At 30.5% G+C, this 57,671-nt stretch carries 60 protein-coding genes and 1 riboswitch (1 of these 61 running past the window's edge); of the genes, 51 read left to right on the plus strand and 9 right to left on the minus strand.

Going from position 1 to position 57,671, the window contains the following annotated elements; genetic code table 11:
* The 9 genes from ACYQ39_RS00005 to ACYQ39_RS00045 all read left to right on the plus strand — a co-directional run.
* A partial coding sequence (locus tag ACYQ39_RS00005) for a HisA/HisF-related TIM barrel protein (protein ID WP_459841585.1) occupies positions 1-158 on the plus strand: 158 nt, incomplete at its 5' end.
* Between the two features lie 119 nt (positions 159-277).
* Positions 278-1,036, plus strand: a complete 759-nt coding sequence (gene hisF / locus ACYQ39_RS00010; RefSeq protein ID WP_459839823.1) for an imidazole glycerol phosphate synthase subunit HisF — start codon at positions 278-280, stop codon at positions 1,034-1,036.
* Entirely contained in the window at positions 1,027-1,680 is a 654-nt protein-coding gene (hisIE, locus tag ACYQ39_RS00015) for a bifunctional phosphoribosyl-AMP cyclohydrolase/phosphoribosyl-ATP diphosphatase HisIE (RefSeq protein ID WP_459839824.1), read from the plus strand. The genes hisF and hisIE overlap by 10 nt, the downstream gene beginning before the upstream one ends.
* Before the next feature lie 154 nt (positions 1,681-1,834).
* Positions 1,835-2,419 (plus strand): tyrosine-type recombinase/integrase, encoded by a 585-nt coding sequence (locus tag ACYQ39_RS00020; RefSeq protein WP_459839825.1) that lies wholly within the window; start codon positions 1,835-1,837, stop codon positions 2,417-2,419.
* Between the two features lie 293 nt (positions 2,420-2,712).
* Positions 2,713-2,847 carry a Spo0E family sporulation regulatory protein-aspartic acid phosphatase gene (locus ACYQ39_RS00025; protein WP_459841587.1) on the plus strand — a complete coding sequence of 45 codons (135 nt, stop codon included), beginning with the start codon at positions 2,713-2,715 and terminating at the stop codon, positions 2,845-2,847.
* A gap of 113 nt (positions 2,848-2,960) precedes the next feature.
* The gene (locus ACYQ39_RS00030; protein ID WP_459839826.1) at positions 2,961-3,422 is read left to right on the plus strand and encodes a chemotaxis protein CheW; all 462 of its coding nucleotides are present in this window, start codon (positions 2,961-2,963) and stop codon (positions 3,420-3,422) included.
* Positions 3,423-3,449: 27 nt separating this feature from the next.
* The gene (locus tag ACYQ39_RS00035; RefSeq protein ID WP_459839827.1) at positions 3,450-5,468 is read left to right on the plus strand and encodes a chemotaxis protein CheW; all 2,019 of its coding nucleotides are present in this window, start codon (positions 3,450-3,452) and stop codon (positions 5,466-5,468) included.
* A 16-nt stretch (positions 5,469-5,484) separates the two neighbouring features.
* A complete protein-coding gene (locus ACYQ39_RS00040) occupies positions 5,485-5,844 on the plus strand; it encodes a response regulator (protein ID WP_459839828.1) in 360 nt (119 codons plus the stop codon).
* 53 nt (positions 5,845-5,897) lie between these two features.
* Positions 5,898-6,977 (plus strand): protein-glutamate methylesterase/protein-glutamine glutaminase, encoded by a 1,080-nt coding sequence (locus tag ACYQ39_RS00045; RefSeq protein WP_459839829.1) that lies wholly within the window; start codon positions 5,898-5,900, stop codon positions 6,975-6,977.
* A gap of 41 nt (positions 6,978-7,018) precedes the next feature.
* Here the strand turns inward: ACYQ39_RS00045 and gyrA are convergent, their stop codons facing one another.
* Positions 7,019-9,397: a DNA gyrase subunit A gene (gyrA, locus tag ACYQ39_RS00050; RefSeq protein WP_459839830.1), complete on the minus strand. Its 2,379-nt coding sequence runs from the start codon at positions 9,395-9,397 to the stop codon at positions 7,019-7,021.
* Between the two features lie 257 nt (positions 9,398-9,654).
* On the opposite strand from gyrA, the gene gyrB reads away from it, so the two are divergent.
* The 8 genes from gyrB (at position 9,655) to ACYQ39_RS00090 (ending at position 19,763) form a co-directional block, all read left to right on the plus strand.
* Positions 9,655-11,565, plus strand: coding sequence for a DNA topoisomerase (ATP-hydrolyzing) subunit B (gyrB, locus tag ACYQ39_RS00055; protein ID WP_459839831.1), 1,911 nt, complete (start codon positions 9,655-9,657; stop codon positions 11,563-11,565).
* 96 nt (positions 11,566-11,661) lie between these two features.
* Positions 11,662-11,856 (plus strand): YwbE family protein, encoded by a 195-nt coding sequence (locus ACYQ39_RS00060; RefSeq protein WP_459839832.1) that lies wholly within the window; start codon positions 11,662-11,664, stop codon positions 11,854-11,856.
* Positions 11,857-12,919: 1,063 nt separating this feature from the next.
* Positions 12,920-13,471, plus strand: a complete 552-nt coding sequence (locus ACYQ39_RS00065) for a hypothetical protein (protein ID WP_459839833.1) — start codon at positions 12,920-12,922, stop codon at positions 13,469-13,471.
* Positions 13,452-14,030, plus strand: a complete 579-nt coding sequence (locus ACYQ39_RS00070; RefSeq protein ID WP_459839834.1) for a hypothetical protein — start codon at positions 13,452-13,454, stop codon at positions 14,028-14,030. Before ACYQ39_RS00065 ends, ACYQ39_RS00070 begins: the two co-directional genes overlap by 20 nt.
* 902 nt (positions 14,031-14,932) lie before the next feature.
* On the plus strand, positions 14,933-17,452 hold the full coding sequence (gene uvrA, locus ACYQ39_RS00075; protein ID WP_459839835.1) for an excinuclease ABC subunit UvrA: 2,520 nt from the start codon (positions 14,933-14,935) through the stop codon (positions 17,450-17,452).
* Between the two features lie 331 nt (positions 17,453-17,783).
* Complete coding sequence (locus ACYQ39_RS00080) at positions 17,784-18,992, plus strand: AAA family ATPase (protein ID WP_459839836.1); 1,209 nt, start codon at positions 17,784-17,786, stop codon at positions 18,990-18,992.
* On the plus strand, positions 18,989-19,531 hold the full coding sequence (locus tag ACYQ39_RS00085) for a hypothetical protein (RefSeq protein ID WP_459839837.1): 543 nt from the start codon (positions 18,989-18,991) through the stop codon (positions 19,529-19,531). Before ACYQ39_RS00080 ends, ACYQ39_RS00085 begins: the two co-directional genes overlap by 4 nt.
* Positions 19,532-19,610: 79 nt before the next feature.
* On the plus strand, positions 19,611-19,763 hold the full coding sequence (locus tag ACYQ39_RS00090; RefSeq protein ID WP_459839838.1) for a hypothetical protein: 153 nt from the start codon (positions 19,611-19,613) through the stop codon (positions 19,761-19,763).
* On the opposite strand, the gene ACYQ39_RS00095 is transcribed toward ACYQ39_RS00090, so the two are convergent.
* Entirely contained in the window at positions 19,760-20,152 is a 393-nt protein-coding gene (locus tag ACYQ39_RS00095; RefSeq protein WP_459839839.1) for a type II toxin-antitoxin system death-on-curing family toxin, read from the minus strand. The two genes, ACYQ39_RS00090 and ACYQ39_RS00095, sit on opposite strands and share 4 nt — an antisense overlap.
* A complete protein-coding gene (locus ACYQ39_RS00100) occupies positions 20,149-20,373 on the minus strand; it encodes an AbrB/MazE/SpoVT family DNA-binding domain-containing protein (protein ID WP_018249545.1) in 225 nt (74 codons plus the stop codon). The genes ACYQ39_RS00095 and ACYQ39_RS00100 overlap by 4 nt, the downstream gene beginning before the upstream one ends.
* A gap of 298 nt (positions 20,374-20,671) precedes the next feature.
* On the opposite strand from ACYQ39_RS00100, the gene ACYQ39_RS00105 reads away from it, so the two are divergent.
* The 7 genes from ACYQ39_RS00105 to ACYQ39_RS00135 all read left to right on the plus strand — a co-directional run bounded on the left by ACYQ39_RS00105 (position 20,672) and on the right by ACYQ39_RS00135 (position 27,705).
* Entirely contained in the window at positions 20,672-21,382 is a 711-nt protein-coding gene (locus ACYQ39_RS00105) for a GNAT family N-acetyltransferase (RefSeq protein WP_459839840.1), read from the plus strand.
* 221 nt (positions 21,383-21,603) lie between these two features.
* Entirely contained in the window at positions 21,604-22,677 is a 1,074-nt protein-coding gene (locus ACYQ39_RS00110; RefSeq protein ID WP_459839841.1) for an amidohydrolase family protein, read from the plus strand.
* A 233-nt stretch (positions 22,678-22,910) separates the two neighbouring features.
* Entirely contained in the window at positions 22,911-23,579 is a 669-nt protein-coding gene (locus tag ACYQ39_RS00115; protein ID WP_459839842.1) for an NUDIX hydrolase, read from the plus strand.
* Between the two features lie 230 nt (positions 23,580-23,809).
* Entirely contained in the window at positions 23,810-24,247 is a 438-nt protein-coding gene (locus ACYQ39_RS00120; RefSeq protein WP_459839843.1) for a C-GCAxxG-C-C family protein, read from the plus strand.
* 215 nt (positions 24,248-24,462) lie between these two features.
* Positions 24,463-25,533: a GTP pyrophosphokinase gene (locus tag ACYQ39_RS00125; RefSeq protein WP_459839844.1), complete on the plus strand. Its 1,071-nt coding sequence runs from the start codon at positions 24,463-24,465 to the stop codon at positions 25,531-25,533.
* Between the two features lie 853 nt (positions 25,534-26,386).
* Positions 26,387-26,782: a hypothetical protein gene (locus tag ACYQ39_RS00130; protein WP_459839845.1), complete on the plus strand. Its 396-nt coding sequence runs from the start codon at positions 26,387-26,389 to the stop codon at positions 26,780-26,782.
* Between the two features lie 65 nt (positions 26,783-26,847).
* Positions 26,848-27,705, plus strand: a complete 858-nt coding sequence (locus tag ACYQ39_RS00135; RefSeq protein WP_459839846.1) for a UbiA family prenyltransferase — start codon at positions 26,848-26,850, stop codon at positions 27,703-27,705.
* 164 nt (positions 27,706-27,869) lie between these two features.
* Here the strand turns inward: ACYQ39_RS00135 and ACYQ39_RS00140 are convergent, their stop codons facing one another.
* The 3 genes from ACYQ39_RS00140 to ACYQ39_RS00150 form a co-directional block, all read right to left on the minus strand.
* Complete coding sequence (locus tag ACYQ39_RS00140; RefSeq protein ID WP_459841589.1) at positions 27,870-28,523, minus strand: transmembrane-type terpene cyclase; 654 nt, start codon at positions 28,521-28,523, stop codon at positions 27,870-27,872.
* Positions 28,524-28,804: 281 nt separating this feature from the next.
* Complete coding sequence (locus ACYQ39_RS00145; protein ID WP_459839847.1) at positions 28,805-29,509, minus strand: LysM peptidoglycan-binding domain-containing protein; 705 nt, start codon at positions 29,507-29,509, stop codon at positions 28,805-28,807.
* A gap of 613 nt (positions 29,510-30,122) precedes the next feature.
* On the minus strand, positions 30,123-30,404 hold the full coding sequence (locus ACYQ39_RS00150; protein WP_459839848.1) for a hypothetical protein: 282 nt from the start codon (positions 30,402-30,404) through the stop codon (positions 30,123-30,125).
* Positions 30,405-30,622: 218 nt separating this feature from the next.
* On the opposite strand from ACYQ39_RS00150, the gene ACYQ39_RS00155 reads away from it, so the two are divergent.
* From ACYQ39_RS00155 to ACYQ39_RS00180, 6 genes are all read left to right on the plus strand, one after another.
* On the plus strand, positions 30,623-31,009 hold the full coding sequence (locus tag ACYQ39_RS00155) for a PadR family transcriptional regulator (protein ID WP_459839849.1): 387 nt from the start codon (positions 30,623-30,625) through the stop codon (positions 31,007-31,009).
* Between the two features lie 100 nt (positions 31,010-31,109).
* Positions 31,110-31,271 (plus strand): rubredoxin, encoded by a 162-nt coding sequence (rd, locus tag ACYQ39_RS00160; protein ID WP_459839850.1) that lies wholly within the window; start codon positions 31,110-31,112, stop codon positions 31,269-31,271.
* Between the two features lie 97 nt (positions 31,272-31,368).
* Positions 31,369-31,629: a hypothetical protein gene (locus ACYQ39_RS00165; RefSeq protein ID WP_459839851.1), complete on the plus strand. Its 261-nt coding sequence runs from the start codon at positions 31,369-31,371 to the stop codon at positions 31,627-31,629.
* A gap of 181 nt (positions 31,630-31,810) precedes the next feature.
* On the plus strand, positions 31,811-34,093 hold the full coding sequence (locus ACYQ39_RS00170) for an MSCRAMM family protein (RefSeq protein ID WP_459839852.1): 2,283 nt from the start codon (positions 31,811-31,813) through the stop codon (positions 34,091-34,093).
* Positions 34,094-34,150: 57 nt separating this feature from the next.
* The gene (locus ACYQ39_RS00175) at positions 34,151-34,399 is read left to right on the plus strand and encodes a hypothetical protein (protein WP_459839853.1); all 249 of its coding nucleotides are present in this window, start codon (positions 34,151-34,153) and stop codon (positions 34,397-34,399) included.
* 18 nt (positions 34,400-34,417) lie between these two features.
* Positions 34,418-34,651: a hypothetical protein gene (locus ACYQ39_RS00180; RefSeq protein ID WP_459839854.1), complete on the plus strand. Its 234-nt coding sequence runs from the start codon at positions 34,418-34,420 to the stop codon at positions 34,649-34,651.
* Positions 34,652-34,704: 53 nt separating this feature from the next.
* Here the strand turns inward: ACYQ39_RS00180 and ACYQ39_RS00185 are convergent, their stop codons facing one another.
* Positions 34,705-34,827, minus strand: coding sequence for a hypothetical protein (locus ACYQ39_RS00185; RefSeq protein WP_459839855.1), 123 nt, complete (start codon positions 34,825-34,827; stop codon positions 34,705-34,707).
* Positions 34,828-35,046: 219 nt separating this feature from the next.
* Here ACYQ39_RS00185 and ACYQ39_RS00190 point away from each other — a divergent pair, with 219 nt between their 5' ends.
* The 11 genes from ACYQ39_RS00190 to ACYQ39_RS00240 all read left to right on the plus strand — a co-directional run bounded on the left by ACYQ39_RS00190 (position 35,047) and on the right by ACYQ39_RS00240 (position 44,447).
* Positions 35,047-35,586, plus strand: coding sequence for a stage V sporulation T C-terminal domain-containing protein (locus ACYQ39_RS00190; protein WP_459839856.1), 540 nt, complete (start codon positions 35,047-35,049; stop codon positions 35,584-35,586).
* 289 nt (positions 35,587-35,875) lie between these two features.
* Positions 35,876-36,745, plus strand: coding sequence for a glucose PTS transporter transcription antiterminator GlcT (gene glcT, locus ACYQ39_RS00195; RefSeq protein ID WP_459839857.1), 870 nt, complete (start codon positions 35,876-35,878; stop codon positions 36,743-36,745).
* 74 nt (positions 36,746-36,819) lie between these two features.
* A complete protein-coding gene (locus tag ACYQ39_RS00200; RefSeq protein WP_459839858.1) occupies positions 36,820-37,308 on the plus strand; it encodes a PTS sugar transporter subunit IIA in 489 nt (162 codons plus the stop codon).
* A gap of 431 nt (positions 37,309-37,739) precedes the next feature.
* Entirely contained in the window at positions 37,740-39,233 is a 1,494-nt protein-coding gene (ptsG, locus tag ACYQ39_RS00205; RefSeq protein WP_459839859.1) for a glucose-specific PTS transporter subunit IIBC, read from the plus strand.
* Positions 39,234-39,391: 158 nt separating this feature from the next.
* Positions 39,392-39,877 (plus strand): PTS sugar transporter subunit IIA, encoded by a 486-nt coding sequence (locus tag ACYQ39_RS00210; protein ID WP_459839860.1) that lies wholly within the window; start codon positions 39,392-39,394, stop codon positions 39,875-39,877.
* A 35-nt stretch (positions 39,878-39,912) separates the two neighbouring features.
* On the plus strand, positions 39,913-40,176 hold the full coding sequence (locus ACYQ39_RS00215; protein ID WP_459839861.1) for an HPr family phosphocarrier protein: 264 nt from the start codon (positions 39,913-39,915) through the stop codon (positions 40,174-40,176).
* Positions 40,177-40,308: 132 nt separating this feature from the next.
* Positions 40,309-40,749, plus strand: coding sequence for a DMT family transporter (locus tag ACYQ39_RS00220; protein ID WP_459839862.1), 441 nt, complete (start codon positions 40,309-40,311; stop codon positions 40,747-40,749).
* A gap of 104 nt (positions 40,750-40,853) precedes the next feature.
* The gene (trxA, locus tag ACYQ39_RS00225) at positions 40,854-41,177 is read left to right on the plus strand and encodes a thioredoxin (protein ID WP_487247287.1); all 324 of its coding nucleotides are present in this window, start codon (positions 40,854-40,856) and stop codon (positions 41,175-41,177) included.
* Positions 41,178-41,249: 72 nt separating this feature from the next.
* Positions 41,250-41,660 carry a C-GCAxxG-C-C family protein gene (locus ACYQ39_RS00230; protein ID WP_459839863.1) on the plus strand — a complete coding sequence of 137 codons (411 nt, stop codon included), beginning with the start codon at positions 41,250-41,252 and terminating at the stop codon, positions 41,658-41,660.
* A 31-nt stretch (positions 41,661-41,691) separates the two neighbouring features.
* Positions 41,692-41,979: a metal-sensitive transcriptional regulator gene (locus tag ACYQ39_RS00235; RefSeq protein WP_459839864.1), complete on the plus strand. Its 288-nt coding sequence runs from the start codon at positions 41,692-41,694 to the stop codon at positions 41,977-41,979.
* A gap of 134 nt (positions 41,980-42,113) precedes the next feature.
* A complete protein-coding gene (locus ACYQ39_RS00240; protein WP_459839865.1) occupies positions 42,114-44,447 on the plus strand; it encodes an adenosylcobalamin-dependent ribonucleoside-diphosphate reductase in 2,334 nt (777 codons plus the stop codon).
* A gap of 30 nt (positions 44,448-44,477) precedes the next feature.
* Here the strand turns inward: ACYQ39_RS00240 and ACYQ39_RS00245 are convergent, their stop codons facing one another.
* Positions 44,478-45,062: a metal-dependent hydrolase gene (locus ACYQ39_RS00245; protein WP_459839866.1), complete on the minus strand. Its 585-nt coding sequence runs from the start codon at positions 45,060-45,062 to the stop codon at positions 44,478-44,480.
* Between the two features lie 321 nt (positions 45,063-45,383).
* On the opposite strand from ACYQ39_RS00245, the gene ACYQ39_RS00250 reads away from it, so the two are divergent.
* From ACYQ39_RS00250 to ACYQ39_RS00285, 8 genes are all read left to right on the plus strand, one after another.
* Entirely contained in the window at positions 45,384-47,057 is a 1,674-nt protein-coding gene (locus tag ACYQ39_RS00250; protein ID WP_459839867.1) for a FlgT C-terminal domain-containing protein, read from the plus strand.
* Between the two features lie 119 nt (positions 47,058-47,176).
* On the plus strand, positions 47,177-48,541 hold the full coding sequence (gene murC, locus ACYQ39_RS00255; protein ID WP_459839868.1) for a UDP-N-acetylmuramate--L-alanine ligase: 1,365 nt from the start codon (positions 47,177-47,179) through the stop codon (positions 48,539-48,541).
* Between the two features lie 153 nt (positions 48,542-48,694).
* Positions 48,695-49,702, plus strand: coding sequence for a galactose-1-phosphate uridylyltransferase (galT, locus tag ACYQ39_RS00260; protein WP_459839869.1), 1,008 nt, complete (start codon positions 48,695-48,697; stop codon positions 49,700-49,702).
* A gap of 15 nt (positions 49,703-49,717) precedes the next feature.
* A complete protein-coding gene (locus ACYQ39_RS00265; protein ID WP_459839870.1) occupies positions 49,718-51,265 on the plus strand; it encodes a hypothetical protein in 1,548 nt (515 codons plus the stop codon).
* An 18-nt stretch (positions 51,266-51,283) separates the two neighbouring features.
* Positions 51,284-52,510, plus strand: coding sequence for a glycogen synthase (gene glgA / locus ACYQ39_RS00270; protein WP_459839871.1), 1,227 nt, complete (start codon positions 51,284-51,286; stop codon positions 52,508-52,510).
* Between the two features lie 117 nt (positions 52,511-52,627).
* Positions 52,628-52,729: riboswitch (purine riboswitch) on the plus strand.
* A gap of 190 nt (positions 52,730-52,919) precedes the next feature.
* Positions 52,920-53,489 carry a xanthine phosphoribosyltransferase gene (locus tag ACYQ39_RS00275; RefSeq protein WP_459839872.1) on the plus strand — a complete coding sequence of 190 codons (570 nt, stop codon included), beginning with the start codon at positions 52,920-52,922 and terminating at the stop codon, positions 53,487-53,489.
* Positions 53,490-53,525: 36 nt separating this feature from the next.
* Positions 53,526-54,875 (plus strand): nucleobase:cation symporter-2 family protein, encoded by a 1,350-nt coding sequence (locus ACYQ39_RS00280; protein WP_459839874.1) that lies wholly within the window; start codon positions 53,526-53,528, stop codon positions 54,873-54,875.
* A gap of 252 nt (positions 54,876-55,127) precedes the next feature.
* Positions 55,128-55,982, plus strand: coding sequence for a DUF6544 family protein (locus ACYQ39_RS00285; protein WP_459839875.1), 855 nt, complete (start codon positions 55,128-55,130; stop codon positions 55,980-55,982).
* Between the two features lie 105 nt (positions 55,983-56,087).
* On the opposite strand, the gene ACYQ39_RS00290 is transcribed toward ACYQ39_RS00285, so the two are convergent.
* Positions 56,088-56,777, minus strand: a complete 690-nt coding sequence (locus ACYQ39_RS00290; protein WP_459839876.1) for a hypothetical protein — start codon at positions 56,775-56,777, stop codon at positions 56,088-56,090.
* Positions 56,778-56,952: 175 nt separating this feature from the next.
* Between ACYQ39_RS00290 and ACYQ39_RS00295 the strand changes: the two genes are divergently transcribed.
* Together ACYQ39_RS00295 and asnS are read left to right on the plus strand one after the other, a co-directional pair.
* The gene (locus ACYQ39_RS00295; RefSeq protein ID WP_459839877.1) at positions 56,953-57,507 is read left to right on the plus strand and encodes a hypothetical protein; all 555 of its coding nucleotides are present in this window, start codon (positions 56,953-56,955) and stop codon (positions 57,505-57,507) included.
* Positions 57,508-57,570: 63 nt separating this feature from the next.
* Positions 57,571-57,671, plus strand: partial view of an asparagine--tRNA ligase gene (gene asnS / locus ACYQ39_RS00300; protein ID WP_459839878.1) — the start only. 1,294 nt of this gene lie beyond the right edge of the window; 101 of the gene's 1,395 nt are visible here — the first part of the coding sequence; the start codon lies at positions 57,571-57,573; the stop codon falls past the right edge of the window.

Below are 57,671 nucleotides of genomic sequence, written 5' to 3' on the forward strand. Positions count from 1 at the left end.
TTCTAAAGGTAATTGCTTCAGGTGGAGTATCTAGTATAGATGATATTAAAGAAATTAAAGAGTTAGAGAAAGATGGAGTAGAAGCAGTAATTACAGGTAAGGCCTTATATAGTGATAGTTTAGATTTAGAAGAAGCGATTGAAATAGTTAACAGTTAACAGTTTACGGTTAAAAATAAAGCTTGAATTTAAGATTGAGTTTGAGTATAGATTTAAATTGGTTTTAACTGTCAACTGTGAATTGTACACTGTAAACTGAATACGAGGGAGTGATCTAAATGTTAGCTAAGCGAATTATCCCTTGCCTTGATGTTGATCAAGGTCGAGTAGTAAAGGGAGTCAATTTTGTTGATATTAAGGATGCCGGTGATCCAGTAGAATTGGCTGCTTTATATGATAAGATGGGAGCTGATGAATTAGTCTTTCTAGACATTACAGCTTCTAGTGATAAACGAGAAATCATATTAGACCTAGTACGTCAGACAGCAGAAGAGGTATTTATTCCTTTTACTATTGGTGGTGGGATTAGAACTACTGATGATATGCGAGAATTATTAAAAGCAGGTGCTGATAAAGTATCAATTAACTCAGCAGCTGTTAAGAACCCAGAAGTAATCAAAGAAGGGGCCAAGAAATTTGGTAGTCAATGTATAGTAGTAGCTATAGATGCTAAGCAGAAAGGAGATTCTTGGGAGGTGTATATTCATGGAGGTCGCAAAGCAACAGGGTTAGATGCAATTGATTGGGCTAAAAAAGCAGAAGAGTTAGGAGCTGGAGAGATATTACTTACTAGTATGGATAGTGATGGAACAAAAGATGGTTATGATTTAGATTTAACTAAAGCAATCTCTCAGGCTGTAGATATTCCAGTTATTGCTTCTGGAGGAGCAGGAAATTTAGAACATATTGCAGAAGCATTTACTAAAGGAGAGGCAGATGCTGCTTTAGCTGCTTCTATATTCCACTTTAAAGAATATACTATTCAAGAAGTAAAGGAATATTTACAACAGAAGGAGGTTCATGTCAGATGTCTATAAACAATTTACAGTTTGATGAAGATGGTTTAATTCCAGCAATTGTACAGGATGTAGAGACTAAAGAAGTATTAATGATGGCTTATATGAATCGAGAATCTTTATTAAATACAATTAAGTCAGGTCGAACTTGTTTCTGGAGTCGTAGTCGCCAAGAGTTATGGTGGAAGGGTGAGACATCAGGTAATATTCAAGAGGTAGAAGAGATTAAGTATGACTGTGATGGAGATACTTTATTACTTAAGGTTGAGCAGACAGGAGGAGCATGCCATACAGGGCATAAATCTTGTTTTTATCGTGGAATAGAGAGAGAACATCTTGATGATGAAGAGAAGGTTTTTGATCCAGATGAAGTCTATGATAACCTAGATGCAGAGATTTTAGATGAATTGTACCAAGTCCTTAAAGATAGAAAGGAGAATCCTCAGCCAGATTCTTATACATCTTCTTTATATGAAAAAGGAGAAAATGCTTTTTTAAAGAAGATAGGAGAAGAGGCGACAGAAGTAGTGATGGCTGCTAAAGATACTGACCAAGGTGAGTTGATTTATGAAAGTGCAGACTTAATATATCATCTTTTAGTATCATTAGTTTATTATGATATTTCTATTGAAGAAGTTTTAGAGGAATTAGAAAGTAGAAGATAGGTAATGTAGCTTCTGTCTTAAAGGCAGAAGCTTTTCTATTAGTATTAATATTCATTAAAGATCTTTGTTGCTAAATCAATCAATTTATAATACTATTTATTATAGTTAAATACAGAATAATATATAATTTTTAAATTCACAAGGAGGTGGTTAAATGGGAAATAGAGTAGAACCGATTAGAGATAGAAATAAGATAAAAGAGATCAAAAGAATGTTGAAAGAGAATAATAAGTATAGAGATTATGTATTATTTGTATGTGGAGTTAATTTTGGTTTGAGAATCAGTGATTTGTTAAAGCTTAAAATTAAAGATATAACTAATTTGGATGGAGCAGTAAGAGAGACTTTCGAAATAATTGAACAAAAAACTGGTAAAAGAAATGTTATTAAGATTAATCAAGAAGCTAAAAAGTCAATTCAAGTTCTTAGTAAGAATACTAGTATGATGACTAATCGCAATAATTATCTTATTTATAATACTAGAGCTAAAACAAAAGGTATCAGTAGAGTACAAGCTTATAAATTAGTCTGCAAGTGGTGTCAACAGGTAGGTTTAGTGGATGTGAGGGTAGGTACTCATACGTTAAGAAAGACTTGGGGTTATCATGCCCATAGACAAGGTATAAGTATAGAAACAATTCAGGAAAAATATAAACATGCTAGTACATCTACAACAAGACACTATTTAGGGATTGAGCAAAAAGATGTAAATAAAGCCTATGATAAGGTTAACTTGTAAATACAAATGTAATTTTTTAGTTCAATAATTAACATAATTAATATTATGTTAACTAAATTATGGCTTTAACCTTTAAAAGAAGAAATAAATCTCATTTTTTCTATTTTTGGCTTGTAAAAACAGAACTTAATTTATTATAATATGTAATATAATAAGAAATATTACAACAAACAATTAAATATTACTACATTTTTTTACAAAACAATTATTTTCAAATCAAATAAATTAACATAATATTAATTATGTTAACTAATAAGGAGGCGTAATATATCAGAAAGAAATTAAAAGAGGAAATTGAGTCTCTTAGAAAGAAACTAAAATTAAAGTCTAAAAAAACTAGTCTGCAAAGTAAGGAAGTGTACAGATTAAGTAGAGAATTAGATGAGAAGATAGTAGCTTATATGTCAAGTGAAACCTCTGATAAATAAAGAAGGGTAGAGTTAGTCGATTATATAACTATTTTGTAACTTTTGCAGGAGTTAATATTTTAAATCACGAATTATTAACAAGTGAAAGTAGTTATTAGGAAGGAGGAGCTTGCATGGCTAGTCAGACAGAACAGATGATAGTTTTTGATATAGGAAAAGAAAAATTTGGTATTAAAATTACTCGGATTCATGAGATTATTAGGATGAAAGAGATTACTGAGTTACCTGATGCTTCTGAATACTTTGCAGGCATTATTAATCTTCGTGGTGATATTATATCAGTTATTGATTTACAACGTCGTTTTGGTATTAAGGAAGCAGAGGTAACTGATGATACCAGAATTATTGTGGTAGGTTATGAAGGTCAAGATGTTGGTTTAATTGTTGATGCAGTATCAGAAGTAGTTCATATTGATAAAGAAGAGATTGATGATCCACCACAGAGTATGGTAAGTATAAAGAATGATTATTTAACAGGAATTGCTAAAGTAGAAGAAGATATGATTAATATTTTAGATTTAGATAATCTGTTAGCTTCTAAAGAAAAGATTGATTTAGAACAAGATAGTAAATAGTTGTGATTAAGAAAGGAGGAATAGCTTATGGATATGAATGACTTTCAAGAGTTATATGCTAGTGAGTCACGAGAGCATTTAGACATATTAAATGATGCTTTACTTACTTTAGAGAATAATCCTGAGAATATTGAAGTAATCAATGAAGCTTTTCGAGCCGCTCATACTCTAAAGGGTATGGCTGGAACTATGGGTTTTGATAAGGTTAGTGAATTGGCCCATGCTCTAGAGAATGTAATGGATTTATTTAGAGATGGTAGTTTGACTGTATCTACAGCAGCTATTAACTTATTATTTAGAGCTGTTGATAATTTAGAGTTATTAAGTAGTGACCCTGATGAAGTGACTACTGAAGATTTAGAATCATTAATTGCAGAATTAAAGGCTGTAACTGATGAAAAGGAAATCTCTGATGAAAGAAAGACATCAACTAAAGAAAAAGAAACTGGTTTTAATTTAAATAATGATGAGATGAAGATTGTAGCTGATACGCCAGGTCAACCAATGGTTATTAAGGTTAAATTAGAAGATGACTGTGTGTTTAAGTCTTTACGAGCTGATATGGTATTTGAAGCTTTAGAAGAAGAAGGTGAACTAATTAAAGCTAATCCTACAATTGATAAGATTAGAGATGAAGAGTTAGAGAATAAATTTTATATTTTATTCTTAACTGAAGAAGCAGAAGAAGTAATTAGTGAGTCTTTATCTCAGATTTCTGAAATTGATGCTGTTAAAATTAATGTAGTTGATAATGTTGATCAATTAGCTATAGAGAATGAAGTTGAAGATAAGGCAAGATCAGCCAGTAAAACTAATAAAGCTGATAAATCTAAAGATAAGAAAGAGACTGGTAAAGCTAAATCTAAGACACAATCATTGTCTAAAAGGTTAAAGTCTAGTAGTACAATTCGAGTTGATGTAGAAAGATTAGACTCTTTAATGAATTTAGTAGCAGAATTAGTAATTAAGAGAACTCAAGTAGAGTCAGTAGGAGAAAGTTATGATTTAGATGAGTTAAATAAAAAATTAAAGCCTTTAAGTAAGGTAACTACAGAGTTGCAGAATGCAGTAATGGAAATGCGAATGGTGCCTATCAGTCTAGTATTTAATCGGTTTCCAAGATTGGTGCGGGATTTGGCCCAAGAGTTAGATAAAGAAATTGATTTAGTAATTGAAGGAGAAGAAACTGAATTAGATCGGACAATTATTGATGAGATTGGTGATCCATTAGTTCATATGATTAGAAATGCTATTGATCATGGTATTGAAGAACCAGAAGAAAGAGAAACAGCTGGTAAGAGTGAGGAAGGGTTAGTAAAACTATCTGCTTTTCATGAAGGAAATAATGTAGTTGTTCAGATAAAAGATGATGGTCAGGGAATTGATCCAGATATAATTGAAGATCTAGCACTTGAAAAAGGTGTTGCTGATCAAGCTGAGTTAGATACTATGTCTGAACAAGAGATAATCAACTTAATCTTTGCTCCAGGTTTTTCTACTGCTCAAGAGGTTAGTGATGTTTCTGGACGAGGAGTAGGTATGGATGTTGTTAGGAACAAAATTGAATCTCTAAATGGTTCAGTAAAAATTGATTCTCAATTAGGTAAAGGTTCAACCTTTACTATTAAGTTACCATTGACTCTATCTATTATTCAAGGTTTCTTGACTAAGGTAGCTGATCAAAAATATGTAATTCCATTAGAGTCTATTCAAGAAATTGTAGATGTTACTCCAGATGAAATCCAGACTATTAGACAAGAAGAAGTGATTTATCGTCGTGGATCTGTGATCCCATTGATTTCTTTACGAGATAAATTGAATAAGGAAGAGAATTTATCAGATAGAGATGAGATATCTACTGTAATTGTGGAAGTAGGTAATGATTATTATGGTTTGATAGTTGATTCTGTTATTGGTCAACAAGAGGTAGTGATTAAGAGAATTAATGATTTATCTGAGAATATAGAAAAGATTGCTGGAGGAGCTATTTTAGGTGATGGAGATATAGCTTTAATTATTAATGTAGAAGAAATTACTACAGGTTAAAAAGGAGGGCTTAGTTTTGGCTAAGAGTGTTTTAGTTGTAGATGATGCACAGTTTATGCGGACAATGTTAACTAAATTAATTGAGGAGAATGGATATGAAGTAGCTGGAGAAGCTGTTAATGGTGAAGAAGCAGTACAGAAATATCAAGATTTAGCTCCTGATTTAGTAACTATGGATATTACTATGCCTAAAATGGATGGTATTGAAGCTATTAGAGAGATTATGAAGTTGAACTCTGATGCTAAAATTATTGTGTGTAGTGCTATGGGCCAAAAGCCAATGGTAGTTGAGTCATTGGAGGCAGGAGCAAAGGACTTTGTAGTAAAGCCAATCAAACCAGAAAAGGTAAAAGAAGCTTTAGATAATTTATTATAATGCTAGTATCTATTAAAAAATATTCTTCTTAGTTAATGAGTGGAGGTGGATGTGTGGCTTCCCAAATAGAAGTCCTAGTAGTAGATGATTCTGCATTTATGCGTAAAGTAGTCAGTGAATTGTTAGAAGAAGATAGACAGATAAAAGTAATAGATAAAGCACGTAATGGTGTAGATGCACTACGAAAAGTTGAAAAGTATAATCCTGATGTAATTACTCTTGATGTTGAGATGCCTAAGATGAATGGATTAGAATTCTTGCAGCGTTTAATGACTAAGAAGTCTATTCCAGTACTTATGCTAAGTAGTGTAACTACTAAGGGTAGTGAGATAACTATTAAGGCTTTAGAGTTAGGAGCCTTTGATTTTATTCCTAAACCATCTGGATCTATTTCTTTAGATATAGATAAAGTTAAAGAAGATTTAATTAAAAAGGTTAAGTTAGCTGCTCAATCTAGAGTAAGAAAAAAATTAAAGCAGCAGATTAAACGTGATAAAGATAAAGAAGAAGTAGAAAAGGTAAAGCAACAACAGTTTTCTCAAAAGAAAGATAAAACTAACCAAGATGATAATTTAGTTGTTATTGGTGCGTCTACTGGTGGGCCAAGGGCTCTTAAAGAAGTGGTAAGTAATCTACCAGCTAATTTAAATGCAGCTGTATTAATTGTACAGCATATGCCAGCTGGTTTTACGTCATCGTTGGCCCAGAGGTTGAATAAGTTATCACCACTAACAGTAAAAGAAGCTCAAGAAGGAGATAAATTAGAAAAAGGGGTAGCTTTAGTAGCTCCTGGTGATTATCATATGATAATTAAAAATAATAGTGTAAAACTTACTAAGGGGTCTAAAGTTCATAATGTAAGGCCAGCAATTGATAAGACAATTGGTTCAGTTGTTAAAGAATACAAGAGTCAATTAGTAGGAGTATTATTAACTGGAATGGGTAAAGATGGAGCTAAAGGATTAAAGTTGATTAAAGAATTTGGTGGACAGACTATTGCTCAAGATGAATCAACTTCAGTAGTTTATGGAATGCCCAAAGTTGCTTATCAGTTAGGTGCCGTTGATAGTGTTAAATCAATTTATAAGATAAGTTCTAAAATTACAGCTATGATAAATAATTTAGATAAATAAAGTTAGGGACACGATATATCGTGTCCCTATTATATTTATAATTATAAAGTTGGTAATTTAATTATTTTCACTAGTTTCTGATCTTCTTGATCAAGTTGTGAATACATACCGCCTAATCGTTTTGTTTCTGTAATCTGGTCAATTTTCTTTCTAATAAGTTGATCTTCATCAGTAATTAACATTAATTCATCTTCTCGATTACCGGCTATTATATTTAATAACTTATAATTATCACTGCTCATAGTTTGTAATCCTTTACCATTTCGTTGTTGTAAGTTATAGTCTGTTATTGGACTAATTTTACCACGACCATTTTCAGTTAATGACACCACAACTTGATCTTCATTAGTAGTATGGAAACTGATTACTTGGTCATCTTCTTGTAGTTTAATTCCTTTTCTTCCTTTAGTATTTCTGCCAGTAGGAGATACTTCAGTTTCAGCAAAGTGAATAGTATACCCTTCTTTAGTACCTAAGAGCAGATTTTCTTCTCCATTAGTTACTTTAATTCCAATTACTTCATCATCTTCTGCTAAGTTAATAGCTTTAAGAGAAGAGACACTGGTCTTATATTCTTTTCCTTTAGTCTTCTTAACTAAGCCATTCTTTGTAGCAATTGTAATATAATCTTCTTGGACTTCTTCATTTAAGATAACTATATCAACAATTTCATCATTAAGTGGTAATTTAATAAAGTCAGATAAGGGATCACCAGTTGATAAGCCATGATGTTCAGAGATCTGGTGAATCTTTAGTAAATGTACTTGTCCAGTCTGAGTAAAGAATAGTATCTTATTATGACTACGACCTGATAATACGTGAGTAATAAAGTCATTCTTTCCAGATCGAATATTTTCTTTACTATCAGTTCTTTTTATTTTATGATTATGTGATAAAGATATAACAGCCTTTTTATCTTTGATTAAATCCTTTTTATCTAACTTAGCTTTTGAATCATCTTCAATAATTTTAGTTTTACGTTGATCTCCATATTCTTCTTTAACTTCAATTAATTCTTTTTTAATAAGTTCTTTTAATTTTTCTTCTTCATTTAAAATTATGTTTAATGATTCAATTTCCTCTTTTAGTTGGGCTAATTCATCTTCTAGTTTCTCTATCTCTAAACTGACTAAGCGTTGTAATTTCATATTTAAAATTGCTTCAGCTTGTTTTTTAGTTACTTCTAACTGGCGCTGTAGATTCTTTTTAGCCTTTTTACTAGAATCTGATTGTCGAATAATTTTAATTACTTGGTCAAGGTTATCAATAGCTTTTTTAAGACCAAGTAAGATATGTTCTCTATCTTTAGCTTTTCTTAATTCATATTCTGTACGTCGAGTTACAACCTCTTTTCTGAAATCAATAAAATGTTTTAGAATAGTTTTAAGATTCATCACTTTAGGTTGTTGATCGATTAGAGCCAACATATTAATTCTAAAGTTGGACTGTAATGAAGTATATTTATAAAGACGATTTAAAATAATTTCTGGATCTGCTTTTTTCTTTAAGTCAATAACAATTCTTAAACCTTCTCTATCAGATTCATCTCGAACATTACTAACATTATTGACTTTATCTTTTTTAACAGTATTAGCGATTTCTTTAATTAATTTAGTCTTATTTAACTGATAAGGAATTTCTGTAATTACAATTCGTTCTCTACCTCGGCCACGATCTTCAACTGTAGTTTTTCCTCGCAAAGCAATTTTTCCTTTTCCAGTTTCATAGGCTTGTTTAATTCCTTTATTACCTACAATCTCTCCTCCAGTTGGAAAGTCTGGTCCAGAAATAGTCTTTATTAAATCTTCCACTTCTAGATCAGGATTATCTAATAATTTAATTAACCCATCAGTTAACTCACTTAAATTATGTGGAGGGATATTAGTACTCATCCCGACAGCAATACCACTAGAGCCATTAACTAATAGATTAGGTACACGAGAAGGTAGAACAGTTGGTTCTTCTAAACTACCATCAAAATTATCTATAAAATCAATAGTATCTTCTTCAATATCTTTTAATAGCTCTAAGGAAATAGGAGCCAATTTAGCTTCCGTATATCGCATAGCTGCTGCGCTATCACCATCTATAGAGCCAAAGTTACCATGACCATCAATTAACTTATATCGTTGGCTGAATTCTTGTGCCATTCTGACCATAGCATCATAGACTGCTCTATCACCATGAGGATGGTATTTACCTAATACTTCACCTACAATTCTAGCTGATTTTTTATGAGCTTTATCAGGAGTTAACCCTAATTTTTTTGTAGCGTATAATATTCTTCGGTGTACTGGTTTAAGACCATCTCTAACATCAGGTAATGCGCGACCAATAATAACACTTAAAGAGTAATTTAAATATGAATCTTGCATTTTATCTTCGATAGATACAGGGTTGATTTGTTCTTCTTGTTTCATTACATTTGCTCCTTTCTTATTTATGCTTAAAGTTTTTAATTTAAATTATATAAGTTAGCAATATCTATTATATCATTAAAAATTTAGTTGTAAAATTTTTATATCCTATTTCTTGTATAGCTTTTATCGCTTTTGTAGAGATTATTTATAGATTATTTCATAATTTCAGAAAGATTTGTCATCTTAAATTTTATATGCTATTATAATAGATGTAATATCAGTCTTACAAATGATGGTAATAAAGGAGTGAAATTAATATGGTAGCAGATAAAAAATATAATGCAGAACAGATTCAAGTTTTAGAAGGACTAGAAGCAGTTCGTAAAAGACCTGGAATGTATATTGGATCAACAGGCTCAAAAGGACTGCATCATCTTATTTGGGAGGTAGTTGATAATAGTATAGATGAATTTTTGGCTGGTCACGGAGATAAAATCGAAATTGCTTTACAATCTAACCAAATAGTAAAAATTCGTGATTACGGAAGAGGGATTCCTGTAGATATTCACCCACAGAAAGGTTTGCCAGCTGCTCAATTAGTATTGACTACACTTCATGCAGGTGGAAAATTCGATGGAAGTGGGTATAAAGTATCAGGCGGACTACACGGAGTTGGTGTATCAGTAGTTAATGCTTTATCTGAATGGTTAGAGTTAAGGATTTATCGGGAAGGATCTGTTTACCAGCAAAAGTATGAACAAGGTTATCCAGTAACTGAATTTGAAAAAGAAGGAAGTACTAATCAGACTGGAACAGAGATTACATTTAGACCTGATCCAGAGATTTTTGATACTTTAAAATTTAAATTCGAAGTGTTAAAAAATCGTTTACAGGAGTCGGCTTTTTTAAATAAAAATTTAAATTTAGTTCTTAAAGATGAGAGAAAGGATGAAGAAAAAGAAGTTAATTATTGTTATGATGGAGGTTTAGAGGCTTTTGTTAAACACCTTAACCAAAACAAAACACCATTGACTGATGATATTGTCTATCTTGAAAGAGAAATAGATGATACTTATGTAGAAGTTGCCTTTCAATATAATAAAGGTTATAATGAACGGATTTATAGTTTTGCTAATAATATTAATACTCATGATGGTGGATATCATTTAACAGGTTTTAAAGCAGCAATTACTAAATCTTTTAATAGATATGCTGACGAAAATAACCTTTTAAATAAGACTGACCCTAAATTGACTGGTCGAGATTTAAGAGAAGGTTTAACAGCAGTAGTTAGTGTTAAATTGACAGAGCCTCAATTTGAAGGACAGACTAAGACTAAGCTAGGGAATAGTGAAGTTAGAAGTATTGTTCAAAAAGCTGTATCTGATTATTTACCTTCCTATCTAGAACGGACCCCTGAATTAGCCAAATCTGTAATTGAAAAAGCTCTAGAAGCAGTCAGAGCTAGAAAGGCTTCTAAGCAAGCTAGAGAATTAGCTAGAAAGAGAAAAGGGCCTTTAAGTAATAATTCATTACCAGGGAAATTAGCTGATTGCAGTAGTCGTAGTCCAGAAAAAAGTGAATTATATTTAGTTGAGGGTGATTCAGCAGGGGGATCAGCTAAACAAGGTCGTAATCGAGAGTTTCAGGCTGTTTTACCACTTAAGGGTAAGATTATGAATGTAGAACGAGCTAGATTAAATAAGATTTTAAAGAATAATGAGATAGCTTCTATTATAACTGCTTTAGGAGCAGGAGTTGGAGAAGAGTTTCATCTAGATAAATTAAGATATCACAAAATAATAATTATGACTGATGCTGATGTGGATGGAGCTCATATTTGTACTTTACTATTAACTTTATTTTATCGTTATATGCCACAACTGATTGAAAATGACCATATTTATATTGCTCAACCACCATTATATCGAGTAACTTATGGTGGACAGAAGAAATATCTATATACTGAACAAGACTTAAAAGAATATTTAGAAGGTAAGAACAGAAGTAGAGTTAGTATTCAGCGTTATAAGGGTCTAGGGGAGATGAATCCTGGACAGTTATGGTCAACGACTATGGATCCTGAAAATCGCAAATTACAGAAAGTAGAAATTGAAGATGAAATTTTTGCTGATGATATCTTTAATCGTTTAATGGGTTCTAAAGTTAGTCCCAGAAGAGAATTTATTATGCAGAATGCTAATTTAGCTAGTAATATTGATATTTAAAATTGTGTCGGTTTTCACAGAAGTTGCGACTGAGATGAATATACAATGAGAAGTATAATTATTCAATATAATATTTAATAAATGGAGGTAATATTAATGGATGGCAAGAAACGAAAAAATATAAAGCCTGGATTGGATGTTTCAGTTGTTCAAAAGAAAGATCAACGTTCAGGAAAATTAACTGATGGTGTGGTGAAGGATATTTTGACTAATTCTGCTACTCATCCCCATGGAATTAAGGTACGTCTTGAGAGTGGAATAGTTGGTAGAGTAAAAGAGATTAATTCTTAAAAATCAAGTTTTGTATTTAGACCCTCTGGAATTTATCCAGCGGGTCTCTTTTTTGTTTAGCAAATTGGATATGTCATTTTTTATTGTATAATATTGGAGGAATATGTTTATTAAGACAGAATATTAAAACAAAGAGTAATATTCATCATTAAAAATATAAAGAGGATTCAGGATTGATTAGATAAGATACTAGAATAAAGTTAATATATATAGAATATTAACGACATACGTCGTAAAGATTTTATATAGGTGAGTATTAACGACATATGTCGTTAATAAAAGAGTTATACGCCAGAAATAGTTGATTAGGTTTGTAAGATATAGAAAATAGGTTTTTAGGTTAATAGTTTAGGCTAGAGTTTCGTAAATATATGCAAATGTTATAAATTAGAGAAGTATTTCTAAGCTATAAAATAGTAGTTTAGTAATTAGGTTTAGTGTGATTTAAACTTAGCTTACTTGATTAGACTTTATTGCTGAGGAATATTTAATTGGGTTTTACACTAATTAAGAGGATGAGACAAGGTGATTGGTTGGCTAGGTTTTAAAGTAGTTAAGAAGAAATAATAAATTTTGACTAGTAGAGATTAGGAAATGAGAGGTATTGAAGTTGCAAAGCACAGAAGTTAGATTAGCAAGTAGTAGTTTTTATAATTCTCAATTAGTTTAAGAAGGAATGTTCCGCTAGATTCTCTGAAGTAAAATCTAGCTCTTTGCTAAAATGTTAGAGCAGTTTACTCAGCATTTCAAAAAGGGGCAAAATTTATTATTTAGCAAGAGTTAATTACAAATAATGTTAGTTTGATAGATTAGTCAAAGTAGCCAACCAATAGAGGGGTTTGCAAGAGAAAGGAAATATATGCTCCACTATTTCCAGCGTATAACAGCACCTTGGCGACATCCAGTTAAAGTGCATAGTTGAGAGTTGGGAATGACTTATGAAATTTAGGAGTTTTAGGATTAGGTTGCAGAGGATAGGCAGGACATCGCAAAGCTGCGAGACGTTATACGACATGGGACTTTGGAAGTATGTTTTATTATTAAAAAGAATTGTGGTGATAATTTGATTTCATTAAAAACAATTAGCATAATAGCTGGAATAATTTTTGGGTTTGTTGGAATGATTATAGGAATTATAACACTAATTATTAAAATTAAAGAATATATTTCAAATAAAAAAGTAAAAGAAAAACAAAAACCTGATTTAGATTTGAATATAGAGAATTTATTTGCCAAAAATATGGATGATTTTAAAATTTATGCAGTTCGTTTAGCTATAAGTAATCCTAAAGATATAGACAATTCAATACAAGATATTCATTTATTGATTTCTTGTAAGAAACGTCAAGGAGTTGATTCTGTTTTAAAACTTGACCATAAAATTGAGCTAAAAAACTTTTTAGAAAACAATGATATTAATGTGTTAAAATCTTCTGATGAGATACCTGCACATAATAATATATCAGGTTGGGTCTTTTTTAAAGTTAATAAAGAATTATTAGAGGATTATATAATTGATTTTTATAATATTTTAATCACTGATGTACATGGATTAGAAAACAAAATAGAACCAATTATTTTTAAGGAGGGAGTCGATGAAACAAAATTGGAATAAACAGAAAATTGAATTAAATGAGCATGAAAAAGAACCACTAGAAATTATATCAGATGGGATGATAATGACAAAAGGAGTTGGGAATGGAAGAGGGATACCTATTGTTATTGTTGATTCTTCATTGCGAGAAGATTTTGAACAGTTAGTTAAAGCTCATAAACAGATGAATTTAGGAGATGTAAAATCATTTTGGGCAAAAGAATCTAAAACAGACAGAAACATAATGCTAATATTATTTTTTAAAAAACCCAGCGAGGTTGTAATAATATTGGAATTCGAAATGCCTGAACAAGGTATGCTTGTTGATAAAATAGTTCAATCCCAAGCATTATATATTCAGCCAGGAAAAGAAGGGGACAGTATAAGTAATACGAATGATAATCCCAAAATATTAGCTGAGATTCCTTCTCGAAACTTTAGAGAAGAGTGGGAGAAAATTTGGGTTGAAATATTAAAACAAGATTTTAAAAAGCGAGGATTGAAAAGAGGAAAAGCGGAAGAGGCAAGTGAAAAATTTATAGAAGAGATGCGAGAGTTAGATTATTGGAGAATGAAATAATTTTTTTTAATGTCCCACATCGTATAACATGGGGTTAGCGACATCTAGGCTAAGAGGATAGGTGAGGCTCGGGATTACATATGAAAGTTTTAGATTATGGACAAGTTATAAGAGGGTTGAGCTAGACGTCGCGAACCCCAGGGACGTTATCTGACATAGCTAACTAACTGCGGTGGTTTTAAAAGCCCAATATTATTTTATTTTTTTACAATCAGTTGGAAGTATTAATCATATAAGGAATAGATTAAGTAAGATTGACGAGTATTGAAGAAAGATTAAAATTAGGAAGTTAGCAAAGGATTACTGATATAAGCAGTTAACTATAATATTAGAGTATAGATTTGTTTAGATAATAGTTGCTGTTTAAGTATTTGGGAGCAGAAATGAATTTAGCTAAGTTTAAAATTAGCTACTTTTAGAATGGTTGCGGAGATAGATAGAAGTCTAATAAGGGGAAGTTGCAGGGGGATTAGAAAATTAATCAATCCTCTTTTTTTAATTTTTATAGCTAGGATAATAAGAGCAACTTTTATTAAGTAGTAGAGAGTTTATATGAAATTTGAGAGAAAAGAGTAATTTGTGTGCTTTTAAAAACTGAAAGGTTACAGAGGTAGAAAAAATAGAGTGGATTTTAAAATAGTATAGAGCAAAATGATGTTAGCTACGGTCACATAACATAGGCTTATAGACATCAATGGAATTGCGGAGCAGAAAGAAGTGTTGATTTATGAAATTCAGAGTATAGAAAAATAATTGCGGGTACATTAATGGACGTCTTGAAGCCTAGGGACGTTAGGCGACATAGTGTTATAATAGATTACTAATTGAAAAATACTATGTGGTTATAATAACTAAAAGGAAAAATATATTCTATTATTTATTTGATAAGGGGAGTATTTGTTATGGATAAATATATTAAAATTACTGGAGCTTGTGAAAACAATTTAAAAAATATTTCTTTAAGAATACCAAAGTATAAATTGGTTGTTTTAACTGGTCTTTCTGGTTCAGGAAAGTCCTCTTTAGCAATGGATACCTTACAAAAAGAATGTCAAAGACAGTATATGGAATCCATGGGGAAAGTAACTGATTCTTTAAGTAAACCTAAGGTAGATTCCATAAAGGGACTATCACCATCAATAAGTGTTGGACAACATAATAATAATAAAAATCCACGTTCTACCGTGGGAACAGTTACTGAAATTTATACTTATATCAGGGTTTTATTTGCAAAATTAGGAGAGAGACCATGTCCTAATTGTGGTAAAATTATAAAACCTACTTTTGAACAGGATGAAGAGATAGAAATGTGGGATGATGAATTAGAAGATGAAAAGATTGTCTGTTCAAAATGTAAAGAAGAATTAGAAAAGTTAACAATGGCTCATTTTTCATTTAATAAGCAGAAAGGGGTGTGTCAAAAATGTAAAGGATTAGGACTTGTTACAGAAGTTGATTTAGATAGTATATTAGATGAAGAAAAAAATATTCTAGAAGGAGCAGTTAGTGAGTGGAAAGGATGGCAAGTTGAATATAATGCAGATGTATTACAAGCAGCGGCTGAACATTATGGCTTTTCTTTTGACCCTAAAAAAGCTGTTAAAGACTATAATGAAGTACAATGTGATTTATTATTACATGGAGTTAAAAGTGAAGAATTTAAAGAATATTTTCCGAATATTAAAGCTCCTAAAAAAGTTGGGGATGGTAATTTTAAAGGGATAGTTACTAGAATATTAGAAAATTATTCTGAAAGTACTGATAATCCTAAAAAGCGTAAAAAACTTAAGAAAAAATTAATACAAAAAGAATGCCCTAAATGTAAAGGAACTAAGTTGCGTGAAGAAAGCCGATTAGTAGAAGTTAATAATACTGTTATTACAAGTTTATTTAAATTCTCTCTTAATGACCTTTTAAATTGGCTTAAAAAATTAGAAGATAATATTTCTAAAGCATCATTAGCTGTTGTAAGACCAATTATTGATGATTTATTTGAAAGAATAAAAGGATTAATTGATGTAGGATTAGACTATTTAACTATAGATAGGCCAGCTGTATCATTATCTGGTGGAGAAGCACAAAGGCTTAGGTTAGCTTCATTATTAGGTTCTGGACTTACTGGAGTTTTATATATATTAGACGAGCCTACTGCTGGATTACACCCTAGAGATACTGATAAGTTAATCAAGGTTTTAAAACAATTGCGTAATCGTGGTAATACTATATTAGTAATTGAACATGATATAGAATTTATGAAAGAAGCAGATTATGTGATTGATATAGGACCTAAAGCAGGAGAAAAAGGAGGAAAAGTCGTTGCTACTGGAAGTCCACAAGAAGTAAGTAAAGTTAAAAAATCAATTACTGCTTGTTATTTAAGAGGAGATAAGACCACTAAAAATATAGAAAATAATAGAAAAACTAGTGAAGATTACTTAAGAATAGAGAAGGGGTCTGAACATAATCTTAAAAATATTACAGTTGATATTCCACTAAAAAATCTAGTAACTATCACAGGAGTTTCAGGGTCAGGTAAATCAACATTAGTTTTTGATATTTTGGATAAAGCAATTAGACGTAAATTTTATGGTTCAAGTGAAATGCCTGGTGAGTATGATAAGATTAATGGATTAGATAAGATTAATAAGATTATTACAGTTGATCAAAGTCAAATTGGGAGAATGTCAAGATCAAATGTAGCAACTTATACTGATATTTTTACCCCAATTAGAAAGATTTTTTCGAATTTAAAACAAGCCAAAAATAAGAGATTAACTTCAAAACATTTTTCTTTTAATTCAAGTGGAGGTCGATGTAAAAAGTGTAAAGGGTTAGGAGTAATAAACCTTGATATGCATTTTTTACCGGATGCTCAAGTTACTTGTCCAGTCTGTCATGGTAAGCGTTTTAAGAAGGGTGTATTAGAAGTAAAATATCGTGACTATAATATTTCTGATATATTGAATCTTACTGTGAATCAGGCTATATCTATATTTGAAGATGAAAAAAAGATAATAGATAAATTATTATTGATGTCTGAAATTGGATTAGGTTATTTACGATTAGGTCAGCCTACTACTACATTATCTGGAGGGGAAGCTCAAAGAATAAAGTTAACTAAGGAATTAGGTAAAAATAGTAATGGTAATACTTTATATTTACTTGATGAACCTACTACAGGTTTACATCCTCACGATATAGATGAGCTATTTATCTTATTAAATAAATTAGTTAACAGAGGGAATACGGTAGTTGTTATAGAACATAATCTAGATTTGATAGCTAGGTCTGATTGGGTGATAGATTTAGGGCCAGAAGGTGGTAAAAATGGAGGATATATTGTGGCAGAAGGTACTCCTGAACAAGTAATGAAAAATAACCAAGGATATACTGGAAAATATCTTCAAGAAGTAATAAATTAGCATAAAAGCCACACTACGTCGCCTAACATGGAGTTAGCGACATTCAGCTTTATGGTTAGAAGTAGGACAAGTGGTGACTTATGAAATTCAGCAGTTGAGATGTAGATTGAGAGGGGTATCCGAACGTCGCGAACCCCAGGAACGTTATACGCAATAATACCTAAGTAACTTATAATATTGAAAAAAACAATTATTTATAGTAATATCTTAGTTGGATAAGATCTTTTATATCAAAATATGAATAAAATAAGTTTGTATGAAATAGAGTAGTTAGTGAAATATTATTACTTAAAGGAAATGTTTTCAATTTTAGAATTATGGAGGGAAAAAAATGATTGAAAAAGTAGAAGTTGAGAATTTTAAAAGTATAGAAAAACTTGATTTAGAATTAAATGATTTTTGTGTATTTATTGGAGCTAATAGTTCTGGGAAAAGTAATATAGTTGATATTTTTAAATTTATACGTGATATTTTAAAAAATGATTTAAAGAGTGCAATTAATAGCAGATTTGGTTGGGAAAATTTATTAACTAAGTGGAAGGATAATTCAGAAAAAATAAATATTAGTTTATCATTAGATATGTCGAGATATATACAAATGATAGATTTTAATGATGAAATACAAGCTAGTCCACTTAAGTTTGATTATAATTTATCAATTGGTAGCAAAAAGAAAAACCCATATGTTTTTAAAGAAAAAGTTTATGGGGAATGGGAAGTTGAAAATAGAGTGGAAAGTGATAGCTTTTATCGCGATAGTGAAGAGATTAAATTTGATTCTCAGATTGGAGAATTTCAAAAAGTTGAAGAAGGAGATTCTATTAAAGTTCCTAAAAAATTTGAAAATGAATTATTTTTAAATGCTCCATTTTTTTCTCTTACTGCAATGATTCTATCAGACCTTATGGAGGAATTTAAGTATTATGAAATTGATGCTAATAAAGCTAGGAAGACTTCTAGTAATGATTCAAATGATTTTTTGGAGGAAAATGGTAGTAACTTATCGCTAGTATTAGAAAACTTAGAAAGTGAAGAAAATAAAAAGACAAAATCTAGAATAGAATCAATTATGCGAACTTTGGTGCCAGAATTTAAAGGTTGGGAGACTGAAAGACAATTCGATGCTACATTGGGGTTCAAAATATTGGAAAGAGGAGTTAAAGATGGATTTTTACCTAAAATGATATCAGATGGAACGATTAGATTACTATCAATATTAATAGCATTATTATTTCAAAGAGAGGATAATAGATTTATTGCAATAGATGAGCCGGAAAGATGTTTACATCCTCAAGTATTAAAAACTTTAGTAGAAGTTATGAGAGAAGTTTCAAAGAATAAACAAATTTTTGTTACAACACATAGTCCTGAAATTGTAAAATGGTTAAAACCAGAAGAAACTTATTTAGTAGATAAGAAAGACAATAAAACTTTTGTTAAAAGAGCTGATAATATAAATAATATGGATAAATTTTTAGAGAATTTTTCTATGGAAGAACTATGGCTTTCTGGTTATTTAAAAGGAGGAAATATTGTATGAAGATTGCTTTAATAGTTGAAGGAACTTCAGATAAAATTATATTTAAGAAGTTAAGAGATTGGTTTGAAGATAAAGGATTAGAAATTGTTAATATTATTAATGCGAATGGAAAATCAAATATGTATAAAAAAGCTCATGATCATTATGAAGTATGCAAATATGTTTATCAAGTAGATTATATGATTTTTATTCCAGATTTAGATAATGATAGCGAAGAAGAAATTAAGGATAAATTGGATTTTGATGATGAAATTTGTAGGACAAGCATTTTAATTAAAAGTTTAGAAGCATGGATTTTAGCAGATGGACAATGTATAAGAGATTCTTTAAATATTAATTATTCACCATCAGGAATGACTGACGTAATTAATAATCCAAAGCAAAGGTTATTTAATTTATATAAAGGGAAAAAAGATTATGTACCTACCGAAGTAGAAGCAGCCAATTTTTTTGCTTCTAACTTTTCTATTGAAAGAGCTGTTAATAAAAATAATAGTGTATTAAGTTTCAAAAGATTAATTAAAAATATAATAACGTAAAAAGATGGCATTACTGCGTATAACAGCAGATTAGCGACATCCTACCTTGAGAGGATAAATGGAAGAGTGGATGACTGATGTGAGATTGTTAGTTTTGATTAAAGGTTGGAGGAATATGGGGACGTCGCGAGATGCTAGGGACGTTATAAGACATTCTGCTATCGGAAGTTTTTATAGTTTTGTCCAAAAAGAAAAACCTCTTGGTAAAAACTTTAATTACCAAGAAGTCTAGATAGAAGTAGTATTTTGTTTTAACCAATTTGTTAAGTCATCTTTTGAAAGACCTTCAGAGGACAGTTTTATCATTATTGTATAAGTTTTTTTCTCAGATGCAGTTATTTCATAGCCATTATTTTGAAGAAATGTATCCATAGCAACAAGAGCAATTCGTTTATTACTATCTACAAATGGATGATTTTTGCATAAGTGAAATCCATAGGCTGATGCCATCTTGAATATACTATCATGCAGATAGTTACTTTCAAAAGTGATTTTAGGTTGTTGGATAGCAGAATCAAGAAGTTTTTCATCGCTTATTCCTGTGCTACCACCGTAAATTTGAATTAATTGTTCATGAAAATAGAGTATAGCCTTTTTAGGAATAAAATTTATATTCTTCATTTAGATAGTTCCTTTAATGTATTCTTAAATTTTTGATTCGTTTTTTCAAAAGACTTAGTCCATTTTTCAAATTCAGGGTCATAAGGAGTTAATGTAAAGCCATCATTTTCTTCAATAAGATGGAGTTCTTCTCCTTCTTTTAAATGATATTTTTCCATAAGTTCTTTAGGAATAGTAAAACCATAACTATTTCCAACCTTACGAATTTTTATAGTTTGCATAATAATCACCTCACTAATATTATAACATTTGTATTACACAATATTCAATAAAAATTTAAATGTTGACTGAAATATAAAGGGGATTGTAAATTATGGAGAACGCAAAACGTCTTATAACAGCACATTAGCTACATCCCAGTTAATAGTATAAACGAGAGATGGAGCTGACTTATGTAAGATTTAGAGTTTATCTGAGATTAGGAGTGTTATTAGGGACGTCAACGTCGTAAATCCCAGAGACGTTATGTGACATAGCACAGCAAAATAACAATTAAACCATTATAAAAGGAGATAAAAAATGAAAAGACGGGTTCTTAATAGTCATTTGAAGAAAAATAGAAAGAAAAACATTAGTATTTTAGGATTTATTCAAAATTATCCAGTTAATAAAATTATTCAGGAAGGCAGTACGTTTTTAATTTTAGGAGAAAGTGATTGTTTATGGACATATATTTCTAGTAATGATGAAAAAGAATTAGGAAAAATTATAAAGAAATTTGATTATGAAACTAAGTATTTTGCTTCACTTGAAGAATGGATGATTCCTATAGTTACTAGAGATAAACAAATAGATTGGGAACTCAATACTTATCGATATATTTTACCTAAACATGAAAAAATTAATTCCTTATCTTATTCAATTAAGGAGCTTAATACAACTCATGCTGAGTATATATACAATAATTTAAATTATCAAGCTCTTACTTCTGTTGATTATATTAAAGAACGTATAGAAAATGGAATATCAGCAGGAATATTTGAAAATGGTGAATTGGCAGCTTGGGGATTAACTCATGATGATGGAGCTTTAGGGTTTTTAAATGTCATACCTGAATTTAGAGGAAAAGGCTATGGAAAAAATATAGTTAAATCACTAATAAAAAAGAAGAGAAAATTAGATCAACCAGTTTTTGCGAACATAGAACCTCAAAATATTAAATCTAAAAATTTATTTACTACATTAGGATTTTCATTAGATAGGGAAATAAGTTGGGTAAAAGTTATATAAATATTTAAAAATGAAACTTTAAAGAGATAAAAGTTGCTGAGAAAACCCAGCTGTGCTACGGTCACATAACATGGGGTTAGCGACATCTAGGCTAGGAGAATAGACAAAGATAGGAATTACATATGTAAGTTTTAGTAGTATAGACCAGTTATAGAGGATTACCCTATACGTCGCGAATCTGCGGGACGTTAGGCGAAATACTTTTACAGTTTATTATTGGGGTGATAACTATTAATAATTTTAATTCTAAAAAAGAAATATTAAATGAGTATCCAGAATTAAAATTAACAGAATATGGAGATTTTGTTATTGATCCTAAGTTAGTAGAAAAGTATGAAATCATTGATTTTCACACTCATATTACAGAAGGTATCGCTAATACTATGTTGCCTCCCTTATTTCGTAATTCTGTTATTGATTTTGACATGTCTTTGTTTGATAAATCGCCTTATCATAGAAAAGGAAAATATTTAGATTTTGATAGACCTAGTTATCAAATTTGGCCTAAATCACTATTCAGTATTTTTGGGTTAAAAGTAATAATAGACATGTTAGGTTTAACTGGATTTATTTCTTCATTACGAAGAGCTAGTACAAATAGATTGATTAGAGATATGGAAAAGGGATCTGTTAATCAAGCAGTAGTTTTACCAATAAATGGACTAGATTGTGATGATACTACTAGAATGTTAACTGAAACTGATAAATATAATAATTTTATTAATTTTGGTTCTATACATCCCTATGATTCAAATCAACAAGATAAAATTAAAAGATATATAGAACTTGGAGTTAAAGGCTTTAAACTAAATCCTCATATATGGGATATAGAATTTAATGATCCTAAATTAATTAGTTTAATAGAAAAACTAGCTAAAACAAATTTGCCGATTATTTCTTGTAGTGGATTAGCAGTTCCAGACTATTTTGATTTACCTAATTTTATTAAAGACAAACTAGAATCTCAAAATTTAAATAAGTATGAAGAAGTTCTAACTAAAATTCCAAATGTTACTTTTGTTTTTGCTCATGGTGGGATAGAACAAAATAATAAAGTAATTGAATTAATGAATAAATTTTCTAATACCTATGCAGAAATAAGTACTCAACCTCCACAAAATATTAAGAGAATGATAAAAGAAGTTGGAAGTAATAGATTATTATTTGGTTCAGATTATCCAGTTTTTAATCAATCATTTCCAATATTAGCAGTTTTAAGAGCAACAGAATATGAAGATGATAGAAAAGCAATATTTTCTAAAAATGCAAGAAGGATTTTAGCTTTGAGAGAGTAAAAGAACTTCGCCTAACATGGGATTAGCAACATCTAGGTGCAGAGGATAAGACAGGGTTAAGCACTGACTTATGAAATTTAGAGGATGACCAAAAGTAAAGGAGCAGTAGCGAGAAGTCGCGAACCTGCGGGACGTTAGATGAAATAGTGCTAGTAAGTGTTTTGTATAAATTTTATTAAGTGCAATAAGCAAATTAAGGTTTAATTTAAATATTTAAAAGGAGAAGATATTTTATGAAAGAGCAAGGATTAGAAAATTTAAGTGAAAGTTTATCAGAACAGCCAAATATATTAGGTAAAGAAGAGTATTATTTTAATTCAGCAGTTTCTATTTTATTAGTTAAAGTAGATACGGGATATCATTTTTTATTTCAACAAAGGGCTTCTGAAATGAAACAATCAGGAGAAATTTGTTTTCCTGGAGGAAAGTATGAACCTGAAATAGATGACAATTATAGGCAAACAGCTATTAGAGAAACAATTGAGGAGTTAGGGATAAAAGAAGAAAAAGTTGAAATTGTAGGGAGATTAAATACTATAGTAGCTCCTATGGGAGTAACAGTAGATAGTTTTATTTCTGTTTTGAATATAGATAATTTAGATGAATTAAGTGTAAATGAAAATGAAGTAGCTAAAGTATTTACTATACCTGTATCTTATTTTGAAGAACATAAACCAGATAATTATAAAGTCAGATTGGAAATACAACCATCTTATACAGATGAAAAAGAAGAGAAAAAAGTGTTATTTCCAGCTAAAAAGTTAGGATTACCTGAAAGATATACTAAGCCTTGGGGTGGAAAAAAATATGATGTTTATGTTTATGAGTTAGATAAAAAAACAATTTGGGGTATTACAGCTCAATTAATTCGAGAGTTTGTAAGAAAATTGAATAACAGTTAGTTAAGGGGGAACCGAGCACTACTTCGTCTAACAGAGGCTTAGCGACATCTGGTAGTGGTGCATAAACGGAGGCTGGAGCTGACTTATGAAATACAGGGGGATATGAATGAGTTGATTCCGCAGACGTCTTGAAGCCTAGGGACGTTATGCGACAGTCTAAGTAATTGTACATTGATTTAACTATTTATTCTCAATTGATTAAGTAAAATAAAAAATATGAGGTGAAAATAATGAAATCCAAAAAGATTATTGATGAAAGAGTACATGATTATTATTGGGAAAATGATTTAAACTGTGCTACTACTATGTTAAAAACTTTATCAGAAATATTTGAGATTAAATTAGATGCTCAACTTATAGATTCCGCTATTGGTATGCATGGTGCAGGAAAATTTGGCGCACAATGCGGGTTAGTAGAGGGTTCATTAATGTTTTTGGGTGTATTTGGGGAAGAAAAATCGGTTTCTAAAGAGAAAATTATAAACACATGTTATGATTTTGCAGATAAATTCCAAGAAGAATTTGGGAGTTTGCTTTGTAGAGAACTACGTCCAGAAGGTTTTAAAAAAGATAATCCACCACATTTATGTGAGGATATAACAAAAAGTGCAGTAAAATTTACTGTAAATTATATAATGAATGGCACAAATTTTAATTTTGACCAGTAATATACTTAAATTATTAATCATAAATGTCAATTTTAGTTGGAGAAGCAGATCGTTGCATAATAGGGGTTAGCGACATCTAGGTAAAGAGATTAGGCAAGGCTAGGGATTACATATGTAAGTTTTAGGGAATGAGCAAGTTATAGGAAGTTTGAGCTAGACGTCGCGAATCTGCGGGATGTTATGCGCCATTGAAAATTACTAAAGGGGGGATTTATATGTCGAAAGATAAAAAAGTTGAAAAGGCAGTTAAATGGTATAAAGAAAATAGAGGGATTTATAGGGATTTAGCAGTGAAAGTGGAATCTATAATTGAAGATGTTTTGAGTAGTGAAGATATTTTTTATCATAGTTTAGAAAGTAGAGTAAAGGAAATAGATAGTTTTAAAGAAAAAGCTGATAAAGATAAATATGATGACCCTGTAAACGAGATTACTGATTTAACAGGAATTCGTATAATAGCATATTTTGAAAAAGATGTTTACAAAATTTGTAATATTATAAAAGAATTATTTAAAATTGATTACAGTAATAGTGAAGATAAATCAGATTTACTTGAAGCGGATAAGATGGGATATAAATCTGTACATTATATAGCAAGATTTACAAATGAACGAACTAATTTATCTGATTTTAAACAGTTTAAAGATCTTTTTTTTGAAATTCAGGTTAAAAGTATTCTTCAACATGCTTGGGCAGAGATTGAACATGATAGAAATTATAAGTTTAAAGAAGATTTGCCCCAACATTTACAAAGACGGTTTTATTCATTGGCTGGAATGCTAGAAATGGCAGATAGAGAATTTAATTCTTTAGCCAAAGAAGTAGATAATTATAAAGCAAAAGTAAGAAAATTAACTAAAAATGGTGAAAGAGGTCTTAGAATTAGTAAAGATTCATTAAATGATTATTTGCTAGAAGAATTTGATAACGAAATAAAAAATAATGTTTTACAACCTTCTTTTGGAAAAGAAGATTCAGGTTTAAATAATATTATAAAAGAGTTAAATAAATTTGGAATTTATGATTTAATAGAATTGGATTCAATTTTACCAGCAAAATTTCATGATAATATAAAAATTGAATTAGAGGGATTACCTAATGCAAATCTTATAGGTTTAATTAGGTCAATGATGATAATATCTGACCATAGAAAATATTTTGAAAAGGTATGGGAAGATGAATCTTATTATTTTCATGAACCTTTTACCAAGGTTTTAAAAAAATATAATATTCCTATAGAGAAGTTATCAAAAGAATATGATTTTAAAATTGAAAGTAGGAAATGATTTTCAACGGCGCATAGCAGCATCTTAGCGACATCTGAGCTAGGGGCTGGATTAATGTCAAAGCTGACTTATGTTAGATTGCAGTATTAATTATAGGTTAAGAGTGTTAATAGGGAAGTTTCGAAGCTGCGGGACGTTATGTGCTATAGCTAACTAACTGCGGTGACTTTAAAAGGCCAATCAATATTATTTTTTAAATTAGATGGAAACATTTTTTTAATTTTTTTAGATAGGAAAACAAGAGTAATTTTTATGAGACAGTAGAGAGTTTATATGGTCTTGCGAGTAACATATATATCTTTATCTTTTTTTAGTCTTTGTTTGCTAAATTATATTAAAGTTCATTAGCACCTTATAAAAGAGAAATAATTAAAAAGGAAGAATATATGATAAGTTCAACAAAATATCATTGAAAAATATGTTTATAATATTCTCTTTATCTCAATCAATATTATTAGTTTTGTTTACAAAAATAAATCGATTAAAAGTAATAATTGGAATTTGGTTTGTTTATGAATTAGTATCTAATATAATAGAAATATATTCAAGAGATACAATAAATAGAAATCTCTTTACAAATATCGGAAAGAGATTATCAAAGTTCAGAATAAGTATAGCAATAGAAAGTATATTAGGACAGATAGTTGTAAGTCAAATTTGGGACAAAATAGGTGTAAATGAAATCAAGTATAGTATTAATTATATTATCAATTATAATTGCATTAAAAGAAAAAGAGTTTAAAAAATCTTAAGTATAGAAAAAGTGATTTAAGTTAATTGAATGCTTTAAATTAATATTTATGTTTAGCAAAGTAGTTATTTTTATAATAATGATAAAATTAGGAGGGAGATTATGTTTGAATTTTCAAGAAGATATTTCGTATTATTCATTTTATTTTTAATAGTATTAGCAGGTTGTGAAGGTGGAAGTTATACGATAATAAAAGGTGATATTGATACAAATGAAAATTCAATTATAGGAGAATATAGTAAATTTTCAGGAACTTATTTTAAGAAGTTATACCTAAAAAGAAATGATAAAGTTTTTATTAAGTTAGAAGATGATACAAAGAAAGGGAGCTTAACAGTAAATTTAACTAATTCTACTGGGAAATTAATTTTAGCAATAAATGAAACGGAGAAAGTTAATGAGAAAAAAACTGGTATTAAGAAAGATGATAACTATAAGATAACAGTCATCGGTAATAATCATAAAGGAAGTTTTAATCTAAGCTGGGACATAAGGTAAAATGGATAGGTATTGATTTAAATGATGATATAATAAAAGAAACTAGAAAACTAAAAGGGGGGGCCATGCTTACTTATAAGAAGATAAAGGGGCTGATAGAATTATTACGACCAGAGTTGCCATTCGCTGCAGGAATATGTGTAATCATAGGGGAGATCATTACACTTGGTAATTTCCCTTCTTTGTCAGAATTATTTATGGGTTTTATATGGGGATTTTTTCTGTCAGGGTCTGCAATGATTTTGAATGATTTTTTTGATATTGAGGTTGACAGAGTCAATGCACCAAACAGACCTTTACCATCAGGATTGATTTCTTTAAGTACGGCTATAGTTTTTACTATTATTATAACTTTGATAGGATTGGTAGCATCATTTTTTATTAATAGATTAGCTGTTTTTTTATACATTATTTTCTGGGTTATAGGTTTCTTGTATAATTGGAAATTGAAAGAAAAGGGATTGTTGGGTAATTTATTTGTCAGTTCTTCGGTTGCAATTACAATTATTCTTGGAGGTATAGTGGTTGGCGAACTCTGGAATAATACTATTTTGATTTTTAGTATAATGGTTTTTATTTTTAATCTTGGGGAAGAAATCGCAGCAGATGCAATGGATATCGAAGGAGATAAAAAGAGAAATATAAAATCGATTGCGATACTAATTGGGAGAAAAAATGCTCTTTATATTTCATTCTCATTATTTGTTTTTGAGATAGTATTAAGTTTTTTGCCTGTGATTTTGGGTTTTTTTGGAATTAGCTATTTAATAATTATTTCGCTAACAGATATTATGATATTATTTTTGGGAATCAAACTTATAAAAAGTCAAACTATAAAAAAAGGTCGAATTTATATACGTATGTTATACTTTAGTGCACTTCTTGGAATGTTTTTAAGTATTATTAGTATGATGATTATTTAGATATATAATTACTAAACGTATGTAATTAAAATGTTACTTAAACATTAAAAAGAAATTCCTTATAGAGTATTAACTAATACAACTAGTTTAATAATACAGGAAATAAAAGATAAGTTATCATTGATGGGAATTAAAGTGAAGAAAGAAGAAGATATAAACAGTTTTTATTTTGTAGGAAAAAGAAAAATGAATTTTGAAACTAAATTTAATTTAAGATATTTATATAAAAGAATGTTGTAGCTAAAATCAAACACAAATGACGATATAGAAAAGAAGAGTATAAGTGTAGAGTAATCATACAGATAAAATAGAATAGCAGCACATAATGTTCCTAATAGCTTGAAAAATCCGATAGCTAGCGATTGTCCAGCAGTGCTGTTTCGGTGAATTAACATAGTTATAAATAATATTGACATCATTAAATTCTGTCCAAAAGCCGTATACTTACCCATATAATCATTAGTTTCATAAGAGATAAATAGAATGGTCATAAAGTTAATAGTTAATGCTATTAGAAATATAGAATAGAAATGCTTTTTATAAAATTTTTCTTTTAAATTATTTCTCCCGAAGATAAGGAATTGAGATAGAATAACTAGATCCAAACTAAACCAAACTAACGTGAAATATAACTTTGGTGTCGGAAGAGGTAAAATAAAGGAGAAGATAAATTCCCATGAAATATTGGCACAAAGAGCTATAAAAGGCATACCATAAGTCTGGTCATGAAAACCTTTAATAATTATTAGAATATAAGTTAAACACCAAAATATTCCTGCGCCTGACTGTAATAATAAACCTAGTAGACTATTAATAATAAAAGCCTCCTATCTATTAGGAATATAGTTAAGCTTAAAATATAATCTACCTGATTTTTAATATAAGTTTATTTAAGTATAGATTCAAATATTTATAAAACTTATTATAATATATTAATATAGTACTAATTATAATCATTTTAGAAAACAAATTCCATCTAAATCATAGTTTAGAGGGGGAGGTTTACTAAGCTCTGAGATAAGTTTATAGTTTTGATAAGCCATGTAGTTGATCAACTACATGGCTTGTTATATATAGGATATCTAATTGTTTATTATATTTAACGAGGAATACATATAGGAGTTCCAGCTTTTAATTGATCTGGATCTTCAATTTGTGGGTTAGCAGCCATTAATTCATCTAGTGGTGTTCTAAATTGTTGAGCAATAATAAATAAATTGTCTCCAGGTTTTACAATATAAATTGAGCCTCCAGGACATGAAATTGGACCAGCACCAGGAGCAGGTGGTAAGCAAATTTCTTGTCCTGCTCTTAGATTTTCTGGTTTTATTCCAGAGTTAATAACTAAAAGAGCATCTAGAGTATATCCAAACTTTTTAGCTATGCTAGTAAATGTTTCTCCTGGTTTAACGGTATAAAATCGACCTGGACAGGGTTTTACTGGAGGCGTTTGTGCTGGAATACATATTTCGTCTCCTACTTGTAATTTATTAGGATCAATATTTGGATTTGCTGCAGCTAGTGCTTCTGTAGAAATATCGAAACGACGTGCTATATTAAAGAAAGTATCCCCTAAAATGACTGTATAGAAGAATCCGCCAGGACAGGTTTTAGAGATATCTTCGATTGGTATGCATATTTGTTGGCCCTCTTGTAGATTATTAGGATCAATATTAGGATTAGCATTGATTATAGATTCTACAGTAATTTCAAAACGTTGTGCTAAATTATATAATGAATCTCCTGGGCGAATAGTATATAATGTTCCATTTGGACATTCTGGAGATTTAAAATTATTAACCATTATTTATTTCCTCCTTTCATAGTAGCTTTTTATATAATATGATTGATAACGTTAATTTGAGAGTTTTAATTATTTTAAGATATATTGATATTACCAAGTAATTAACAATAATGGATTAAAAATTAAAATCACTAATTATGTAAATATAATAACTACACTTGAAGCTTTAGATAAACAGGAGAATTTACTAGTAATTTTGGATAAGTTATTGGTAGGTATGAAAATAGAATTACTAATGAAAGTTTTACTTTAAATTAAAAAATATTATATAGTTCAAAATAATAGAGATAATTATTTGTATGGTGGATTTGTTGGTTTTGATCAGTGAGTATGGAATATTAAAGTTAGAGATCAAATAATAAATGCAGATTATTATATCCCTATAGATAAAGAATGAATACCAAAAGATCCATTGAGTCAATAGCTAATACTCTAATTGATTTCAGTAAGTCAACTATGGTTGATAAAAGAGCTAATCAAGGATTTTAGTAATTAGAAAATGGTGCTTGGTTATGATCATAATCATGTACTTAATACTGCTGAGAATTTAGATGAAGTAGTAGCTTTGATTTGATAGACCAGACATAGTTATGTCTGGTCTACTTCCTAGTAGTTATTTATTTTTTTTCTTGCTTTTAGGGGTAATATTTTTTCCCATTTCTACTAAATCATTAGTTATCTCTCGCTGATATTCTGATGTTATCCACCCAAATAAGGCTGGCATGCTATGACCATCAGGATAGCCTTTTGGAGTTTCATCTTGATATTGTTTTGCTCCTAATACCTGCTCAACAAACTCTTTACTACTAGCTAGGTCATTGGCTGGGTCGGCTGGATTATCTTTATGCGAGTGGCTTACTTCTTCATATTTATCCGATCCTTCTGTCATTCCCATATTATATTGCCTCCTTTCATTTTTAATAGTTTGTTCAGATTATTATAATTTTATAATAAATAATCAAACCTTACTTTTGTAATTAAAATCAGATAATAAATTTTTTGGTGATCTAATTATAGTTTAATAGTTGATATTATTGTTTTTAGGAAGGATTTAGAAATCAAGTATTTAATAATATAATTAGTAATAAAATAATAATGAATGGAGGGATTAAGTTGTCTGACTATAAAGGTAAGTTAAATCGCCAATTTCCAGCTAAAATTAGTACTACAGCTTTTACTTCAATTTATATTCTGCATTTAACTGATAAATATGGGAAGATGTATGGACAAAAGATCTTAGATACAATTAATGAACAGATGGGTACACGATGGAAACCATCACGAGGAATGGTTTATCCATTACTTAGAGAAATGGAAGAAGAGGGTTATCTAGAAGCATGGTGGGATGAACCAGATAAAAGATCTATTCGTTATTATCGGTTAACAGAAGAAGGGGCTAAGCATTTAGAGAAGATGAAAATTAAATATAAAAGTTCTTTTAGAGATGCACGTAAGATTGTAGATACGGCCATTGGAGAAATTTATAGCGGAGAAATTTGATATTTTAAAGATTAATAGGTAAAATTAATACTTGACAGTGAGTGATTGATATATTATATTAATAATAGTAATTGTTACTAATTTAATAGGAGGGATACATATGGATAAGTACGAATGTACAGTTTGTGGATACGTGTATGATCCTGAAGAAGGCGATCCAGATAATGGAATTGAACCTGGAACTTCCTTTGAAGAACTACCAGAAGATTGGACATGTCCAGTTTGTGGTGTAGGAAAGGATATGTTTGAGAAGGTTGATTAATTAGTAACTAGTAAGGAGCTGATGAAAATCAGCTCCTTTTTATTTTACTTAAATAATATTAGATAAGTTGCAAATAATAGAATTGAGGGGGGATAGAATGCAATTAAATAATGGTGAAAGAATGCAGGGGTTTGTTGATGGTAATTATTGCTTACAAGTTGCTCATGATATGTTAAATATATTCAAAGAAGCGGAAGTAGAAAATGATGGATTTAATAGTTTAGAGATGTTGATGATTAAATCTTTATTTGATGATATTTTTGAAAATACAGTAAAGGATAGTTATAAAACAGGAAGAGAGGAAGTAGAGAATAATTTAAGTCAAATGATTGATGATGATTTTTTGAATTTATTTTAATTAAGTATCGTGGGGGAGATTCCCCAGCCCCCCCTCAAACATAGATTTTTAGCCAGGTTTATACCTGGCTTTTTTATTTTTAATATTTTAGTATTTTCATTAGTAAGCAAGGAGTATTAATAGGATATATATAATATTATGTAATAGAAAGTAGTATATTTATATTTAAGGGGGGAGTTAAGTGGATAGAATAAAAAATAAGCAGTTGGTTTTATTAGTAGTTTTATTGGGAAGTATGTTGATATTTGTAGGGTGTAATAATAAAAAAGTAGTAAATGTGAATGTTCAAGTAACAGATCAGCAAGGGCAGCCAGTAAAAAATGCTAAGGTAAGATTTAATGATCAAACTGAAGCAGTTACTGATAAAAATGGGTTGGTTTCTAAAAAACTATTAGTTAAAGATCTTAAGAATTATCAGTTAACAGTTACTAAAAGGGGTTATAAGAAGATTAGTAAATCATTAACTTCTTTAGATTCAGGGAATTTATTAAATCAAAGCAAAGATGCAATAATTTCTATAACTTTGAAAAAAAAGAATTTTGATGCAACAATTAAAGTTAAAGATAGAGAAGGTAACAAATTAGAGGCTAAAGCAACAGTAATAAATAGCGATAAGACGATAAGTAAAGAGATAAATATAGAAGGAGTATCACAGATAAAACAGTTACCTCCAGATAAGTATAAGCTTAAAGTAACAAAGGATGGATATATAGGAGCAACTGAAGAGTTTGAGATTAAAGATGAAGATTTAACGGTTCGTATTCCTTTAAAGAAAAAAGAAATAGAAAAATTTGATGCAACAATTATGGTTAAAGATAAGTCGGGTAAGATGTTAGATGCACAGATAACAGTTACAGATGATAATAAAACAATTACTAGAGAGACACAGCAACTTGGTCTATTACAAATAAAGGATCTAAGTCCTGGAAAGTATCAGGTTAAAGTAACAAAGAAAGGATACAGAAAAATAACAGAAGAGTTAATTATAAATCAAGATGATTTATTAGTTATAAACTTGAAAAAGAAAAGAATGGAAAATGATGGTCAAAAGATTGATAATGGTGATTTAAAAATAAATATTACTGATGTTAATCATAATAAATTATCGACACAAGTTATTTTAAAAAAGAATGGTAAAGTTAAAAGTAAGAAACAAGGAAGTGAAGTAGAGTTTTTAGACTTAGCAACTGGAAAGTATGAAGTTAATATTTCACGAAAGGGATATCAAGATTGGTCTAAAAAATTAAAACTTGATCAGAAAGAAATGCAGTTAGATGTAATTGTTAAAGGTGGTAGAGTTCGTCAGTATTTAATTGGAAATCAAAATAAAAATAAGACAATAGCAGTTGAAAATTTAGTTAAAGACGAAGAGGTAGTTGTAGCTTTATCATATTTGGATTGGGCCAACATACCTCATAACCTTATTTACAAAGTAAGAAGAAAAGGAAATAAATTAATTAAAAGGTATGGGTCTGATTTTGCTGTTTCTAATTTAGATTATTCAATAGGTGATACTGAAGAATTTGAAATGCCAAGTAAAGTTAAAGAAAAGAATGTAACAGCTACTTTAGCAGCAATAGGTAAACATGTCTATGTTTTTGTGGATAATCAAGTAGAGATTAGACAGCAAAAGGTTGATAAGTTGGTTTCTCAGTTTGATAATAGAATTCACCCTCAAATAGCTAATAAGAATAATCAAAATAAGACAGCTATTTTATTAACTGATTTTTCTGATTATCATATGACAGGTTATTTTGATCCAGCAGATCTATACCCTGACTTAGGTAATGAAGTTCCTATCTTCTATTTAAATGCTGATCGTACTAAAAATACTTTATTAACGGCAGCAACTCATCAATATCAACATTTAAACTTTTTTACAGCTAAAGCAAAAGCTGGAAGAATAACTAATGATGCTTGGATAAATCAAGGTATGGCTCAACTAGCTCCTCAATTATTAGGCTATATTAACCCGGAGAAAAAAGGTTGGTCACAAGATCATGGTAATGGTTGGGTATATAGTAAAGATTATGGTTATTTAAATAACACTGAAGAAGTAAACCTGTTAGTGCAAGATGGTAGCTTGCCTTATATAGGAGGATCTTCTTTATTTGTTAATTATTTATTAGATCAATATGGCAAAGAGTTATTAAATAAGATTATGATTAGTTCTCAATCTCCTAGAGATGTAATAGAAGATTATACAGGTAGAAGATTTAATAAGATTTATCTTAATTGGGTAACTACTAATTTAACTGATACTATAGAGGGTGTTGATAATCAAGTTTATAATTATTCTAAATTTGATTTACAGATGAGTCCTAATTTAAAGAAGAAAGAGATCAATAAATTAGGAGTTAATTATTTTAAAATTACTGATCAAGAAGGTATGGTAATTATCAAACGTCCGGCTGATATTAAAGGTGAAATTGGAGTAATAATTATTAGAAAACCAAAAAATTAACTACTGAATTTAATATTTATAATCTATTTTGCAAATAATATAAACTGGGGTGACAAAGTGAGTTTTAAAGAAGAATTGATTAGTCGATTAAAGGCCTATCCAGATCTCTATAATGAGGTAAGAAGTGAAATAATTATGCCTCGATTTGACCAGCTACCAAAGAATAATCATTTAAGTTATGTTGATGAAGTAGATAGTGATAATACTTTAGAAGAAGTAGAAGATAAAGAGTTGGTTACAGCAGTTATTAATAATCTTAAGTATTATATTGAATATGAAAGAGAGATAGGAGAAAGTGATATATAACTGACAGGGGGAGAGATTATGGCTAATAGTCCTGATCATTTTTTGAAGTATGGTGGAGTTAAGTTTGAGTATAAAGCCTCAGAAGAAGAAGTTAGAGAGTTTATTAATAGCCTACCAGAGCATAAGCGGGAAAGTTTAGCTGAAGTAAGTCAAATTTTGGCCCAAGAAGATCTGATTGAACTTAAGAATGATTTTTCTACTATTGATAAAGAGTTATTAGATGCCCAAGTAGAAGAGAATAGACGAATTTAAGATAATGGGTCCCTCTCACATGAGAGGGACCCATTTCATGTATAGCAGTTATCTTATTGGTAATATCTTTCTCTTTCAGCAGCTAAATCAAATAGAGACTGAATATATTCTTTCATTGATATTTCTTCTTTGATAAGTTGTTTTAATGAATTGGTATCTTGATTAGTATGACTCATATTAGATCAGCTCCTTTAATTATTATCTGCTACATTACTTATTATTATTTATGCTAGAAAATAACATACAATAAAGTTCATTTATAAATTTTGTAAAAACAGATAGAAGAATGAAAATAGGTTAGTAATTTAATTAGCAGTACTTTAAATAGCAAGATAAAATTAGAATAAAATTAAGATTAAAGTAATATACTATATAAAAAGTTAGGAGGGGTAATAATGAGAGCAACAGGGATTGTACGTAAGATTGACAACCTAGGTAGAGTAGTAATTCCTAAAGAGATTAGAACAAAAATGAAGATTAATAATGGAAATACATTAGAAATTTTTGTTGATGAAGATGATACAGTTGTTTTAAAGAAGTATAGTCCAGTTAAAGAGCTTGGGAATTTAAAAAGTTATATAGATACATTAGAAGAGACGACAGATTGTAATGTTATTATTGTAGATACTGATAAGATTGTTGAAACATCTTCTCTATTAGAAGAATATAAAGGACATTCATTAGGAGAAAAAGTTAAGGAAATAATTAAATCAAGAAAATCTGATTTAATTTCTAATGCAGGAGATGAAGACTTATGTATTGACTTTCGAACAAAAGAGGATAAATTAGGTTCATTGTTGGTTACCCCAGTTGTTAAGCAAGGAGATATTTTAGGAGCAGTTATATTATCTTCTAAAGAGAAAGAACTAGGTGATTTTGAAAAGAAGATAAGTACAATTACTGCTAAGGTAATTAGTAAGAAGTTAGGTCTATAAGGTACGGTATAGGGTGCTTTTAAGCACCCTTTTTTCTATTGTTAGCAATTAATTTTATATAGTTTCTTGACATTGATTATATTAGTTACTATAATATGAATGTGCTAAGAAAGCACTAAAAAGTTATTTTAACTAGCGTGTTACTGAATTATTAGGCATTAGCTAGGGAAAGGTATAAGTATGTCATTTTCTATTATAAGAATGGTGTATTTATATCTTTGCCTAGTCTTTTTTATTTATAATAATGTATTCTGGCCAGTAGTTGTAAGTAAATAGGAGGAAGGTTAAAATGACCAAGCTTGGTGATGAGAAATATCAATATCAAATTAAGAAGATTTTTAATAATAATGTTGTACTAGCAGTCAGAGAAAATGATCATGAAGAAGAGTTTGTGTTGATTGGAAAAGGATTAGGTTTTGCTAAAGATAAAGGAGATATTATTTCAGCAGATGAAGTTGAAATTGAAAGAGAGTTCATTCCAGTTGAACAGGAAAAAGAAAAAGCATATCAACAATTAGTCGATACAGTTGATGAAGAGATAATTGGGTTGACTGAAGAAATTATAGCTATGGTCTCTACTGAATTAGACGAAGAATTAAATAGCCATATTCATATTGGTTTAGCAGACCATATTGGTTCTGTATTAAGTCGAATTAATGAAGGTATAGAAATAGCTAATCCTTTTTTACCTGAAACCAAAACTTTATATAGCAAAGAGTATCAGTTGGCTAAAAAGGCTGTTAAAATGATAGAAGATAGACTTGATATATCTATTCCTAGAGAAGAGATTGGTTTTATTACTTTACATATTCATGGAGCTAGAGAAAATAGAGGAATGTCTAAAACAATAAAATATACCACATTGATTGGAAAGATGGTTAGGCTAGTAGAAGAAGAATTAGGGCTTGAATTATCTTATCAGAGCTTAAATTATGCCCGATTAGTAACTCATTTAAGATTTGCTTTAGAGAGAATAGAGCAAGATAAGATTAATGAAAACCCTTTATTAGATAATATTAGAAGTGATTTTACAGATTCTTATCAATTAGCTGCTAAATTAGTTAAGTTAATTGAAGAAAAATTAGATTATAAAGTTCCAGAGGATGAGATTGGATATTTAGCCATGCATTTACAGAGATTAGAGAAAGATTTAGCTTAAGATTGACTTTATAATATAAAATTAATAATGTGGCAAACTAATAATTGATTAAATCAGAGGGGGTAAAATAAGATATGTTTAATATTTTTGGTAGTAAAGAGGAAGAAGTAAAATTAGTCGCACCTTTAACTGGAAAGGTAGTAGACTTATCTGAAGTACCTGATGATGTATTTGCTACTAAGGCAGTAGGTGATGGATTAGCTATTGAACCTACAGCAGACACATTAGTGGCTCCTGTAGAAGGAGTAGTAAAACAAGTATTTCCTACTAAACATGCAGTTGGATTAGAGACTTCTCAAGGTATAGAGTTATTAATGCACATTGGTATCAATACAGTTGAATTAAATGGAGAAGGTTTTGAAAAATTAGTTGATGAGGGAACTGAGGTAAAACCAGGAGATGAATTGATCAGATTTGATGCAGATTATATTAAAGATAATGCAACTGCTATAGTAACTCCATTTTTAGTAACTAATATGGATGAAATAGAAGAAATAACAGTGGCTGATGTTGGTCAAGTGACTGCTGGCGATGATGAAGTATTAACAGTTAAAGTAAAATAATTTCTGTGGTTTAATGTTGAAATTTAATAAAAAGTTAGAAATATATTGACAAAATAAGAACTAACATGTATAATATAATTGAAGTTGAAAAATTAATATAACTCTAAACTAGCGTGTTACTGGTTAAGCAGGCATGAGCTAGAAGGAGGTATAGGTTATTCCCGTTATATTATTAGGGGATTTTATGCCTTTTTCTAGCTCTTTTTATATTTTTAAAAAGCTTCATATAAGAAGTATAATAATGGGTATAATATACTTTGATTATAACAAATAATATGCCTGGTATGAAGCTTATAGTTGATGTTGCAACATCTTAGATTTTAACCGGTTATAATTTTATTAATATTCTCAATATTCTAAGAAAGAAATAAGTGTATATAAGACTAATAAGAGTTCTTTCTTAAATTAAAAAATTTAAGGAGGATTCTTAAATGAAAGCATTTAAGAAACTACAAAAAGTTGGTAAAGCATTAATGACGCCGGTAGCAATCCTACCAGCAGCAGGACTATTATTAGCTTTTGGTAATAAGTTAGGTATTACAATGATGGAGCAAGCAGGTAATGTTATCTTTGGTAACTTGGCTCTATTATTTGCAGTAGGATCAGCTATTGGACTAGCTGGAGATGCTGGTGTTGCTGGTTTAGCTTCTATTGTGTCCTTTTTAATTCTAAATACTACTATGGGCCAAATGGCTGGCGTAACATCAGAGATGGTAGCTAGTAGTAATCGTTATGCAGAAGTTATAGGTATTCCTACTTTACAGACAGGAGTCTTTGGTGGTTTGATTGCTGGTATTATTGCAGCTGCCATGTATAATAGATATTATGATATGGAACTACCTGACTTCTTAGGTTTCTTTGCTGGTAAACGATTTGTGCCAATTGTTACAGCAGTTGTGGCATTTGTAGTAGGTTTAATTATGCCAACGATTTGGGCACCTGTACAGGACGGACTTCAGGCATTATCTTATTTAGCTAATGAGACTAATACAAATGTTGCTACTTTCTTATTTGGTATCTTTGAAAGAGCTTTAATTCCATTTGGTTTACATCATATTTTCTATTCTCCATTCTGGTTTGAATTCGGTGAGTATGTTAATGAAGCTGGAAAAACTATTAGTGGTGACCAGGCAATCTGGTTTGCAATGTTAAAAGATGGAGTGCAGAACTTCAGTTCTGAAACTTATCAAGGCGCAGGTAAGTTTATGACTGGTAAGTTTCCATTCATGATGTTTGGACTGCCAGCTGCAGCACTTGCTATGTATCACGAAGCAAAAGAGAGTAAGAAGAAGGTTGTTGGTGGTATTTTATTCTCTGCTGCTTTAACATCTTTCTTAACAGGAATTACAGAACCACTTGAGTTCTCATTCCTTTTTGTTGCTCCAGTATTATATGGTATTCATGTTATATTTGCTGGTCTATCTTTCATGTTAATGAATATGTTAAATGTACGAATCGGTATGACTTTCTCTGGAGGACTTATTGACTTCATTGTTTTTGGTGTAATGCCAGGTATGACTCCATGGTGGAGAGCAATCTTTGTTGGTTTAGTGCTTGCAGTTATTTACTACTTTGGATTTAGATTTGCAATCAGAAAGTGGGACTTAAAGACTCCTGGACGTGAAGAAGGAGAAGTTGAGTCTGCTGCTGGTGCAGTAATGTCTAATCCATCTGATGATGATAATGATGGTCAAAGCAAACCGGCACAGATTCTTGAAGCTTTAGGTGGAGCAGAAAATATTGAAGATATTGATGCTTGCATTACTCGTCTAAGAGTATCAACTGTTGATCCGGACAAAGTAGATGATGATAAGCTTAAAAATTTAGGAGCTTCTGGTGTAATGAAACCAGGTGGCGGAGCTGTGCAAGCTATCTTTGGTCCAAAATCTGACGCTCTAAAAGATAAAATTAAGAAGTTATTATAATATATTTATTAAGGACAGACCTTTGTGTCTGTCCTTTTAATTAGTTTAGGTTATTATTTTGTTAAATTGGTTTATTATAACTTGATTTTTATTTAATGATAATATAAAATTATTATTAATACATAAGAAGTATAAGTTCATAAGGAGGTAAAGGGTAAATGTTTAATATTTTTGGTAAAGATAAAAAAGAATTAAAATTAACTGCACCACTGACAGGTGAGATAGTAGATTTATCTGAAGTACCTGATGATGTATTTGCTAATCGAGTAGTAGGAGATGGTTTGGCTATTAAACCAACAGAAGATACTTTAGTGTCTCCTGTAGAAGGAGTAGTTAAACAGGTATTTCCTACTAAGCATGCTGTAGGAATTGAAACACCTGAAGGTGTGGAATTGTTAGTACATATTGGTATTAATACAGTTGAATTAAATGGAGAAGGCTTCGAGAAACTAATTGATGAAGGAGCTAAGGTAGAGCCAGGAGACAAGTTGATTAAGATAGATTTAGATTATATTAAAGAGAATGCAACTGCTCTAGTAACTCCGGTATTAGTAACTAATATGGATGAAGTAGAAGAGCTTGAAATAGCTAATAATAAACAAGTTACTGCTGGCCAAGATGAAGTATTGACAATTACACTTTAATAAAACATTAAGATATAGATAGGAGTGAATTATTAATGAAGAAAGAAAAAGTTATGGTTAATAATGAAACTGGAATTCATGCGCGACCGGCTTCTATGATTGTACAAGAAGCCAATAAATTCAATGCAGATGTAGATATCATCAAAGATGATAAAGAGGTAAGTGCTAAGAGTATTATGGGAATTATGAGTTTAGGAGTTAATCAGAGTACAGAAGTTACTATTAAAGCTGAAGGTGAAGATGAAGAAGTAGCAGTAACAGCTTTAGTAGAATTAATTGAAGATGGTTTTGGAGAGTAATCTACTCTAAGCATCTGGGATATCCCAGATGCTTTTTATTTTTTTGTTTATATAAAAAATAATTAGATAAGAATAAAATAAATAAATTCTCTAAAACTAAGTGTTAAAGATATAATACAAAGGAGTGGCTAAATGGATAATTGGTTATTTTTTTTAGTGGCTATAGTTGCTGGAATGTCAATGGCAATTCAAGGTTCCCTCAATTCAGTGCTAGGAAAGACAATTGGAGAATTAGAGGCTACTTTAGTTGTTCATATAATAGCTCTTATGTTATTAGTAATTTTATTAGTCTTTAATTTAGGAAAAGGTGATTTAAGTAATTTATCTTTTGCTCCTTGGTATAGTTATCTAGGTGGGATATTGAATGTAGTAATTTTATATGGAGTATTATTTAGCATTTCTCAGCTAGGAGTAGGGAATGCTACGACAGCTATTGTAGCAGCTCAGATTTTGACTGCAGTAATAATTGATCATTTAGGACTGTGGGGGTTAAAGCAGATTTCTTTTCAGTGGCTTCATGGCTTGGGGGTATTATTTTTGGCTCTAGGAGTTCGGTTATTATTAATCCAGTGAAATTATTATAAAAAATAGTTGAATGGCTTGATTTTTCCTAATTAATTAGATAAAATATATCTGACCCCCCTAGGAGGGGGTAAAACAAAGATGAGGTGATAGTAATGGCAGATAATATTATTAAAGTAGCTGAAACAGATTTTAAAGCAGAGGTTTTAGAGTCTGATGTACCAGTGGTAGTTGATTTTTGGGCACCATGGTGTGGGCCATGTAAGATGATTGCTCCAGTTTTAGAAGAATTAGCTGAAGAGTATGATGATGTTAAGGTAGCTAAGGTAAATGTAGATAATAACCAATCTTTGGCCCAAGAATATCAAGTAACAAGTATTCCAAATCTTGTCTTCTTTAAAGATGGTGAAACTGTAGATAGACAGGTTGGATTCTCGGGTAAAGAAGATTTAGTTGCTAAGATAAATGAAATCAAATAGATTTATTAAGGGTGGATTTAAATCCACCCTTAAATTATGTACTATTTTTTGGCTAGATAAGGAGAGGTTTATATGCTATCAGATAAAGCAATAGAATATTATCAACAAGGCTATAGTTGTTCTGAAGCTATTTTGCAAGCAGTTAATGAAGGATACAATTTAGAATTAGACCAAGATATATTACGTTTGGCAACAGGATTTCAAGGTGGTATGAGCAGTGGTAAGACTTGTGGATCAGTTATAGGTTCAATTATGATAATTAATTACTTTTATGGACGAGCTAGTTTAGAGGAAGATAGTTCTGCTTCTAGTATTACTAAAGAATTTATTAAAAATTTTGAAGAAGAATTAGAGACAGTTACTTGTAAAGAATTAATAGGTAAATACTTTGATAAAGATAATAAATGTAGTTATGTAGTTGATAAAGCAGCTAAGTTGTTAGAAGAAATTATAGCTGAAGAAAATAGAGATGTTGCTAGTTAAAATATAAATTATCTCTTCAGGAGTGAGTTTAATGGCAACTAGTGAAAATGAGAAGTTAAAGAAAGAATTATTGACTAGATTAAAGACAGTTAAAGGTCATATTGAAGGTGTAGAACGTATGGTAGAAGAGGATAAAGACTGCCAAGAAGTATTAATTCAACTTTCTGCTATTAAATCTTCATTAAATAAGATAGGTTTATCATTATTAGAGAATGATGCTTGTCAATGTATTGCCGAATCAATTAGAGAAGAGGAAGATTTAGAGGTGGCAGTTAAGGAAACTTTAGATACAGTATTAAAATTTACTAAAAAAGATTAATGGAATTAAGTTAACCTTGCTAACGTTAAATAGCAAGGTTGTTCTTTTGTTAGATAGATTATTTATTATTTGCAAATCAAGAGATTAGCAGTTATAATTTAGAGTGCATTTATTTTATTGAGGAGGTTTTACAATTGGCATTTGATTTGTCGGAAAATGCAATAAATTTGCTAGAAAAGAGATATTTACAACGAGATGAAGAGGGAAGTTTAAAAGAGACGCCTAAAGAGTTATTTCAACGTGTATCTAAAAATATTGCTAGTGCAGAAGAGAGTGAAGAGTTACAAGTAGAATATCAAGAAAAGTTTTATCAGTTGATGACAGAATTAAGGTTTTTACCAAACTCACCTACTTTAATGAATGCTGGAGCAGAACTACAACAGTTAGCAGCTTGTTTTGTATTACCAGTTGAAGATAGTATGGAAGGAATTTTTACAGCAGTTAAGAATGCTGCCCTAATTCATAAAAGTGGTGGTGGAACTGGGTTTTCTTTCAGTAGATTACGGCCTAAGAATGATGTAGTAAAATCCACTGGTGGAGTTAGTTCAGGGCCATTGAGTTTTATGAAGGTCTTTAATCAAGCAACTAACACTGTAAAACAAGGTGGAAAGCGCAGAGGAGCTAACATGGGAATGTTACGAGTTGATCACCCTGATATTTTAAGTTTTATTCATGCTAAAGGTGAATTAACTGAGGAGAATCAAGAGTTATATGATGACTTTAAAGAGAATCTAGAAACTACTATTCTATCAGATGATGAAGTTGAACAGAAGACTGAAGAATATAAACGAAAGCTATTAGATAATCAGTTTGCTAACTTTAACTTATCTGTAGCTGTGACTGAAGCCTTTATGGAAGCAGTAAAAAATGATGAAGAGTATGATTTAATTAATCCTCGGACTGGAGATAAGGTTGATCAGCTTCCAGCACGTAAGGTATATAACTTAATTGTCAATTATGCTTGGAAGAATGGTGAACCAGGAATTGTCTTCCTTGATGAGATTAATGATAAGCATCCATTAACTGAAGAAGTAGAAGCTACTAATCCATGTGGAGAACAGCCATTATTACCTAATGAAGCCTGTAATTTAGGTTCTATTAATTTATCTAAGTTTGTAGCTGAGGAAGAAGTATTATGGGATGAGTTAGAGGAGACTATTAAGTTAGCAGTTAGATTTTTAGATAATGTAGTCTCGGTTAATAAGTATCCATTACCAGAGATAGAAGAGAAGGTACTAAAGTATAGAAAAGTTGGTTTAGGAGTTATGGGTTTCCATGAATTAATTATTCGATTAGGAATCCCATACAATAGTAAAGAAGCAGTTGAAATGGCAGAGAAGGTAATGAAGTTTATCAATGATAATGCTCATCAGTATAGTCAAGAGTTAGCAGACGAGAAAGGAGCTTTTCCTGCTTTTGATGAGAGTGAATATGAAGTTCCACAGAGAAATGCTACCTTAACGACTATTGCTCCAACAGGGTCTATTAGTTTCTTAGGAGGAACTAGTGGAGGAATTGAACCTTTCTTTAGCTTTAAGTATTCACATACTGATGCCGATGGAAATGTTAGCTGGTTTGAGTATGACTTTACAGAAGAAGCACCAGAAAAAGCATTAGTTACTGCTATGGATATTGAGCCAGAGTGGCATATTAAGGTCCAAGCTGCTTTTCAACAACATGTTGATAATGCTGTAAGTAAGACTATCAATTTTCCTAATGAAGCTACTAAAGAAGATGTAGCAGAAGCTTATAAGTTGGCCCATAAATTAGGTTGTAAAGGATTGACTGTTTATCGAGATGGTAGTAGAACGGCACAAGTATTAAGTACAGAGGATAAAGAAGATACAACAGAAGAGGTTACTGATGCTAAAGGAAAGATTTATCCTCATAAACGTCCATTAGCAGCAACTGGTGAGACAATTAAATATGATACAGGTTGTGGAAAATTATATTTAACAATTAATACTAATGATGAAGGAGAACCAATAGAGACATTCTTGTCTACTGGTAGTGATGGTGGATGTCAAGTGATGACAGAGGCAGTGAGTAGATTAACTAGTTTAGCATTACGAAGTGATATTGCTCCTGAAGAAGTTATTGATCAACTTGAATCTACAAGTACTTGTCCAAGTTTTATGTATCAAAGGGGTAAAGGAAAAGAATTAAGAGGAAGAAGTTGTCCTGATGTAGTTGCTAGAGCATTACAAGTGATAGATAAATCTCATAGTTTTAATGAGCTTAATCAGAAATTACAAGAACAAGTTAAAGAAGAAGCAGTTAGCCAAGAGGAAGAGCCTTGTGAAGAGTGTGGGAATATTGCTTGTAAAGAAGCTAAATTTCAAATAGAGGAAGCTCAAAAGGAAGTAGCAGTAGAAGAAAATAATATTTGTCCAGAATGTGGTTATGAGTTGGATTTTAAAGAAGGCTGTAACTTCTGTAATAATTGTGGATATAGTAGTTGTAGTTAAGAAGAAAGGAGGCAATTATGCCTCCTTTTTTTAATTTAAATTAAAAAACTGTGGTATGTTACCTAACTGAAAATCAATATACCCCCGTTCAATACAGATAAAAAAGAAGGTTAAGGTAACTATAATCAAGAAGAAGAGATTTTCTCCCCAACTGCTAGTAGTAATATTAGTGTGGAATTTAAAACGTTGTTGATTAGGGTAAAAGAGAGGGACGCCTTGTTTATTAAACATATCAGCAATAAGATGACTAAAGTAGCCAATTATTAGTCCAAGCCAGACAATTAAATCAATCCAGTTAAGATCTATTAGTTGTTTAGTTAGTAATCCAAATAAGATCATTCCTAATAAGCTATGAGTAACTCCTCGATGCTTGATACCGAATAGTTTAAGTGGTTTGCTAATAAACCACAGTTTCTTACCTGCTTTACTGTTAGCATGATCAATATCAGGTATTAAGGCTCCAATAATAGCTGCTATGTAGAACTTAATTAAGCTACTATCTAATAATGAGCCAGTAATTAAAAAGGAAATATCTAAAATGTTAAATGTTGCTAATAGTTTGATTACAATTATTGCTAGTGTAAATCCAAAGAATGAATGAGTATGGTAAGTCATTTTCTGCCTCCTAATTTTTTATTTTAATTTATAATTTATTGTATCAAAGATATGGATAAGATTGTAGGAAATTATTTCAAACAATATTTATTTTAATTATACATAGGGATATTATTGTTGTTTGGAATTGAAGGAGGTAATAAGATGGCTTGTAAGGACTGTATTTATTTTATTTATGATAGATTTTATTGTAAAAAGCTTAAATGTCATGTTTATTTAACTGATAGGTGTTGTTATTTTAAACGGCAAGAAGATGAGTAGCAGGATTTAATTTTATAATCTAGAATAAATTAAGTGAGATATAGAAAGTGAGGTGGTTATTTGCGGCGGATAATTATTTTATCTATAGTGTTGGTTCTGATGATAGGTCAACAACTGGCTTATAGTCAACAGCTATTGACTGAAAGGATAGATCATTTAACTATTGAATTAGTTAATAATTATTTACAATCTAATCAGGGGTATATTATAGAGATGAAAGGAGAGCAAGTTTATATCAATATAGGAAAACAGGATGATTTAGTCAGTGGAGATAGATTTAAAGTACTGAAGATGACTAAATTAATCAAAGATCCTGTGACTAGAATAAAATTAGGGGAGATTGAAACAAAGATAGCAGAATTAGAATTAAAAGAGGTAAATCAACAGTTTTCTATAGCTAAAATTATTAGACAGACTAGTTATCCTAAGATAGGAAACAAGGTAGTGAACCAGAAAAAACGTATTGGAGTAGTAAATTTTTCTGATTCTAATTTAATATCTGGATTTACTAAATTAGTACAAGAACGAATGATAGCAACCTTGAAACAACAAGATAAATTAATTGTTATCTCTCAAAAAAAAATAGAACAGATATGTGATGAATTAGATTTATCTAAGCAATTGGGCAAAGAAGATTTACAGTTAATAGGAAAGAAACTGAATTTAGATTTATTAATGGTAGGAGATATTCTATTTGATGAGTATGAAATCTTGATTAATGAACAACTTTATAAGGTAGATTTAGGTAATACTATTCAACAGAAAGCAATAACTGTTGATAGAGCTAATAAATTGATTCGTTATTATCAGAAACAAGCTAAGAAGAATCAACCTAGATTTGAGTTACTAACTAAAGGTAAACAGCTTAATTATCAAGCTTTAGATATAGAATTAGGTAATGTTAATCAGAATTCACAATTAGAGGTTATTGTTAATACAGACCAAAAGCTAAATATTTTAAGTTATCAGGGCCAAGAACTTTTAGAGGAGACTAGAATAACCGATTATTATAGAACCAAGTATGATGATTACAAGTTATTAGTTGAAGATATAGTCGGTGATCAGACTGCTGAAATAGTAGTTGAAAACTATAATCAATTAATTAATTTTAAGTGGCAAGCAGATAATTATCTAGTCAATAAATTAGTTGATTTTAGACAGCAACGTCCTAAAGCAGTAGCTAGTTTATTCGATAAACAATATTTAGTCACTAGAAATAATAATCATCAATTACAATTTAACATAGTAAAACAGAATGGTTATAAAGAAGATTTTAAGTTACAATTAGAATCAAATGAAGGATATCGCATAGCTATAGGGGATTTAGATCAAGATAGCCAACAAGAATTGATTGTTACTTCTTATCAAGGAGATAATCAATATAAGATCAAGTTATATACTCTAGAAGGTGAGTTAGAAACAGTTTTACCAGGAAGATATGGTGCTGCTGTAGCAATTACAGATATAGAGTTAGATGGACAGAAAGAACTTTTGGTTTATACTACTGAAGAAGGTAATAATCGAGTAATGGCCTATACTTGGCAGCAGAATCAATTTAAGAAGAAGTGGGAAAGTAAATCTTTTAGTTGGTCAATTAGAGACTTGGCTTTAGGGAATATTAATAGACAAGAAGGTGATGAATTATTTGTTTTATTAACTAAGGATAAGAATAGTAGAATTGATATTTATAAAGTGAATCCTTATTTTAAAGAATTAAATAGTTCAGGTAGTTAAAATAGGTCTTTAAAGAGTAATTAGTGAATATAAATCATATGAGAAGTATAATTATTCTTATTAGTGAGTTAAAAGAATAGATATGTTAGAGATTGGGGCAGATAAGGAGGATAAATATTGTGAAACGAATTCATATTATAGGTATTGGGGGGATTGCTATGTCAGCAATTGCCCAGTATTTTATTGAATCTGAGTATCAAGTGACTGGATCTGATCTAGAAGAGAATGAGTTGATTACAGAATTGAAATCTAAAGGAGCTAAGATAAGTATTGGACATACTGCAGATAATATTAGTTCTAATATAGATAAGGTAATCTATTCTGATGCTATTCCTAAAGATAATATAGAACTGGAGCGAGCAAGAGAGTATAATTTAGAAGTACTTAATCGCTCTCGAGCTTTGGCTTTAATTACAGCTGAAAAGAAAGTTATTTCTGCGTCAGGAACCCATGGGAAGACTACTACCTCTGCTTTGTTGGCCCAAGTCTTATCAGCAGGAGAAAAAAAGCCTAGTTTTATTATTGGAGGTATTGTAAATAACTTTGATAGTAATTTTGCTATTAACTCAGGAAATTATTTTGTATTAGAAGGTGATGAGTATGGAAAATCATTTTTACAGTATCCTTCTGATATTGGAGTAGTAACTAATATTGAATATGATCATCCAGATATTTATCAGGATTTAGATGATATGTTGGCTAGTTATAGAGAGTATGTAGGAGGATTAAGTGAGTATTTAGTAACTAATAAACAGGTTTTACAACAGTTAGAACTATCAGTTACAGAATTATCTTCTCAAGTAGCAACAGTTGCAATTAATGATTCTAAAGCTGATTATAATGCTACTGAAATTATAGAAGAAGAGTTGACTTCTTATTTCACTTTAGAATATCAAGGTAGCGAAGTTGATAGATTTCAGTTACCTGCTTTGGGAGATTATAATATCAAGCATGCTTTAGAGGCAATTGCAGTTGGTAGATATTGCGGATTGTCTTTTAAACAACTTAAAGTAGGGTTGAGAGAGTGGCAAGGAGTTAAGAGAAGATTTGAGATTTTACAAGATAATGATAAAGAGATTGTAATTAGTGATTATGCCCATCATCCTAGTGAAGTAGAAGCTGTTGTTAATAACTTGGCCCGGATTAAAACTAAGAAAAAGAAAGTAGTTATCTTTCAGCCTCATCAGTATTTGAGAACTACTAATTTGTTAGATGATTACCAAAAAGTACTCAACCAAGAATTAGATGAGCGAGTTATTTATCAAATTTATAAAGTAAGAGAAAAAGTGGAAGACAAAGAATTAGAAGAGTTAGGGAAAAGATTAAGTCAACTGATAAGTGACAAATCTGTTACTTATATTAATCAGTGGTCTAATTTAGATAAGTGGTTAACTGAATACAATCAAGATAACAATGCTATGTATCTTTTTTTAGGTGCAGGAGATATAGATCAATTTGCTCGTAATTGGATTAAAAAAATTTAAGATTGACTATTTATATCATCAGGAGACATTTAGTTGTCTCCTATTTTTTTACAAAACTATTGAAAATATTTGGTAACAATGTTATAATAAGTATAGATTAAACAATTAATTGTTCTAATATATGAAGTTGTTATATATTTTGGAGGGGTAAAAATGTCAGAGATAAGAGAAGATATTATTACAGGTGAAAATGTAGTGATTGCTTCTAAACGAGGTGAAAGACCTCATGATTTTAAGCAGAACAATAAATTAAGCCATAATCAGAAAGAATGTCCTTTCTGTTATGGAAATGAGGAAAATACTCCACCAGAGATTTTAGCAGTGTTAGATAAGCATAATAAAACAGAAGGTAATGCAAATTGGAAAATAAGAGTAGTTCCTAATAAATTTGCTGCTCTTAATATTGAAGAAGAATTAAGCAAGAATAGAACTGGATTTTATAATAAGATGGCAGGAGTTGGTGCAGCAGAGGTATTAATTGAATCTCAAGTACATGATAGTACTTTAAGTAATCATGATGTATCTCATATTGAGGATATTCTTAAAGTTTTAAGGTATCGCTATAATAGTTTAGCAAAAGATGAAAGGCTAAAGTATATTCAAATTTTTAAAAATTTTGGTGGAGCTGCAGGAGCTTCTTTAGAACATCCTCATTGGCAGATAATGGCTACCCCTTTAGTACCAGCAGTGATTAAAAAAGAAATAATAGGGGCCAAAGACTATTATCAAGAAGAGGGAGAATGTGTATATTGTCAGATGATAGATCATGAATTAAAGCAAGATAAGAGAGTTATAGAAGTAAATGATGATTTTGTAGTTTTTAATCCTTATGCCTCTCGTTACCCATTTGAAACTTGGATTTTACCTAAAGAACATCATGATAACTTTGGAGCTATCACAACCTCTCAAACTCGGAATTTGGCACAAGTATTAAAACAGACTATGAAAAGATTGGAAAATGGTTTGCAACAACCACCTTATAATTTGATCTTACATACTGCTTCTTTAATAGGAGAAACTGAATATGATTACCACTGGCATATTGAAATTTTACCACGATTATCTATATCAGCTGGTTTTGAATTAGGTACTGGTAATTTTGTTAATCCGACTCCGCCAGAAATAGCTACAGAGACTTTGGTTAGTGTTAATTTAGAATAAAAGGAGGGATGTTTATTGGGTTCATCAACATTTGAAATAGATATTTCATTTTCTGAATTAAAGGAAAAAGTACCTTCCTTAATAGCTCAGATAGATAATTCATTTTTTAAAGAAGCAAGATGGTTTCAACAGAAGAATGCTGTAATTAAAGATATTGCGATAGTTGATAATGCACAGTTATTAGATAATGAGAGAGAACTATTGTCTATATTAATTTTAGAATTTAAGTTATTAGATAAAGTCAGTAATGAGGTGTTTGAAGAAAAATATTATTTTCCCTTATTATTAAGTAAATATAAGTTAGATACTAAAATATGGATAGAAGTAGTAGGACCTGATTATCAGGTTTATGGTTATGATGGAGTGCATAAACTTACTTATGTACAGAAAATGGAAAGTTTTATTCGAAAAGGTGATAGACTGGAATTAGAGACAGGAGGAAAATTCTTAACAGACCATTTTACTGATCAGGAAGTTAATTCTGCCAGTAAATTAACTGATGTTTCTAGTAATAGTATAACGTCAGTTAAAGAGGATGAAGTAGTTAAAACTTTCCGGAGATTACAACCAGGAATTAATCCTGATTTAGAGATTGGCTTAAATTTGCAGCAGAAGACTGATTTTGATAAATTTCCTAGAATAAAGGGTTATACACTTTATCAAGATACAACAGGTAAAGAATATAATATAAATTTAATCCAAGAGTTTATAGAAAGTGAAGGCGATCTGTGGGCTTATACACAAGATTATTTAGCAGGATTATTCGATTATATTCAAGAAAGTAAAGAAGAAGTTAGTCAGTTAGTAGCTGATTATAATAATGACTATTGTAAGTTAGCAACTAATATAGGAGAAACAATTGCTGATTTGCATCTAGCTTTAGCTTCTATAGATAAAGAAGAATTTAAACCACGTTCTCCTAGAGAAGATGAGTTACAGAAGTGGACTCAAGAAGTAAAGGATAATTTTTATACTTTACGTGATTCTTTAAGGCAGAAAAATTTGCCAAAGCAACAGGATGTTATTGGAGAATTGTTGGCCCGAGAAGACAATATAGACCAGTTAATAGAAGTGATTTTTGAGTTAGGATCAGATTTAGGTTATTTTATGCGTTGTCATGGAGATTTGCATTTAGAGCAGCTTCTTAAACAAGGTTCAGATATAATTGTTCTTGATTTTGAGGGAGAACCTACTAAAAGTATATCTGAAAGAAGGTCTAAATGTTCCCCACTGAAGGATATAGCGGGGTTACTACGTTCTTATAATTATGCTGCTTATGCTGGTTATTTTAATAATTTATCTGATAGTAACAGTAATAACCGTTTATTAAAGGCAATTGGTATTTGGGAAGAAGAGGTTGTTGAATCTTTTTTAGAATCTTATCTAAAGCAAGTAAGAAGAGAATCAAATCTATTACCAACTGATGACCATATCGTGCAATCGATTGCATTATATAAATTAGAGAAAGCTTTGTACGAGGGATTATATGAGGTTAATAATAGACCTAGTTGGTTAAAGATACCACTACAAGGAATTGTTAGTTGTTTGGCTGATTTAAAATAACTATAAGGAGGAATACTAATGTCAGATTCAAAAGTAATGATGTTAACTAAGGAATTTCCAAATAATATCTATGGTGGAGCAGGAGTTCATGTTGATAATTTGACAAGTAATTTAGCAGATATTATGGACGTAGAGGTGCGGGCATTTGCTGGTGATGAAGAATTAATAGAAGATGAACGTGATGCAGTAGCTTATGAGCCTTGGGAGGAAATGAGTAAGAATACAGATTCTCGTTTTGTTAAAGCTTTGGATGCTTTGTCAGTTGATTTAGAAATGGCTAAAGATGAGTCAGAAGCTGATATTGTTCATTGTCATACTTGGTATACTTTCATGGGAGGTTTTTGGGCCAAAAAATTATATGATATTCCTCTAGTAACTACTATACATAGTTTAGAACCACTTAGACCTTGGAAAGAAGAGCAGTTAGGTAATGCTTATCAATTATCTTCTTGGATGGAACGAACTGCTGTTGAGGATTCTGATAAAGTGATAGCTGTTTCTAAAGAAATGAAACAGGATATTCTTGATTGTTATGATGTCAATCCAGATGATATTGAAGTAATCTATAATGGAATTGATTTAGATAAGTATCAATATACTGATAGTAGCGAATATCGAGATAAGTATGGAATTGATCCTAATAAGCCTTATGTTTTGTTTGTAGGTAGAATTACTCGTCAGAAGGGAATTATTCATTTAGTAAATGCTATTAAAGATATTAATGAAGAAACTCAAGTTGTACTTTGTGCAGGTGCTCCAGATACTGAGGAGATTGAACAAGAGATGACCGAAAAAGTTAATGCAATTCAAGAAGAACGAGATGGAGTAATCTGGATCAATGAAATGGTATCACGTGAAGCAGTAATTGAATTTTATTCTAATGCTACTGTCTTCTGTTGTCCATCAGTCTATGAACCATTTGGTATTATTAATTTGGAGGCTATGGCTTGTAAGACACCAGTAGTTGCTTCTGCTGTAGGCGGGATTAAGGAAGTTGTTGTTGATGGAGAAACTGGATTTAAAGTTGATTTTGAACAGGTGGATGATGGCACTGGTGAACCAAAAGACCCTGCTGCTTTTTCTAAAAAATTGGCTAAAAATATTAACCAAGTCTTAGACGATAAGGAGTTGCAGAATAAATTTGGTGAGAATGGTCGCCAGCGTGTAGAAGAAGTATTTAGTTGGAAGGCAATTGCCCAACAGACTAAAGAGATGTATCAAAACCTAATTACTGATAATGAGTAATAGAAATAAATGTTATAGAAAAAGTATCTCTCCTAGTTGGGAGGTGCTTTTTTTATTCTAAACATTATTATTATTTTTCTTGCAAATACAAATAACATGTGTTATGTTAAAGGTAACAAAAAGAGAATATTTTATACTCGTATAACGTTAGGAATATGGCCTAAGAGTTTCTACCAAGTAGCCGTAAACTACTTGACTACGAGTGAAAGAGTGCCTAGGGTTCCGTAGTAGAGCAGTGTAAGAAATTTTTAATATATACTGTTTTTACTGGCTGGTTCAAGCGGCATAATACATATGTATTACACCAGAGGGAGAAAAGCCCAGATGGATAGGTTTCACTTGTTAAGAGTGGAATTTATCTATCTGGGCTTTTTTATTTTTTGTAATAATAAATTAGGAGGTAATAAAAATGAAGTTATTAAAAGAAAGAATTAAAGAGGTAGGGAAAGTCTGTTCAGAAGAGATCTTAAAGGTTGATTCTTTTTTAAATCATCAAATTGACCCGCAATTAATGAAGAAGGTAGGAGAAGAATTTGTTAGGCGATTTAAAGGTCAAGAAATAACTAAGATTTTAACTATTGAAACTTCAGGAATTGCAGTAGCTTCAATGGTAGGTTTAGAATTGAATGTACCAGTTGTATTTGCTAGAAAGAATAAACCAGTGACCATGAATGATGATTCTTATGTTTCTAAAGTAAAATCCTTTACTAAAAATAAAGTCTATAATATTAGTGTAGCAACAGAGTACTTACAAAAAGACGATAAAATATTAATCATTGATGATTTCATGGCTATGGGCCAAGCTGCTCAGGGGCTACTAGAGGTAACAGAAGAGTCAGGAGCAGAGACTGCAGGAATAGGAGTTGTAATTGAGAAAGGATTTCAGCCAGGTGGAGATAGACTGCGAGATAACGGGATTCAAGTTGAATCATTAGCAATCATTGATAACTTAAAAGATAACCAAGTTACTTTTGCATAATAAATAGAATTTTTTAAATTATAAGGAGGAGTTATAATGGCAGAAGAAGCTGTTTATCAACAGGATTATATTGAAGAAGTAGAGGCTAATCAAGAAATAACAGGTGAAGAATTACAATACGGTATCGAAGATAAACCATCATTAGGAGTGGCAGTTCCTTTAGCAGTTCAACATATTGTAGCAGCTTTTAGTGGTATTGTTGCTGTTCCATTAGTTGTTGGTGGCTCGTTAGGCTTATCTACAACACAGATGGGTGCTTTAGTCAGTATGGCATTATTTATGGCTGGGTTGGCTACTTTTATTCAGGCTAAAGGTCTAGGACCAGTTGGTGCTAAGTTGCCTTGTGTAATGGGGACTGATTTTACATTTGTTGGCCCATCAATTGCTGTAGGAAGCCAGTTAGGATTACCTGGTATTTTTGGTGCTACACTGTTAGCAGCTCCAGTTGAGATGATTATTAGTAGATTTTTTCCTAAAATTAAAGGTTTCTTTCCGCCGGTAGTAACTGGATGTGTAGTAACTTTAATTGGGTTAACTGTCTTACCAGTTGGAATTGATTGGGCTGCTGGAGGAGTAGGAGCAGCTGATTATGGTAGTCTACAAAATATAACTGTTGCATTAATAGTTATGACAATAATTATTATCTTAAATCAATTTGGAAATGCATTTTTTAGTTCAGGATCAATTTTAATTGGAATTATTTGTGGATATATAATCTCTTATCCTCTAGGTATGTTAGATTTTTCTGCAGTTAAAGAAGCAAGTATAGTTAGTCTACCAACTCCATTTAAATTTGGGATAGCTTTTAGTTTGACTGGATTTTTGTCTTTCTTACCTGCTTATTTAGTAACTAGTGTAGAGACTATTGGAGATTTATTAGCAGTAGGAGAAGCTAGTAATAAAGAAATATCAAGTGATGATATTTCTGGTGGTTTATTGGCAGATGGAGTAGGGAGTATGTTAGCAGGAATTTTTGGTGCTGGTCCTAATACTTCCTTTAGTCAAAATGTAGGGATTATTCCATTGACAGGAGTAGCAAGTAGATTTGTAGTAGTTTTAAGTGGTATTGTTTTAATGTTGTTGGGTATTTTTCCTAAGTTAGGTGCTTTAATTGCAATTATGCCTAATCCAGTATTAGGTGGAGCAGGAATTATAATGTTTGGTATGATTGCAGCAGGTGGAATTAAAGTATTACATAAATGTGATTTGACAAGAAGAAATATGATTATTATAGCTGTATCTTTAGGTTTAGGATTAGGTGTAGTTGTTAGACCAGATATCTTAAGTAACTTACCTAAAGAACTAAATACATTCTTTCAATCAGGGATTACTACAGGTACTATAGTAGCTTTATTATTGAATATTTTATTACCAAAAACCAGTTAATAGTTATTTTATATAAAGTCCTGCGTATATGCAGGACTTATTTATTTTTTGGAATAGGCGCAAATTAAAAGATTAAATAGCTATAGAACTTAACACGTCATTTTTATAGATTGATAATATTATTAAATGAAAGTAATTCATTATGAAAAGAATATTAATAATTATTAAAATATAAAGGGTTAATATTATCTTATGTAGAAAATAATGTTAATAAATAAAATTAAAATATTATTTAAGGAGGAATATGAAATCTTGAAAGTTATATCATTATTTTTGAATCTATCTATTTTTATTTTGGTTATAATTGTTATATTAGTTGTCGTAAGCAATATGATGTTTGATAGAAAGGTAAAAAGTGAAGTTGAAAAGTTATTTGCAAAAACTAATATAGGTGAGCTTGAAGTTATTACAGAAGAAGATTTAGTAGGTCTACCAAAACCAGTTAAAAGATGGCTTAGAAATTCAGGAGTTATAGGTCAGGAAAAGATATTTACAGTCAGATTAAAACAGAAAGGATTTCTACGAACTGAAAAAGAAGAACCATGGATGCCTGCTGAAGCGGAACAATATTTTACAATAGATCAACCGGCATTTATATGGAAAGTTAAAGTTAAAATGCATCCATTGTTATATATCACAGGAAGAGATAAATATTATAAAGGTAAAGGGAAAATGCTGATTAAGTTGTTGTCATTGATAAATGTTGCAGATAGTAAAGGAAAAGAGGTAGATCAAGGTTCTTTATTACGGTATCTAGGGGAGATGGTCTGGTTTCCAACTGCAGCTTTAAGTAGTTATGTAGATTGGGAAGAGATAGATTCTAATTCAGCTAGAGCTACTATGAGTTATGGAGAAATAACAGCATCCGCAGTATTTAAATTTAATGAGAAAGGAGAAGTAGAGAATTTTACTTGTCAGAGATATATGGTAACTGATGGCAAACCTACTTTAGAGACTTATTCAGTTCCACTTGGTAATTATAAAGAATTAGATGGTATAAGAGTTCCTACTGAAGGAAGGGCAATCTGGAAGTTAAAATCAGGTGATTTCAGTTATTATAAGATGGAAGTTACTGAAGTTGAATATAACAATCCTGTACTTTATTAATAGAAGTATAGTATCAGTGTCAGTAAAATTGGCACCTTGTGATTATCTACTGACACTGACTTTTGAAACTGATAATAGACTGTATTCTAATATAAAAATTTTATGTTAGTAATGGGCTTTCACGCCTACAGATACTCCACTTCCTGTTCCAGAAGTTGTTGCTTTATATTTATAGCTGATTTGAGTTCTAAAGTTATTGGTTAACTTAAACTCCATTCCTACTTGTCCATCGAGTCCCCAACTACTATGGCCTAAGTCAGCAATTAAATTAAGACTAGAAAATAGATTATTATCTTCAAATCTGGAACGACTTAACAAGCCAAAAGTAAGATATGTTCTATTTACATTCTCCATTGTATCAGATTTAGGATTTAGTTTACTATCACCACGTAAGTTTCTTAATCCTACCTGAATAGCATTTAAGGAGCTATCAGTTACAAAGAGAGGGTGGGCTGGTATGTACTGATACATAACTTCTAAAACTGGCCCTGTAAGATAGAAATTATTATCTCCATCTGTCCCTTTCATATCTTTATAATAGGGAGCTAAAAAGTTAACTGGTTGTGGCTCTTTAGAATCGCTTGTGTTAGTTAATCGGAAATTAATAGAAGATTGTTTATCAATTCCAAAACCAGCAAGGAAAGATTGTAATCTTAATTCTGGTGTTGGTCTAAAAATATCGACTTTAAAAGTATGTTTCCCTTTCCCTGTAGTAAAAGTAGCATGAGAAGCAGTAGTATAAGAGATAATTAATACTGCAATTAGAAGTAAAGTTAATTTTTTATTTGAGTTCATTACTTGACTCCTTCCTTTTTTATAGTTATCATAGATTGTATTCTATATATGCAATTAATATCCTTTTATTAATAAGAATAATTAAAAGCTGATTAGTATTAAGCAGGAAAAAAGTATTTTATAAAGAATATGTTAAATTAGCTAGATTATTAATAATTGAGAAAGGGGTAATTTTATGTCTAAAATTAAAATTTTAGTTATTTCAGCACTTATAATAGTATTATCTAGTAGTATATCATCTGCATCCACTTTAAATTTAGGATCAGAAACTTATAGATTCAAAGGAACTAATTTTCATTCTAGTGAAGGAGATTATATTCAGTTGAATTTTGGTTATGGGATAGATAAATATAGAGGATATGGTGCAGAACTTACTGTGGGTAATCAAAAAGGAATAATGGGGTTAGAGTATCAATTTATTCCTGAGGGTATGCAAAAAAGAGATAAAAAGTTCAATTATGCTTTTAAACTAGGAGGTATAACAGGAAGTTTATTTGATGATTCTTCTAGTGGGCTAAAAACAGGTTTTATAATTGAAAAAAAGTTAGAGAGAAAAGAAATTTATTTTGATGTAGATTTAGTCAGTGGATCTGAAATTATGATAGATTCTGAATTAGGTATTTGTGGTGAATTAGCTAATGGAATTACTGGTGTATTAGGTTATAAAGTAATAGGTAGTGAAACTAATACTCTCAGTGGAGTTAATTATGGAGTTAAAATAGATTTCTAGTAAATTATAATTATAAATCTAGGATATAATATATTAAAGTATAGTATTAGTGGAGGGATATAAGTGAGTTATTTTAAAACGAAGATTAAAGATGTTTTAGCAGGTAAGGTAGAAGATATGTCCAATGTAACAGTCTATGGTTGGACAAGAACTAAACGAGGTTC

It is taken from the genome of Halanaerocella petrolearia, from assembly GCF_054657875.1.

What these genes read in the sequence shown, in the direction of transcription:
- ACYQ39_RS00035 (WP_459839827.1), top strand. Translation starts at nt 3,450, where the DNA reads ATGGATATGAATGACTTTCAAGAGTTATATGCTAGTGAGTCACGAGAG.
- ACYQ39_RS00165 (WP_459839851.1), top strand. Translation starts at nt 31,369, where the DNA reads ATGCAATTAAATAATGGTGAAAGAATGCAGGGGTTTGTTGATGGTAAT.
- ACYQ39_RS00185 (WP_459839855.1), bottom strand. Translation starts at nt 34,827, where the DNA reads ATGAGTCATACTAATCAAGATACCAATTCATTAAAACAACTTATCAAA.
- uvrA (WP_459839835.1), top strand. Translation starts at nt 14,933, where the DNA reads ATGGATAAATATATTAAAATTACTGGAGCTTGTGAAAACAATTTAAAA.
- galT (WP_459839869.1), top strand. Translation starts at nt 48,695, where the DNA reads ATGTCAGAGATAAGAGAAGATATTATTACAGGTGAAAATGTAGTGATT.
- ACYQ39_RS00290 (WP_459839876.1), bottom strand. Translation starts at nt 56,777, where the DNA reads ATGAACTCAAATAAAAAATTAACTTTACTTCTAATTGCAGTATTAATT.
- ACYQ39_RS00060 (WP_459839832.1), top strand. Translation starts at nt 11,662, where the DNA reads ATGGATGGCAAGAAACGAAAAAATATAAAGCCTGGATTGGATGTTTCA.
- gyrA (WP_459839830.1), bottom strand. Translation starts at nt 9,397, where the DNA reads ATGAAACAAGAAGAACAAATCAACCCTGTATCTATCGAAGATAAAATG.
- glcT (WP_459839857.1), top strand. Translation starts at nt 35,876, where the DNA reads ATGACCAAGCTTGGTGATGAGAAATATCAATATCAAATTAAGAAGATT.
- ACYQ39_RS00180 (WP_459839854.1), top strand. Translation starts at nt 34,418, where the DNA reads ATGGCTAATAGTCCTGATCATTTTTTGAAGTATGGTGGAGTTAAGTTT.
- ACYQ39_RS00070 (WP_459839834.1), top strand. Translation starts at nt 13,452, where the DNA reads ATGAAACAAAATTGGAATAAACAGAAAATTGAATTAAATGAGCATGAA.
- gyrB (WP_459839831.1), top strand. Translation starts at nt 9,655, where the DNA reads ATGGTAGCAGATAAAAAATATAATGCAGAACAGATTCAAGTTTTAGAA.
- ACYQ39_RS00210 (WP_459839860.1), top strand. Translation starts at nt 39,392, where the DNA reads ATGTTTAATATTTTTGGTAAAGATAAAAAAGAATTAAAATTAACTGCA.
- trxA (WP_487247287.1), top strand. Translation starts at nt 40,854, where the DNA reads ATGGCAGATAATATTATTAAAGTAGCTGAAACAGATTTTAAAGCAGAG.
- ACYQ39_RS00150 (WP_459839848.1), bottom strand. Translation starts at nt 30,404, where the DNA reads ATGGGAATGACAGAAGGATCGGATAAATATGAAGAAGTAAGCCACTCG.
- ACYQ39_RS00100 (WP_018249545.1), bottom strand. Translation starts at nt 20,373, where the DNA reads ATGCAAACTATAAAAATTCGTAAGGTTGGAAATAGTTATGGTTTTACT.
- ACYQ39_RS00245 (WP_459839866.1), bottom strand. Translation starts at nt 45,062, where the DNA reads ATGACTTACCATACTCATTCATTCTTTGGATTTACACTAGCAATAATT.
- ACYQ39_RS00145 (WP_459839847.1), bottom strand. Translation starts at nt 29,509, where the DNA reads ATGGTTAATAATTTTAAATCTCCAGAATGTCCAAATGGAACATTATAT.
- hisIE (WP_459839824.1), top strand. Translation starts at nt 1,027, where the DNA reads ATGTCTATAAACAATTTACAGTTTGATGAAGATGGTTTAATTCCAGCA.
- ACYQ39_RS00230 (WP_459839863.1), top strand. Translation starts at nt 41,250, where the DNA reads ATGCTATCAGATAAAGCAATAGAATATTATCAACAAGGCTATAGTTGT.
- ACYQ39_RS00130 (WP_459839845.1), top strand. Translation starts at nt 26,387, where the DNA reads ATGTTTGAATTTTCAAGAAGATATTTCGTATTATTCATTTTATTTTTA.
- ACYQ39_RS00105 (WP_459839840.1), top strand. Translation starts at nt 20,672, where the DNA reads ATGAAAAGACGGGTTCTTAATAGTCATTTGAAGAAAAATAGAAAGAAA.
- ACYQ39_RS00080 (WP_459839836.1), top strand. Translation starts at nt 17,784, where the DNA reads ATGATTGAAAAAGTAGAAGTTGAGAATTTTAAAAGTATAGAAAAACTT.
- ACYQ39_RS00215 (WP_459839861.1), top strand. Translation starts at nt 39,913, where the DNA reads ATGAAGAAAGAAAAAGTTATGGTTAATAATGAAACTGGAATTCATGCG.
- ACYQ39_RS00295 (WP_459839877.1), top strand. Translation starts at nt 56,953, where the DNA reads ATGTCTAAAATTAAAATTTTAGTTATTTCAGCACTTATAATAGTATTA.
- ACYQ39_RS00120 (WP_459839843.1), top strand. Translation starts at nt 23,810, where the DNA reads ATGAAATCCAAAAAGATTATTGATGAAAGAGTACATGATTATTATTGG.
- ACYQ39_RS00220 (WP_459839862.1), top strand. Translation starts at nt 40,309, where the DNA reads ATGGATAATTGGTTATTTTTTTTAGTGGCTATAGTTGCTGGAATGTCA.
- ACYQ39_RS00125 (WP_459839844.1), top strand. Translation starts at nt 24,463, where the DNA reads ATGTCGAAAGATAAAAAAGTTGAAAAGGCAGTTAAATGGTATAAAGAA.
- ACYQ39_RS00030 (WP_459839826.1), top strand. Translation starts at nt 2,961, where the DNA reads ATGGCTAGTCAGACAGAACAGATGATAGTTTTTGATATAGGAAAAGAA.
- ACYQ39_RS00190 (WP_459839856.1), top strand. Translation starts at nt 35,047, where the DNA reads ATGAGAGCAACAGGGATTGTACGTAAGATTGACAACCTAGGTAGAGTA.
- ptsG (WP_459839859.1), top strand. Translation starts at nt 37,740, where the DNA reads ATGAAAGCATTTAAGAAACTACAAAAAGTTGGTAAAGCATTAATGACG.
- ACYQ39_RS00115 (WP_459839842.1), top strand. Translation starts at nt 22,911, where the DNA reads ATGAAAGAGCAAGGATTAGAAAATTTAAGTGAAAGTTTATCAGAACAG.
- rd (WP_459839850.1), top strand. Translation starts at nt 31,110, where the DNA reads ATGGATAAGTACGAATGTACAGTTTGTGGATACGTGTATGATCCTGAA.
- ACYQ39_RS00235 (WP_459839864.1), top strand. Translation starts at nt 41,692, where the DNA reads ATGGCAACTAGTGAAAATGAGAAGTTAAAGAAAGAATTATTGACTAGA.
- ACYQ39_RS00135 (WP_459839846.1), top strand. Translation starts at nt 26,848, where the DNA reads ATGCTTACTTATAAGAAGATAAAGGGGCTGATAGAATTATTACGACCA.
- ACYQ39_RS00275 (WP_459839872.1), top strand. Translation starts at nt 52,920, where the DNA reads ATGAAGTTATTAAAAGAAAGAATTAAAGAGGTAGGGAAAGTCTGTTCA.
- ACYQ39_RS00280 (WP_459839874.1), top strand. Translation starts at nt 53,526, where the DNA reads ATGGCAGAAGAAGCTGTTTATCAACAGGATTATATTGAAGAAGTAGAG.
- ACYQ39_RS00085 (WP_459839837.1), top strand. Translation starts at nt 18,989, where the DNA reads ATGAAGATTGCTTTAATAGTTGAAGGAACTTCAGATAAAATTATATTT.
- ACYQ39_RS00095 (WP_459839839.1), bottom strand. Translation starts at nt 20,152, where the DNA reads ATGAAGAATATAAATTTTATTCCTAAAAAGGCTATACTCTATTTTCAT.
- ACYQ39_RS00020 (WP_459839825.1), top strand. Translation starts at nt 1,835, where the DNA reads ATGGGAAATAGAGTAGAACCGATTAGAGATAGAAATAAGATAAAAGAG.
- hisF (WP_459839823.1), top strand. Translation starts at nt 278, where the DNA reads ATGTTAGCTAAGCGAATTATCCCTTGCCTTGATGTTGATCAAGGTCGA.
- glgA (WP_459839871.1), top strand. Translation starts at nt 51,284, where the DNA reads ATGTCAGATTCAAAAGTAATGATGTTAACTAAGGAATTTCCAAATAAT.
- ACYQ39_RS00200 (WP_459839858.1), top strand. Translation starts at nt 36,820, where the DNA reads ATGTTTAATATTTTTGGTAGTAAAGAGGAAGAAGTAAAATTAGTCGCA.